Here is a 57,671-nt window from a genome sequence, read left to right as displayed (position 1 = left end):
GCGGTACCAGCCTGATGCAATTGATCGTGGACAACGCCGCCGGGCAACTGATGCCGGGCGCCTATGCCGGCGTTAAGCTGGACCTGCCCCGCAACGCGGCGTCTCTGACCATACCGGCCAGCGCCCTGATCTTCGACGCCAAGGGGGCCCAGGTCGCGGTGCTCGATGCCGGCAATCGCGTGGTGCTCAAGCCGGTCAGCATCGCCCGCGATCTCGGCAAGGTGATCGAGATCGGTGCAGGTCTGGCTGCCGAAGACCGGCTCATCGACAATCCGCCCGACGGCATCGCCAATGGCGACGAGGTGCGCATCGCGGCGAGTGCGCCGGGCAAGCCCAAGGCCGGCTAGAGCCGCGCGAGGAACACGATGCATCCTGCGCGTCCCCTGGGGTGCGCAATGCCACTGCGTTCGGTGGAGCCTGCGGTCGCAGGCCTCACCCAACAAGGCCGGTAGGACCGGCTTTTACTCAGCCCTTAAACCGCTGTCGCAAACTGGAGTTCACCATGAGTAACGACTACAACCGCCGCGAATTCATCTATGCCGCTTCCGTGGGGGCCACCTTGGCCGTCGTGTCGCCGCAGTCCCTGGCCGCGGGCAAGAAAGAGGTCGAGGCCGCGCCGGCCCTGCAATCGGCTTTCGCGACCCTCCACCAGCCCAAGCCCTTGCCTTTCGATCCGGCCAAGCTGGACGGCATCTCCGAGAAGCTGATCAAGTCGCACTGGGAGAACAACTACGGCGGGGCGGTGAAGGCGCTCAACGTGGTGAAGCAGAAGCTGGCGGAATTCCAGCAGGATCCCAATTTGCCGGCCTATATCTACAACGACCTCAAGCGCGAGCAATTGCTGCGCACCGGCTCCATCGTGCTGCACGACCTCTATTTCGGCAACCTGGGCGGGCACGACAAGCCCGATGCCCATATCAGCAAGGCCTTGACCGAGGCCTTCGGTTCCGTCGAAGCCTGGGAGAAGGAGTTCCGCCGCATCGGTGCCGGGCTGGGCGGGGGGTCCGGTTGGGTGGTGCTGGGCCTCAACCTGCACACCGGCTTGCTGGAAAATTACTGGCAATGGGACCACCAGCACGCCCCCAGCGCCACCCTGCCCATCCTGGTGCTGGATGTTTACGAGCACGCCTACCAGATCGACTACGCGGCCGCGACGGCGTCCTACATCGACGCCTATTTCCGCAACATCAATTGGGAAGTGGCCTCGGAACGCCTGGAAAGAGCCCGCCGGGCGCACGCACAGTGGTCCGCGGACGCCGGTAAAAGCGCCTAGGCTTATGCCTATTCAAGGATGACGGTCAAGGGCAGGACGCCCGCTGCCGCAATGCCTTCGCAAGCAATGCGCGCGTGCTTCCCGCGAGTGGATTGAGACGCTGGCGGGCTGACCGCCGGTGAGAAAGTCGTGTGCCGCCCTGAAGGGCGGCACGATCGACCGAGGGAAAATGTCGCGTCCTTGCGAGTAGGGAGCTTCCTTTTAAAGCTTGCCGCTGACCTGTATGCCGAACCAGCGCGGGTAGGGATCCGGTCCGTAGGAGTTCCAGCCGATTTCGTGCCGGCTGTCGTTGAACACGTTTTTGCCGATCAGGCTCAAATCCCAAACCTTGTCCTTGCTGCCTATGCCCAGTGAAACGTCGGTGCGCGCGCGGTCCTGGATATAGCCGTAATACGACAGGTTGTCGGCGTTGTTGAACTTGCTCTGGAAGGTGGTGTTGAAGCTGGTATGCGCCAGGAGGTTGTCGAACACCGGCTTGGTGTATTCCGCCCCGACTACGAACTGCCATTTCGACGCACCGGGCAGAAGCTTGCCGCTCTGGTCGATGAAGGGGATGCTGGTGGGCAGATAGCCCAGTTCTTCCGGCTTGGGCGCGTTCTTGTAGTCGATGTACTTGGCGACGTTGTAGGCGCCGTTCAGGCGTACCGACAGATTGGGGATGGTGTTGATCACGCCGTCGAACTCGATGCCGTGGGCGCGCACCTTTTTCACGTTACCCTGGGCGGCCACGTAGGCGGTTTCGCCCGAGCCGCCCGGAGCCAGGTTGACCGCGGTCTGGAATTCGTCGACCACCTGCACGGCCTGCTGGTAGTTGTGGATGTCCATGACGAAAGCGTCGACGTTGAGGATCACCGTCTTGTCCAGCCAGAACGACTTCAGGCCCAGTTCCAGGGCATGGGTGTTCTCCGGCTCGACCCGTTGGTTGATGCCGTTGGTTTGGATCACCGAACCGGATTTTTCGCCGTATTGCCAGGACAGATAGCTGGTCAGATCTTCGTTGATCTTGTAACTGGGTGTCAGTTGCGCGGTGAACAGCAGGTCGCTGTAATCGCCCTTGACCTTGTCGTTCAGGCGGCCGATCTGGCTGGCGCGCAGCGTCTTGGCCGTGCCCACCATGCGCGCCTGCGCGTCAGTCAGTTGGCCGTAGGCCTGGCCGGGAGTTCCGGTGATGGCTTTCCCAAAATACCGGTTGGCCAACTGGTCGGCTAGGTTCAACTGAGCGACGGAGTTGCTACCCGTCAATTTGCCGTAATTCCTGTTGCTCGCCGCGGCATTGGTATCCGTGTTGAACCCGCCGAGCCCGATTCCTCTCACCGACACCGGATTGAATGCGCCCCCCACGCCATTTTCGGCGAGGAATCGCGTGTTGTAGGTGGTGCGGTCTTCCAGGGTGGCGCGCAGGCCGGCCGTGACTGTGAACTGATCGGTGAAATGGAAGTCGGATTCGCCGAAGACAGCGCCGGATTCGGTCTCGACGCGCGTGGTTTCCTTGGTTCTGGCGTCCTGCAGCACGTCTTTGAGTATGGCCAGGCCCGACGGGCGATTGCTCAGGAGGGTCGGGTTATACAGCGTGTTGTACTGGGTGTTATTGGCGAACCAGGCGCCGGCATCGGAACCCCAGCCGGTCTTGCCGATGATGTCGTCCTTGGTGTGCAGGCCTATGATGCCGGCCTTATAGTCGAGGAATCCGCCCGGCTTGTTCTTGATCTTGAACTCCTGGGTCCACTGCCGGTAGAACACGCCGCCGCCGCCGTCCACGCTGATGTCGAAGGGCGTGCCTTCGTCGTTATGCGCGTCGAACGTGTATTCGCGTACGCCGGTGCCGGAGCTGACGACGTGATCGCCGAGATCCCAGTCCACCTGGAGGGACGCGCCCTGATTGGATACCGTCTGGCCCTGGTTTTCGTTGAACCATACGGTTTGCCGCCGCTCGCCGCCGATGTAGTCGTTATAGGTGAATCCGCGGTTCTGGAAGTAAGCACGGGGCCCGAAGCTGGCGCCGGTATTGGTGGTGAAACCGTTCAGTTTGGCCTGCGCCCCGGTGCCTGCATTGTCGGTCACCGTGCCGTTGGCGTAGCGCAGCGGCTGGTTGTGATAGAAGGTCAGGCCGTTTTGCAGCTGCGGCTGGCGCGGCTCGAAATCGGCGGTGAATTTCGCGGTCAGGTCGGCGGTCGGGGTGAACAACAAGGACACGCGTCCGCTCAGGCGGTCGCGGTTGTAAAGGCTGAAGTTATTGTCGTATTCCTGCTCGTAGAAACCGCGTCCCTTGTCCACGATGAATGCGCCGCGCCAGGCCAGCAGATCCTTGATGACGGTGCCGCCCAGGGCGCCTTGCAGGATGAGGGCTTCGCGCTGTCCGTAAGTGGCGGACAATTCGGCCGTGGGGCTGAAGGTCGGGGCCTTGGAGGTCACGTTGACCTTGCCCGAGCTCGCTGACAGACCGCCCTCGGTGCCGCGCGGGCCGCGGGTGACTTCCACGTTGTCGATGTCGTAGAAGCTGAAGTTGGCGAGCTGGGTGAGCGCGTAGGGTACGCCGTCCACCGTGACGCCTACCGAGGGGTCCTGGGTTTCGGTGAAGCTGCGCTTGCCCAGACCGCGTATGGAGAGCGACGCTCCGCGGGTGTTGTTCTGGTTGAAGGAAACGTTGGATGCGCGGCGGGTGATGGAGCCCAGGTCCAGGGACAGTTCGCGCGCCAGTTCCTGGCCCGAGACCACCGAGACCGACTGCTTCACGTCGTGAAGCTTGGCCAGTTTGGGGCGGGCGCGGGCGACCACTTCGCCCAAGGCCTTGGGGCTGTCGGATGCGTCAGCCGTCTGTTCGGGAGGCGGCTCGGATACCGCGGCCTCTTCCGAAGGAGCCGCCGATTCGGCTTGTGCGGTCGCGGGCTGGGGCGCCCCGGCATTTTTCCTCAACTGCTCGTTTTCTTTGGCCAGACGTTCCAGTTGGGCCTTCAGGCGATCGATCTCCGCTTGCTGATCCGTGCTCTGGCTGCTGGCCTCCAAGGCCGCTTTCCTGGCCTTGGTTTTGGGCGCCGCCATGCCTTCCGCGGGCGCGAGCAGGGTCATCCCGGTAATGAGCGCCACCGCGCCCGTGAGTGTATTGCGCTGCCGGTCCGATGCGGCCGAAGGCTGCGCCAAGTCACGGCGGGACCGTGCCTTGCGTCTGGATGCCGAAAGTTTCATGTAGTTCCTCTTAGTGAGTGTCGATGACGAATTTCTTGGCCCCAATGCGGTCCGTGGCCGTAGTTTTGATCCCACCGTTCCGCGGCGACGTCCGTACCCCTCGTCCGGCGTCGGCGTAAATATGCGGAGCGGCTTATATGCCCTGTGCGCTGGTCGCGACCCGATTTTGCGCCGTGCATGGAATAAACAGTCCCCGATTCGTGAGCGTAAGAGCAAATACTATGCCGCGCTTTCGGACTGGCGTGCGCACTGCCGATGAAAGCGGGTCGTGCCGTTAAGGAGCGCCCGGCTCGCTGGTTTGGACGGCGTTCGCTCGCGGTGAGAGAGGCCTCGTCGCCCCGGCGGCGAACGCCGGTTCGACTGTGGGGATCAGGCCTGGCTACGGCTGGGGAAGAGGCCTGAGTCCTTGCGCGGCTAGCCCTCGCGAAGAGCGTTGCTGCGGGAAATCCGGGTCCCCGGAATAGGTGGATTGCTGTTGGTCGCGAGGCATCATGCTGATGCGGTGTTGGCGTGGAGTCAGGAAATCACCTCCCGGCATTGCGCCCTTGGAGGTACTTTGCATGGATTTGGTGTCCCGCGAGCGGGCTCTTGCGTGATGGATATCCCGCCTTACGGCAGGCTCGGCTTGGCGTTCCGCTCGAGCCTGTCGAAGGGCTGTATCCTAAGGTCTTAGAGCTTGCCGCTCAGCTGTATGCCGAACCAGCGCGGATAGGGATCCGGATCGTAGGAGACCCAGCCGACTTCATGCCGGCGGTCGTTGAAGATGTTCTTGCCGATCAGGCTCAAATCCCACACCTTGTCCTTGCTGCCGATGCCGATGGAGGCGTCGGTGCGCGCCCGGTCGTCTATCCAGCTGTAGTCCGACAAGGTGTCGGAGCTGTTGAACTTGCTCTGGAAGGTGGTATTGAAGCTGGTGTGGGCGATGAAATTGTCGAACACCGGCCGGGCGTATTCCGCCCCCACCACGAACTGCCATTTCGACGCGCCGGTCAGCAGCTTGCCGCTCTGATCGATGTAGGGGGCCGGAAGATAGGCCAGCTCGTCCGGCTTGCCCGCATTCTTGTAGTCGATGTATTGGGCGATGTTGTACGCGCCGTTCAAACGGACCGACAGGTAGGGGATGGTGTTGATGACGCTGTCGAACTCGACACCGTGCACCTGCACTTTTTTGACGTTACCGATGGAGCTGGTGTAGGCGATGGGGTTGGCCTGGTTGTTGGCGACGTTAATCGCCGTTTCATAGGTATCCACCACCTGTACCGATTGCTGGTAGTTCTGTATGTCCATGAAGTAGGCGTCGATGTTGAAAATCACCGACTTGTCTAGCCAGAAGGACTTCAGCCCCAACTCCACCGCGTGGGTGTTTTCCGGATCGACGCGTTGCGTGACCCCGTTCACGGCGACGATGGAGCCGGTCTTTTCGCCGTATTGCCAGGAAAAATAGCCGGTCAGATCTTCGTTGAACTTGTAGCTGGGCGTCAGTTGGGCGGTGACCAGCAGATCGCTGTAGTCCTGGGCGACTTTCTCGTTCAGGCGCCCGATTCGTTGGCTACGCAGCGTCTTGGCCGCAGCCACCATGTTTTTCTGATCCCTGGACAAATTGTTGTAGGTGTCGCCCGGCGCACCCTGGATGGTCTTGCCGAAATAGCGGTTGGCCACCTGGTCGGCCAGATTCCGTTGCTCGACGGTGTTACCCCCATTCAGATTGCCGTTGGACGCGGAGTCGAAGCCGCCGAGCTGCACGTCGCGGATTGCGACGGGGTTAAGGGCGGCGCCCGCTCCGTTGTTGGTGACGATTTTTCGATTCGATGTCGTGCGGTCCTGCAGGGTGAAGCGCAAGCCGGCGGTGACCGTGAATGCGTCGGTGAAATGCAGGTCGGATTCGCCGAACAGCGAGCCGGCTTCGTTTTCTATGCGCGTCCATTCCTTGGTGCTGACGTCCTGCAGGCTGTCCTTGAGCAGGGCCAGGCCCGAGCCGCGATTGCCGTTGGCGTTGCGGTCCAGGGTGTTGTACTGGTTGTTGGTCGCCAGCCAGGCGCCGGCATCCGCGCCCCAGCCGGCCTTGGACATCATGTCGTTCTTGGTGTGGATGCCGAAGATTCCGGCCCGGTAGTCGATGAAGCCGCCGGGTTTGTTGCGGATCTTGAGTTCCTCGGTCCATTGCCGGTAGTAGTTGCCGCCGCCGTTGTCGTGCTGGACATCGAACGGTGTGCCTTCGTCGTTGTGCGCGTCGAAGCTGTATTCGCGTATGGCGGTGTTCGAACTGAGGACCTGGTCGCCGATGTCCCAGTCGATCTGTAGCGAAGCGCCCTGGTTGGAGACCGTTTGGCCCACGTTCGAGTCGAACCAGACGGTTTGCCGCTTCTCGCCGCCGATGTAGTCGGCCCAGGTGAACCCCCGATTCTGGAAATAGGGGCGTGGACCTATGAACTGGCCGTTGTTGTTGGTGAATCCGAACAGACGGGCCTTGGCCTGCGTGCCGTTGGGATCCACCAGGCTGCCGTTGGCGAAACGGAAGGGCACGTCGTGGTAGAAAGTCAGGCCGTTCTGCAACTGCGGCTGCCTGGGCTCGAAATCGGCGCTGAATTTCGCCGTCAGATCGGCCGTGGGGGTGAACAGGAGTTGAACGCGCCCGCTCAGGCGGTCGCGATTGTAGAGACTGTAGTTCTTGTCGTATTCCTGCTCATAGAAGCCACGCCCCTTGTCCACGATGAAGGCGCCGCGCCAGGCCAACAAGTCGTTGATCACCGCGCCGCCCAGGGCGCCTTTCAATATGATGGCCTCGCGCTGCCCATAGGTGGCGGACAGTTCCGCCGTGGGACTGAAGGTGGGCGCCTTGGAGGTCACGATCACCTTGCCGGAGCTCGATGCCAGACCGCCTTCGGTGCCGCGCGGGCCGCGGGTGACTTCCACGTTGTCGACATCGTAAAAGCTGAAATTGGCCAACTGGGTGAGCCCGTAATGGACGCCGTCCACCGTGACGCCCACGCTGGGATCCTGGGTTTCCCAGTTGTTCTGCCGCTTGCCGACGCCGCGTATGGAAAGCGAGCCGCTGCGCGTGTTGGCCTGATTAAACTGCACGTTGGAGGCGCGCCGGGTGATGGCGCCCAGGTCCAGGGCCAGTTCGCGGTCTAGTTCCTGTCCCGAGACGACCGACACCGACTGATGCACGTCGTGCAATTTGGCCAGTTTGGGGCGGGCGCGGGCCACCACTTCGCCCAGGGCCTTGGCGCCGTCACCCGTATCGTCCGGCTCGGCGGCCGCGGTGGCGGGTTCGGCCGTGACCGTCTCGGCCGACGGACCCGATTGCGCGGACGCCGGGGCAGCGGGTGCCGGGCTTGCCGTCGCATGCTGCCTCAACTGGGCATTCTCTTGCGTCAGTTTTTCCACCTGCCGTTTCAGCAACTCGATTTCCGCCTGTGGGTCCGTGTTCGGATCGGCGGCGGCGGGCGTTTTGGACGGGGTCGCCCGTTTCTCCTTCGCGGCGGCGACCGCGCTTTCGGGGGCGAGCAGGGTCATGCCGGCGATCAGGGCTATCGCGCCTGTCGCCACCACAGCTTGTCGATCCGGTCCTATCGCGCGTTTTTCCTCGCTGGGGTAAGCCTGTGTGTTGCGTCCAAATGGCAAAAGTTTCATGCATTTCCTCATTAGATGTTCCGTGGCCGAGCGCAAAATCCGGTTTTGTCCGTTGCGAAAGCATGGGGTGCGGGTATCCCGATGCTATTAAGGCTGTGGCAGAAAACTAATTCCGTAAGTCGCCGGGGCTGTACGTAGTGGGTTTATCGCCGCCGGCGATGCGCAAGGGCTGCGTACCCCGTCGCCGGATTTGGAATGTCGTTTCCTGCCAAATCCAGGGCGCAGACGCAAACTCTGTGCCGAGTATTTCGATGCCCCGATGGATATGGGATAGAGAGGTGGGCAAGCCTTAATCCGGAGAATTTAAATCTGGCTACCTATTCCCCGGATCGAAAGAGTTTTCCGGTATTCCGGCAAGGAAGGCCAGGGCAATGAGGCTGGTTCGCAAACTCCGGAGATAAGAATTTATCGATACCCTATTTTCGAATGAGGCGGTTTTAAGTACGCGAGCATGCTGGTTTTTGGGCATTCTGCTGGCCGGCTGTTTATTCAGGCGCAATCCTGCCGGCCGGGGCGGGAGGCGGGTGTATTAATACCTGCTCGGGGTGTGAGAATTATGCGGGAGGGTTTCGATTTTATGGGGAGGCCGATTAGATGATTTAGGGTTTGGATTTGGACTACCCGGTGGTGATATTCGGCCATATTGGTTTCCAGTCACCATGAAATGGTTTGTTGATGTTCGGAGTTAACCACGTGGCTGAGTATTCGAGCTTACGGCCGGTATTTGTATCATCCAATTCATAGGCGTTCAGCGTGTCTAGCGGGGATAGTGCACGCGGCGCGATGGGCGTTGGCATGAGATTCGCCTCAGTCCTTATGCGGATCACCGGGCAGACCGAAATTGGTGAGGTCCGGTCACTTCATCAATAACCAAAACTGGGGAGGGTCAATGAGAAACACCTTATACAGCGCCGTATTGCTGAGCTTGTCGGCTGCGGCGGCCACGGCGGCCGACAACCCGCAGGCCCAGCCGGGTCAGTCTGCGGCGGCGGCGGAAGCGCCGGCGAAGAAGGACAACAAGCTATGGTCCTGGCAACCGGTGCAGTCCGTGGCGGTGCCGCAGGTGCAGCACAAGGACTGGATACGCACGCCCATCGACGCTTTCGTCGCAGCCAAACAGGAGGCGGCGGGTCTCGATCCTGCGCCCGAAGCCGACCGTGCCGCCTTCATCCGCCGCGCCACCCTGGACGCCTGGGGCCTCATCCCCACTCCCGAGGAAGTACAGGCCTTCGTCAGCGACCAGTCGCCGAACGCCTACGAAAAACTGGTCGACCGCCTGCTGGCTTCGCCGCGCTACGGCGAGCGCCAGGCCCGCCGCTGGCTGGACTTGGCCCGCTATGCGGACAGCCAGGGCTTCGACAACGACCAGACCCGCCCGAATATGTGGCGCTACCGCGATTACGTCGTGGATGCCTTCAATCAGGACAAGCCTTATACCCAATTCATCAAGGAGCAGTTGGCGGGCGACGAGTTATGGCCGGACAAGCAGGACGCCCTGATCGCCACCGGCTTTTTGCGGGGTTTTCCGGATAATCCCAACGGCCGCGACCTGGTGCAGAAAAAGTATCAGCACACCACCGACATAACCGATACCGTGGGCAAGGTATTCCTCGCGCAAACCGTGGAATGCGCGCGTTGCCATAACCACAAGTTCGACAAGATTTCGCAGAAGGATTATTTCGCCCTGCAGGCGTTCTTCGCCAACTCCATAGGGGTCGACAATATACCGGTGGCGCAGAAAGGCCAGCAGGAAATCGAGTATGAGAAGGCCTGGGCCAAATACGAGGAAGCCCTCAAGCCGATCAAGGAAGCGAAAAAGGCCTTGATCGATCCGGTTCGCGAGGCGGCGAACAAGTATTACAAGGAGCGTTATAACGAAGCGACCCTGGTTTCCCTCAACAAGCCGCAGAGCGAATGGAATGCGCACGACCGCTGGGTCAATGCGGCCTACGGCAGTTATATCGACGACGACCGCCTGTCGAATTATCTCCAGGATACTTCGATCAACAAGGACGCCCCGGATTACAACGCGGAGAACGCCCCGCGCTGGGAAGCCTACAAGAAGCTGCGCGAAGAGGTTAGGAAGCTGGACAAGCTGAGGCCCGAAGGCTCGGTTGCTGTGTCGGCCATGTCGGAATTGGGTCACTCCGATGCGCCGCCCACCTATGTGCTGTTCGGCGGACTTCTGGAGAGGCCGCTGGATGAAGTTCAGCCGGCCTTCCCGGAAAACCTGACCAGCGAAAAGCCGGTGATCGTGCCGACCGCGACCTCGTCCGGCCGCCGTACCGCGCTGGCCAACTGGATCGCCAGCGAGAAAAACCCGCTGACCGCGCGCGTATTCGTCAACCGGGTGTGGGAGCAGTATTTCGGCCGCGGCATCGTCGAGACGGTGAGCGATTTCGGCAAGGCGGGCACCAAGCCCACGAATCCGGAATTGCTGGACTATCTGGCGGACAACTTCGTGCATAACGACTGGAGCGTGAAGAAGCTGCACCGCGACATCCTGTTGTCCAGCGTCTATCGCCAGTCTTCCTCCCACCGCGAGGATGCGTACAAGGTGGACCCCGACAACAACCTGCTGGCCGTGTTCCCGCGCAAGCGCCTGGAGGCCGAGGAGATCCGCGATTCCTTGCTGGCCGCTTCCGGCAAGCTGGACGAGAAGCTGGGCGGACCCAGTGTGTTCCCGCCCATCCCGGCCAACCTGGTCGTCGGCAATTCCAACGTCGACGGCAGCTCCTACTGGCGGGTGTCCAAGGACGAACGCGACCACAACCGTCGCAGCCTCTACGTCTTCACGCGGCGCAGTGTCGCCTACCCCTTGCTGGAGCCCTTCGACATGGCGACCCCGCAGGAGGTGCACAGCAAGCGCGACGTGACCACCACCCCGCTGCAGGCGCTCACCCTGCTGCATAGCGACGTGGTGTTCGGCTGGTCGAAGGCGCTGGCCGGTCGGGTCATCAATGAAGCGGGCAAGGAAGAGTCGGCGCAGCTGGACAGGCTCTACCAGATCCTGTTCGCACGGACGCCGGACCGAGCCGAGAAGGACGCCTTGCAGGCCTTCCTCACGACCCAGGAAAAGGTCATCAAGCAGAAGGCGGCTGCGGGCAAGTTCGGACTCAACGTTCCAACCGGTCTGAAGGACGCCGAATCGCTGGATCCCATCCGGGCGGCCGCGTTCGTCGATCTGGTACACACGGTCGCGAACTCCAACGAGTTCGCCTACCGGCTCTAAGCACTCATACGATTAATATAGGAAAAGGAAGCACATCATGAGCAATACATCGCGTCGGGATTTTCTACTCAAGTCCGGCTACGGCCTCGGGGGGCTCACGCTGAGCGCCTTGTTGCCTGGCGGCGGCATCCTGGCTACGCCGGTACTGGCCGCCGATTTCGCCGATCCTCTGGCGCCCAAGCAGCCGCATTTCACGCCCAAGGTGAAGTCGGTGATCTGGCTGCATCAGAACGGAGCGCCCAGCACACTGGATCTGTACGACTACAAGCCGGAGCTGGTCCGCCTGGCGGGCCAGGAGATTCCGCCTTCCTTCCTTGAAGGGATCAAGGTGGCCATCCGGGGCGGCACCGGTAAGCTGTATGCCTCCAAGCGCACCTGGAAGCAGTATGGCGAGAGCGGCGCCTGGTTTTCCGACCTGCTGCCCAATCTGGCCCAGCACGCCGACAAGATCGCCTTCATCAAATCCAGCACCACGGTCGGCGCCACCCACGACATCTCCATCCTCAAGCTGAACACCGGCAACCTCACGCCGGGACGTCCGACCCTGGGGGCCTGGGTCAGCTACGCGCTGGGTTCCGCCAATCCGGACCTGCCGCCCTACGTCGTGCTCTACAACGACAAGAAGGAGCCGCGCGGCGGGGCGAACAACTGGAGTGCGGGCTTCCTGCCGGCCGTGTATCAGGGTACGGCCTTCCGTCCGGGCGATTCACCCATCCTCCACCTGGAGGCGCCGGAGTTCGTCTCCGCGGCCGAGGAACACAGCAACCTGGATCTGTTGAACCGGCTGAACCGGCTGGGCCAGGAGCGTTACCCGCAAGACAGCGAGCTGGCGGCACGCAATCGTTCCTACGAATTGGCGGCGCGCATGGAAGTCGCCGCTCCCGAGGCGGTCGATCTGGCCAAGGAATCCGATGCCACCAAGGAGTTGTACGGCCTGAACGACGAGGTCAGCAAAGGTTACGGCACCAATTTGCTGCGGGCGCGTCGTCTGGTTGAGCGCGGGGTACGCTTCATCCAGGTGGTCTCCGGCCAGTTGGAAGTGGCGGGCGACAACCGCGACTGGGACGCGCACAGCAATCTCGACGAGAATCACGGCAAGCACGCCCGCGCGGTCGACAAACCCATCGCCGGCCTGCTCGCCGACCTCAAGGAGCGCGGCCTGCTGGATTCCACCCTGATCGTCTGGACCTCCGAGTTCGGCCGCACTTCCTACGGCCAGAGCGGCAACGGCCGCGACCACAATCCCTGGGGCTACACCCAGTGGCTGGCCGGTGGCGGCGTGAAGGCCGGAACCACCTTCGGCCAGACCGACGAGGTCGGCCTGCAGTCGGTCGGCCGCAAGGTCGACACCTACGACTTGCATGCGACCGTCCTGCAATTGCTGGGTCTCGATCATCTCAAGACCATATACAAACACAACGGCCGCGCCGAGCGTCCGACCGTGGTTTATGGAGAAGTTGTGAAGGAGTTGCTCGCGTAAAGGGTCTTACGTAGTCAAGGAAGGCGAGGCGAAGCCGCCCGGAAGATTATCTTCCGGGCGGCTTTTTCTTTTTGCGGACGAGGGAGGGTCATGGATAGAGGCGGGGCTCCATCTCGCCGCACGACGAATGGCCGGCGCGGCCGTTGTCATCCCGGCTTTACCGGAAGCGGGTATCTCCATTGCCCGGAATACCGAAGCCAGTTTCGCTAATTGATGCTTGAGAATGTTGTTCCAGCACCAAGCTGGTGTTCAGGCGTTGATTCTCAGCTTCGAATCTTGCCGATATTCGCTATGAAGCATCGCGGCCGCGACCGCTTTGCGCCACGCGGGAATTATAAATAACTTAGAAAACAGTTATTTATGTATTTTCGCTGCCCTAGGGTCCCCTCCTGACCGCCTTCCGCCTAATTGGTGCGATTTTCGCTATCCGAAGATGGCTTTCTTAATTTGCCGGGCGTATCGCCGTGCACAGGCCGCCCGGCCGATGCTTGAAATCACTGGACTGAAAGAGGGGAAAATGAATAAGAAAATCTATCTGGCCGTATTGCTGGGTCTTGCGACTGCAGCGGCTATCGCGGCGGAGGAAAAGCCGCCGGTCGATGTGGCGCAAGTCGTTCCGGCCGAAGCGCCGGCAAAAAAAGACAACAAGCTTTGGTCCTGGCAGCCGGTGCAGCCGGTTGGATTGCCGCAGGTCCAGCACAAGGACTGGATACGTACGCCGGTCGATGCCTTCGTCGTGGCCAAGCAGGAGGCCGCTGGTCTCGAGCCTTCGCCCGAAGCGGATCGCGCCGCGTTCATACGCCGCGCCACGCTGGATGCCTGGGGTCTGATACCCACGCCCCAGGACGTCGAAGCGTTTGTGAATGATACATCGCCCGACGCCTACGAGAAGCTGGTCGACCGCCTGCTGTCGTCTCACCGTTACGGCGAGCGCCAGGCGCGGCGTTGGCTCGATCTCGCGCGTTATGCGGACAGCGCCGGTTTCGACAACGATGAAACCCGTCCCAACATGTGGCGCTATCGCGATTACGTGATCAATTCCTTCAATCTGGACAAGCCCTACAACCGCTTCGTCAAGGAGCAGATCGCCGGCGACGAGATTGCCCCGGACGACCAGAATGCGCTGATCGCCACCGGCTTCCTGCGCGGATTTCCCGATAATCTCAATTCCCGCGACCTGATACAGAACAAGTATCAGACCGTCACGGACATGACCGATACCGTGGGCAAGGTATTCCTGGGTCAGACGGTCGAATGCGCGCGCTGCCACAACCACAAGTTCGACAAGATCAGCCAGAAGGACTACTTCGCGCTGCAAGCCTTCTTCGCCAATTCCATAGCCATCGATCACATCCCCGCCGAGCAGGGGCAGCAGGAGGTCGAATTCAAGCAGGCGTGGGCCAAATACGAAGAAGCCGTGAAACCCATACAGGCGGCGAAAAAGGCCTTGATCGACCCGGTCAGACCTCAGGCGGTCAAGTATGCCAAGGAGCTTTTCGACGACACCACCCGGGTTTCACTCGACAAGCCCGAAAGTGAATGGACGGCCCATGACCGCTGGATCAACTACCGTTTCAGCAAGTGGCAGACCGACGACTCCCTGGCCGGTTACTTGACGGAGACCTCGCAGAACAAGGACGAGCCGAGCTACAACCCGGAAAACGCGAAACGTGCGGAAGAGTACAGGAAGCTCCGGGCGGCGGGTCAGAAACTGCTGGCGCAAAGACCCCATGGCTCGGACACCATTTCCGCCATCACGGAGCTCGGAGCTACCGGCGTACCGCCGACTTACGTGCTGTTCGGCGGGATCCAGGATAGGCCGCTGGACGAAGTGCAACCGGCATTCCCCGCCGGGATTACCGACGAGAAGCCGGTCATCACGCCGACCGCCAATTCATCCGGCCGGCGCACGGCCCTGGCCAACTGGATCGCCAGCGAAAACAATCCCCTCACCGCCCGGGTCTATGTGAACCGGGTGTGGGAGCAGTACTTCGGCCGTGGCATCGTCGAAACGGTCAGCGATTTCGGCAAGGCCGGCGCGAAGCCGACACATCCCGAACTGCTGGATTATCTGGCCGACGATTTCGTCAGAAACGGCTGGAGCGTGAAACAGCTGCATCGGCAGATTTTGCTGTCCAGCGTTTACCGGCAGTCTTCGGCGAATCGCGACGAGGTGGCCAAGGCCGACCCGGACAACAAGCTGTTGGCGGTGTTCCCGCGCAAGCGCCTGGAAGCCGAGGAGATCCGCGACTCGCTGCTGGTCGCCTCCGGCAAGCTGGAAGAAAAAATCGGCGGCCCGAGCGTATTCGCGCCGGTACCGGGAAACCTGACGCCGGGCAAGGGTGTGATCGACGGCGCGCCTTTCTGGGAGCAGCCGAGAAAAGCGGGCGATGAAAACCGCCGCAGTGTCTATATCTTCACGCGGCGCAGCACGCCTTATCCCCTGCTGGAGTCTTTCGACATGGCTTCCGCTCAGGAAGTGCACAGCAAGCGCGATGTCACCACCACGCCGCTGCAAGCGCTCACCCTGTTGCATAGCGACGTGGTGTTCGGCTGGTCTCAGGCGCTGGCGGGCCGGGTGATCTCCGAGGCCGGCAAGGACGAGTCGGCTCAATTGGATCGGCTTTACCAGATCCTGTTCGCGCGGACGCCGAATGCAACCGAGAAAGATGCCCTGCGGGCGTTCCTGGACGACCAGGAAAAACGCATCAAGACCAAGGCTCTGGCCGGCAAGTTCGGGCTTAACGTCCCGACCGGCCTGAAGGATGCCCAGGCGATCGATCCGATACGGGCCGCGGCCTTCGTCGATCTGGTGCACGCTGTCGCCAACTCCAACGAATTCGCTTACCGCATCTAGCGGTCGGCGCCTCCACAATTTCGTGTATAGGAAACACATCATGAGCAACACTTCGCGTCGGGACTTCTTGCTTAAAACCGGCTATGGCCTGGGCGGATTGACCCTGAGTGCGCTGCTGCCGGGCGGCGGCATTTTCGCCACCCCGGTACTGGCCGCGGAATTCGCCGATCCTCTGGCACCCAAACAGCCGCACTTCCCCGCCAAGGTCAAGTCGGTGATCTGGCTGCATCAGGACGGGGCCCCCAGCACGCTGGACCTGTACGATTACAAGCCGGAATTGGTCCGGCTGGCGGGACAGGAAATTCCGCCCTCCTTCCTGAACGGCATCAAGGTGGCCATCCGCGGCGGCACCGGCAAGCTGTTCGCCTCCAACCGCAGCTGGAAGCAGCACGGCCAGAGCGGCGCCTGGTTTTCCGACCTTCTGCCCAATCTGGCGCAACACGCCGACGAGATCGCCTTCATCAAGTCCAGCACGACGGTGGGCGCGACCCATAATATCTCGGTGCTCAAGCTGAACACCGGCAATCTGACGCCGGGACGTCCGTCGCTGGGCGCCTGGATCAGTTACGCGCTCGGTTCCGCCAACCCGGACCTGCCGGCCTATGTCGTGCTTTACAACGACAAGAAGGAGCCGCGCGGCGGCGCGGTGAACTGGAGCTCGGGCTTCCTCCCCGCCGTTTATCAAGGGACCGTGTTTCGTCCTGGCGACTCCCCCATCCTGCATCTGGATCGGCCGGAATTCGTATCCACGAATGAAGAAGCCGGCACACTGGATCTGATCAACCGCTTGAACCGCGAGGATGCCGCACGCTACCCGCATGACACCGAGCTTCTGGCGCGCAACCGTTCCTACGAACTGGCGGCACGAATGGAGGCGGCGGCGCCGGAAGCGGTCGATCTGTCCAAGGAGTCCGATGCCACCAAGGAGTTGTATGGCCTGAATGACGAGATCAGCAAGGGCTATGGCACCAATTTGCTGCGGGCGCGGCGTCTGGTCGAGCGCGGCGTGCGCTTCATCCAGGTGGTTTCCGGGGAACTGGACGTCAAGGGCCAGAGCCGGAACTGGGACGCGCACGACAGCCTCGATGAAAATCACGGCAAACATGCCAGGGCAGTGGACAAGCCCATCGCCGGCTTGCTCGCCGATCTGAAGGCGCGGGGGCTGCTCGACTCCACCCTGATCGTGTGGACCTCGGAGTTCGGCCGCACGTCGTACGGCCAGAGCGGCAACGGCCGCGACCACAACCCCTGGGGCTACACCCAGTGGCTGGCCGGCGGCGGCGTCAAAGCCGGGACCACCTTCGGGCAGACCGACGAAGTCGGCCTGCAATCGGTCGGCAAGAAAGTCGACACCTACGATCTGCATGCCACCGTGCTTCAGCAGTTGGGGCTGGACCATCTCAAGACCATCTTCATGCACAACGGGCGCGCCGAGCGTCCCACCGTGGTTTACGGTGAAGTGGTGAAGGAGTTGCTGGCCTAGCACTGCCACCGCGTAAGGCCGGTAAGGTCAAGATCGCCCGGGATCCTCGGATCCCGGGCTTTTTTTTCGGCTGGCTGCGGTCGCCGGGAGTTCGTAAGCCAGCACAGCTGGTGGTGGTCTGGTGATAAGTCAGCAGCCCGCCCGTTTGTGCCCCTGTTGCGGCGGACGGCAGGTTTGGTTTGCTGCCTGCAATGCCCCTAGTGGTCGTAGGGAATGCCGCGCTCCCTGTCCGGGCCTCAGCCTCGGAGATCATGGCCCCGGAATTGCTTGTGCTCTACAGATACGGGTGTGCGGTGGAATTCCTCCGTGCACGGTAACTCGGAAATCGAGCGGCTTGCCAGGCCGGTCTACAGTGGTGGAGATCGGCGCTGCGCAAACCGCGATCTACCCGCCTCGCAATGGGGCGGTCTTGTCGGGCTCGGGAACCCCCGAGCCCTTTTTTAATCGAGAATCCTGCTCCGGTGACGGCCCCGGGCGCCCATGGGCCAGTCGCTCCGCCGGCGCTCGGCCCCATGCGGGCGAGGCCGGCTATATCCGAGAGCGGAATTTAGGATAATTGCGACGACTTATTTCCCGGAGAAAATCGAATGAAATTCCCGTTCCAGGCGCTGGCGCTGTCGGCGGCATTGGCCCTCGCTTTTCAGGCCCAGGGCGAAACGGCATCCCCCCTGCTCAACTATCAGGGCGTACTCACGGAGTCCGTGCCGGCGAACGGCACCGTGAAGCTGACGTTTAACCTCTACGACTCGGCCGAGTCGCAGACCGCCGTGTGGGGCCCGCAAGTCTTCGATGGCGTGCCCGTGGTGGGTGGCCGATACGGTGTGATTCTGGGCTCGACCGATGCGTCCGGCCGCCCCCTCGCCGGTGTGATCGGTGTTAAGGGGAGCTATCTGGGCGTCTCGGTGGACGGCAGGGAAATTCAGCCCAGGCAGCCGATAGCCCAGGCTGCCGCCGCGCAAACCGCCGTTCCGCCGGCAGCGGCCGGCTCGCCGGGTTCGGAGGGCGTTCCCGCGGGCACCATCGCGGCCTATTGGAGCAGCCAGGCGCCGGCAGGCTGGTTGCTGGCCGATGGATCGCCGATACCGGAGGGCGCGCAGTACGACCGCCTCAGGGCCATCGTCAACGGCAATTTGCCGGACCTGCGCGGCCTGTTCCTCCGCGGCCTCGGACAGAACGCCGATCCGGCTTTCCGCTACGAAGGCGACGCGGCCCGTACCCTAGCGCAATTTCAGCAGGACGAATTCAAGAGCCACGCCCACGTGTTCGACGACTTTACGTTTTCCGAGAATACCGGCGTTCCGGGCAAGGCCTGGGGGAATTCCGGGGGTTCGGATATCGACAATACGCCGGGCAGTCCTTTCAGCCATAGCACCGCGGCCAGCGGGGGCGGAGAGACCCGTCCGAAAAACGCCGGCGTGTATTGGATAATCAAATATTGAGGCTGGTCTCGGAAGCCTACTTCCGAGCTGGGCCTTAGGGCCGGGCGATGGAGGCCCGGCCTGTGCCCGTCCCGAACGGGAAATGTGCCGGGGCTAGCGCCCCGGCCGACCCTATCACTCGACGTCTTTCAGGCGGAACGCGTCGTGGCAGCTCTTGCAGGTGCCGCTGACCTTGGCGAACTGCGCCTTGATCGCGCCGACGTCGCCCGCTTCGGCGACCTTGGCCAATTCCGCGGTTTCCTTGATGAAGGCCTGCTGAACTTCTTCCGCCTTCTCTTTCTTCTCGAAATATTCCGGTTTCAGCCGGGTCTTCTGCCAGCCGGTGCCCTGGTCGGTGCCGGGTCCGTACAACTGGGTGGCTAAACCGGAGTCGGCGATGGCGGCGAGGGCTTTCGCCGCCGCCAGGACTTGTTCCTTGTTGTAGGTGTCCGGCTTATCCACGACCTGGGCCTTGATCTTGCCAAGGTTCCAGGCGGAGAAGGAATAGGCGGACTGGCGGAAGCGGATCTGATCTTCGATCGGACCGGCCAGTGCGGCGCTCGCCATGGCGGTCAAGCCCAGTGCCAGTATCAGCTTTTTATTCATCGTTTCTATTCTCGCAGGTGGTTGATAATTCGTTGCGCGGTCTCCGCCCGTCGCGGGCGGAGACCGTCATCTCTTAATGGCCTTCGTGCTGGGCGGCGGCGATCTTCTGCACGACTTCCAGGGACTTCTCGACGTTTTCCGCGGGCTTGATGCCGCCTATGGTCGCGGCGACCTTGCCGTCCGGGGTGACGATGAAGGTGGTGCGCTCGGCGAAACCGTGGTCGATGTCCACGCCGCGGGTATCCTTGCGGCCCGGGGCCGCTTCCTTCACCGCGATGTCGTAGGCCTTGGCGATCTTGCCGTCGGCGTCGGAGGCTACCGCCACCTTGCCGGCGCAGTATTCCGGATCGGCAGAGAAGTCGTTGAGACGGGAAATGCTGTCCAGCGAGACGCCGATGACGGTGGCGCCCGCGGCGGCGAACTTGTCGTAGTTCACGGCGAAGGTGTGCGCCTGGATGTTGCATCCGCCGGTATAAGCCGAAGGATAGAAATAGACGACTACCGGTCCCTTCTTCAACGTATCCTGCAGCGAGAAGTCGAAGGCCTTGCCGGCCAGCGAGGCCTGGGCTTTGAAGTCCGGCGCGGCGTCGCCTTCCTTGAGGGCGGCGTTGGCGCTAAGCGCGAAGGCATTGGAGATGAGACAGGCGAGTAATAAACGCTTCATGGGTTTGCTCCCGGTGTTGTGGGTGGTTGAGTGGATTAGGGCCTAGCACGGCCCGAGTGGTTTCTACGGTCCGTTAAAGTCCCGAAAGGTATTCCGCCAACGCCACGATTTCCTCTTCCGTCAGGGCATCGGCGACCTTGTTCATCACGCCTTGCGGGCTATTGGTGCGTACGCCGATTTTGAAGTTGAGGAGTTGCAGACGAAGGTAACCCTTGGTCTGAGCGGCAATCGCCGGGTAGGTCACGCCCGCTGAAATCCGGCCCTTGCCGTTCAAGTCGTGGCAGCTCACGCAGGAGTCGAGGCTGCGGTTGACATCGCCGTATAAAAACAAATCCTTGGCGACTTGATTGGGGGCCGATTCTGCGTTCTTGCTTCGAGTCTGGCTGGCGAAATAGGCTCCAATGTCGGCCAGGTCGGCGTCGCCCAGGCCTTCCGCCATGGCATTCATGATGCGGTTGCGCCGGCTTAGGGAGCGGAAGTCCTGGAGCTGCTTGATCAGGTAGCCGGCGTACTGGCCGGCCAGCTTGGGCACGCCGATGACCGTGCTGTTGCCGTCGTCGCCGTGGCAGCCCTGGCATAGCTCGGACTCCGCCTTGGTCTTGCCGGCCGCAGGATCGCCCTGACCGATGCGCTGTTTGATGCCCTCGGCGCTTTCCGGTGGCGCTTCGGCCCCGCTGACGGGCATGCAGAGCGTAGCGAGGATCAGCGTGATCCAGGTGTTACGCAGCATTTTCATCGAGTGAGTCGCGCCTTAGTCGTCGTTGTATTTGCGGTGGCAGTCCTTGCAGGTGCGGCCGAGTTCCGCATGGGCCTTCTGGGCGCCTTCGAAATCGTTGGCGGCCAGCGTGGTAATAATCTGGGACACCAGTTCACGGCTTTTCTTCGACCAGTCGACGCCGTCCTGAGCGTCCGGCTTCTTGACGAAAAAGGCTTCGATCTCGGCGAAATAGCCTTCCAGCAACTTGGCGTCCGTAACGGCGTTTTCGGTCGTTTGGGTCGCGAGATTCGAGGCCAGGCTCTTGTGGGTGTCCTCGACGGTCTGCATGAAATCTTCGTCGACTTCGGCGTGCGAAGGAGTAACGGTGCCTGCCAGCGCAAAAAAGAAGCCGGCAAGTAAAATCTTCTTAAACATTTACGGAAACCTGAGGGGCCGGAGTAAGCACTCCGCCCATTTATTGGGTTGAAAACGGGCTGGCACGATGCCCGGGTGGTCGGCTCGACGAGCTTACGGCCGGTGGACTGGGCATGGTCAGCGGGGTTCAGCATCCGGCGGCAATCGAGCCACCGCTTCGAACCTGAATAACGGGCTGTCCGGTGCGTCGCACCCAAACGCGGATAGGCCCGGAAGATGTCTCTCCCGGGCCTATCCGGTGGGGGTTGCGAAACCTGCGCGTTAGACGAGCAGTTCCTTCACGACTTCGCCATAAACCACGGTCGGGCGCTCGGCGCGGCCTTTCTGCTGGTAGATGGTCTTGAGGTGATCCAGACCGAGCAGCTGGAGTACCGTCGCGTGCAGGTCATAGGTGTCGACCTTCTTGCCCTGGGACTGCAAGCCGATTTCGTCGGTTTCGCCGAGGGTGAAGCCGGCCTTCACGCCGCCGCCAGCCAGCCACTGGGTGTAGCCCCAAGGGTTGTGGTCGCGGCCGTTGCCGCTCTGGCCGTAGGAGGTACGACCGAACTCGGAGGTCCAGACCACCAGGGTGGAATCCAGCAAGCCGCGAGCCGCCAGGTCGGCCAGCAGGCCGGCGATCGGCTTGTCCACGGCCTTGGCGTGCGCACCGTGGTTCTCTTCGAGATCCTGGTGAGCGTCCCAGTTCCTTTCCTGACCCTTGATTTCGGTCGGTCCGGTGACAACCTGGATGAAGCGCACGCCGCGCTCGACCAGACGACGGGCGCGCAGCAGGTTGGTGCCGTAGGCGCGGCTGGCTTCGTCGTTCAGACCGTACAGTTCCTTGGTGGCATCGCTTTCCTTGCTCAGGTTGACCGCTTCCGGTGCGGACGATTCCATGCGGTAGGCCAGTTCGTAGGAGTTCAAACGGGCTTGCAGCTCGGTGTCTTCCGGGTGGCCTTTTGCCTGCTGGCGGTTGAGGGCGGCCAACAGGTTGAGGTTGTCACGCTGCTGCTTGTCGGCGATCAGCTCGGGGCGCTCCAGATTGAGGATAGGAACCGGGCCCGGACGGAAAGCGGTGCCCTGGTAGACCGCGGGCAGGAAGCCCGAGCTCCAGTTCACGGAGCCGCCGGTGGGCTCTTTCTTACCGTTGTATAGCACGACGTAGGCCGGCAGGTCCGGATTGGCGGAACCCAGGGCGTAGGTGATCCAGGCGCCCAGCGACGGACGGCCCGGCTGCAGGTCGCCGGTGTTCAGCTTGAGGATGGAGATGTCGTGGGTCGCGCCGACTGTGGTGCTGTTCTTGATGAAGGCGATCTTGTCCGCCTGCTGAGCCAGGTTGGGCAGCAGGTCGGAGAACCACGCGCCGCTCTGACCGTACTGCTTCCAGGTGCGCTTGGAAGCATACAGCTTGCCCACGCCGCCCTGGGTACTGGTCTTGATGCCCTTCAGGAAGGACGGGGGTACGTCCTGGCCGGCCAGCTTGACCAGTTCCGGCTTGTAGTCGTACAGGTCCAGGGTGGAAGGAGCGCCGTCCTGGTGCAGCCAGATGACCGACTTCACCTTGGGGGCGAAGTGCGGCTGCTTGGGTGCCAGCGGATCGACCAGGTCGGCGGCCAGGGCGGAAGAGATGAAGCCGCCGCCGGGCAGCATGGCGCTGACGGCGACGCCGCCCAGGCCAAAGGAGGATTTCAACAGGAAGTCTCTGCGCGAATGTTTGCTCATGTGCATTTGCCTCTATACGGATGTGTGGTTGGTTTTAGAACCGGTAGACGAAGTCGTTGGAGTTCGCGACGGTGTGGACCAGGTCGACGAACGCCGCGGCGCGGATGGGGTTCTGTATCTTGCCTTCCTTGACGCCTTGCGGAACGGCGATGGCGAACTTGCCGTCGGCCGCTTTTTCCAGGATTACTTTTTCGTGGTTATCCAGGAAGGACAGCAGCGTTGCTTTCTCTTCTTCGTCCGGGCTGCGGGCGAACAAGATTTGATACAGACGTTCCAACTGGGCCGTTTCGTCCTTGCCGGCTTCGTTGATGACGCGGGCAGCCAGGGCTTGCGACCACTGGAATACCTGGTCGTTGTTGTACAGAGTGAGCGCCTGCAATGGGGTGGTGGTCACATCACGCTTGCTGTGTACTTGCTGTGCGGAAGCCATGTCGAAGGTTTCCAGCAGCGGGTAAGGAATACTCCGTCGCGTGAAGATGTAGAGACTGCGGCGGTTGGGTTCCTGATCTTCTTTGGCGTTGGACCAGAGCTGTCCGGCTTCCAGGCCGGTGGGCAGCGGCGCGTAGACGCTAGGTCCGCCGATCTTGGTGTCCAGCTTGCCGGATGCGGCCAGCAGGGAGTCGCGGATCTGCTCGGCTTCCAGTCGCTTGCGTGGGAACACGCCCAGCAGATTGTTCGCCGGATCGGCCTTGGCGATTTCCTCGCGGTAGTCGGAAGACTGCCTGTAGGTGCTCGACAGCACGATGTCGCGGTGCAACTGCTTGACGCTCCAGCCTTTCTTGACGAAGTCGTCGGCGACGAAGTCCAGCAGGGCCTGGTTGGTGGGCTTGTCGCCGGCCTTGCCGAAGTCGCTGACGGTGCGGACGATGCCCGACCCAAACAACTGGCCCCAAGCGCGGTTGACGAAGACGCGTGCGGTCAGCGGGTTGTTGGAACTCGTCAGCCAGTTGGCCAGCGCGGTGCGGCGCCCGGATGACGTGGCGGTCGGAGTGACGACCGGCTTCTCGTCGGTGATGCCCGCCGGGAAGGCCGGCTGCACTTCGTCCAGCGGACGCTCGTGGTTGCCGCCGAAGAATACATAAGTGGGCGGCGCGTCGGCGTGACCGAGTTCCGTCGCGGTAGTGATCCAATTGGAGTGCTTGGGCTTGAGCTTATCCAGCTTTTTCAGCTCATCGCTAACCTTCTTATACTCTTCCCAACGCTCCTTGTTGGACGCATCGTAGTCCGGGCTGTCCTTGTTTTCGGTGGTTTCGCGCAGGTAAGCACCGAAGTCGTCGTCCGCGGTCACGCTCGCCCAGCGGTAGTTGATCCAGCGGTCGTGAGCATTCCATTGATCCTTGGGCTTGAACAGCGATTCGCGGCTGTCGGTCAGATAGCGTTCCTTCTGATACTTGACGGCCTTCTCCAGTACGGGGGCCAGGATCGCGCGCTGCTTTTCCTTGAGTTCCTTGACGGCCGCCTCGTATTTCGCCTTATCGGCTTCGTACTTCAGATCCACTTCGCCCTTGACGAGAGCTTCCTGCCGCTCGGAGAAGCTGGTGTTGGCGAAGAAAGACTGCAGCGAGTAGTAGTCCTTCTGGGTGAACTTGTCCGTCTTGTGGTTGTGGCATCTTGCGCACTGGAAGCTGGAGCCCAGAACCGCGGTGCTGACGGTGTCGACGATGTCGGTGGTGATCTGGTACTTGCGCTGTACCAGGTCGCGCGAGTTGTTGTTGTCCGGGTAGCCGGCCAGGAAGCCAGTCGCAACCAGGGCATTCTGATCGTTGGGAGCGATCTCGTCGCCGGCGATCTGTTCCTGGATGAAACGACTGTAAGGCTTGTCCTCGTTGAACGCCTTGATGACGTAGTCGCGGTAGCGCCACTGGTTGGGACGGGTCTGGTCGCCCTGGAAGCCGGCGCTGTCGGCGTAGCGGGCTAGGTCGAGCCAATGGCGGGCCTGGCGCTCGCCGTAGCGGGGCGAGGACAGCAGGCGGTCGACCACCTTTTCGTAAGCGTCCGGGGATTGGTCATTGACGAAGGCCTGGACTTCTTCCGGCGTCGGGATGATGCCCCAGAGATCCAGGGTCACGCGGCGGATCAGCGAGGCGCGGTCGGCTTCCGGAGAGGGCTTCAGGCCTTTCTCTTCCAGCTTGGCGAGGACGAATGCGTCCAGCGGGCTCTTGACCCATTCTTGCTGTTTGACGGTGGGGACTTCCGGACGCGCGACCGGTACCCATGACCACAGTTTGGCCGGTGCCGCAGCGGGGGCTGCTTTAGAGGCGTCGGCCGTTTCTGCCGGCTTCTCCGCCGCAGGAGCGGCCTGTGCCACTTTCGCCGGTTCTGCGGCGGGCGCAGCGGCGGGTTTTTCGGCCACCGGCGCTTGGGCCGTCTTGGCTTCGCCGCCTACCTGCTGCTGCCAGGCCGCTGCTGCTTTGGCAGCATCGCCGCCTGCAGGCGCCTGCGCCGCCTTGGCGCTGCCACCTACCGTTTGCTGCCAATCGGCGATCGCTTTCGCCGCGGCATCGGTCAATGGTTTTTCTTCGGCTGCCACCGCGACCCCGGCCGCGATACTTAACATAACCGCTATGTTCGTTTTCTTTTTCATCGATATCACTTCCAAATCAAGTAGGACCAGGAGAATGCGAGAGCATCGATGGCGTTGGCTGGGAGCAACCACGAAACTCGACCTCATCGCGGTTGTTCAAAGCAACTGTTGTGCCTTCGGCGGGTCATGCCCGATCTGGAGCGTGTAACCGACTGAAATAGTGGGTAAAAAAATGAGCGAAAAGCGATGATTGCGGCAACGCACGCGCTCCGCCGCTTCCGCGCCCCTGGGCGCGGTGCTGATGGGCGATCAACATGCTGAGAAGGTGCTGCAATACAAGCAGCCAGGGATGGTCGACGGAGTGCCGAGGAGAGGGGGCTGGCGGTAGCAGGCCCGTGTGTCCCTATTAACCATAAGGTTATGTCGGGACGTCGTCAAGGCGAAGATTCTCACCGCAAGTCCGAGCGTCGGGGCCCGGCGGGCGCGGTCGGGATGGTGGCGGAGAAGCAGAGGGGCAGCAGCCATGTTCGTGTCGCAGCAGTCCAGGGGGCTTGCTCGGCTCGGCAAGTGCTACGCTGCGGAGGGCGTGTAACGGCTTGCAAGGCGCTTCCGGCGCTGGATTCGTTCCTCGTCTCGCAGGAGCTGAACCGGATTGGCACGTCAATTGAAGGGGCATGGGCCCGAGCCCGTCCCGCGGCCTAGTCCGCGCGCCGCGATCGATGAATTGCCCCGTCCTTCTCCACGGACCGGATTCCGAGCCTTTCCTCCTTGTATCGCCAATGAGCAGACCTACCCCCGTCCTACTCTGGATGGCGAGCTTTCTTGCCTGCGTCGCCGCGCTCGGTGTGCTGGTCCAGGAGCGGCTCGCCGAAATTTTCGCGGCCAACCCGTTTTTCAACGGCGTGATACTCACCGTGCTGGGCGCGGGCATACTCGTCAATGTGCGCCAGGTGCTGGTGCTGTCGCGTGAAGTCCGGTGGATCACGTCGTTTCGCCGCTCCCATCCGGACCGCCCCATTACGATACGACCCCGCCTGCTCGCGCCCATGGCGCGCATGTTGGCCGGACGGGAGCGGGGGCGCGCCGCGCTCTCGGCGCCTTCGATGCGTACGATTCTGGATAGCGTGCAGTTGCGCCTGGAAGAATCGCGCGATCTTTCGCGTTATTTGACCGGGCTGGCGATTTTTCTCGGGCTGCTCGGCACGTTCTGGGGGCTGCTCGTCACCATACGCTCGGTATCCGACATTATCGGCGCGCTGAACGTGGGTAACGACGCGGTGAACATGTTCACCGGGCTCAAGGACAACCTGAAGCAACCCCTGGGCGGCATGTCGACGAGTTTCTCGACCTCGCTGTTCGGCCTCGCCAGTTCGCTGGTGATTGGCTTTCTCGACCTGCAATCCGGTCACGCGCAAAACCGCTTCTACAACGAACTCGAAGAATGGCTGTCGAGCATGACGCACTTGTCCTCGGGAGCTCCGGTGGAGGGCGAGGGTTCGGTTTCCCCCTACATCCAGGCCTTGCTGGCGCAGACCGCGGACGGCCTCGAACGCATGCAGCGCGCCATCGTCGATGTGGAGCGGGTGCGCCGCGACAGTGACGAACAGATTGCCGAACTCGCGGCTCAGTTCGAACGTTTCAACAACTTGTTCGATCGCGACGTGCAGGAGCGCCAGACGGCGGCCACGGTGCAGGACGAGCTCAAAAACGTGTTGCGGCAGATCGCCGGCCAGTCCAAGCGCGATACGCAATTGCCCGACGAATTGCGCGACGAATTGCGCCTGCTCGCGCGGACCGTCGCCGTGGCACTGGATACGCACAGCGCACGCGCATGAGCCGTATCGCTCGCCGGCGGCGCGCCTTCGACGTCTGGCCCGGGTTTGTCGACGCCCTGACCTCGCTCATCATGGTGATGATCTTCGTGCTGATGATCTTCGCCATCGGCCAGGCCGTGCTGAGCGACACGCTGGCAGGCAAGAGCCGGGCACTCGAGGTCGTGAACGGGCGGGTCGTCGAACTGAGCCGGTCGCTGACGCTCAGCGAGGACGCCCAGCGCCGGCAGGACGCGCGCATCGCCGACCTGGCCGCGTCGCTCGATCAGTCCCGCAGCGAACGCGATCGCCTCAACGGCGCGCTCGAGAACTCGGCCAACCGGGAGGTCTCGCTGGCCGCCGACATCGCCGCCTTGACCGAGCTCAAGCGTCAATTGGAAACGGAGGTCACGCGTTTATCGACCGATACGGAAACGGCCAAGCAGGACGTGGTCAAATTGTCCGCCGCGCTGGAACTGGCCAGTAAGGACAGTAGTGCCAAGGACCAGAAAATCGCCGATCTCGACCAGCGCTTGACGGCCGCGCTGGCAAGCCAGGTGAGCAAGCTGGAGCGCTACCGTTCCGAATTCTTCGGCAAGCTGCGCGAGGCGCTCGGCAGTCGCAACGATGTGCGCGTGGTGGGCGACCGCTTCGTCGTGCCGACGGACATCCTGTTCGAGTCGGGGTCGGCCGAGCTCGACCCCGCGGCCCAGGGGCGCCTGGCGCAGCTCGTGACCACGCTGCGCGAGCTCAGCTCGAATATTCCGGCCAACATCGACTGGGTGCTGCGCATCGACGGTCACACCGATCGCGTGCCCATCCATACCGACCGCTTTCCCTCCAACTGGGAGCTGTCCACCGCGCGGGCGGTCGCCATCGTCAAATACCTGGCCAGCAGCGGCATACCCGCGGAGCGTTTGTCGGCGAACGGCTTCGGGCAGTTCCAGCCGCTGGACGCGGGCGAAAGCGTGGCGGCTTATGCCCGGAACCGGCGTATCGAGCTGCAGCTCACCAACCGCTGATAGTCCGGGTCGATGCTGCCCTGCAAACAGGCATGCATTCCCGCTGCTGAATTTCCAACAGCTTCGTAAGGCTATTCGCTGCGCAGTCGGACCGGCGCGTTTCGGGGGCCGGCCGGCAGGATAGAGGCCCGTGCGTGCGCAGGGGGGAGCGTTCGTCGCAGGGTGCTGCTGGCACGGGAACTGCTCTGCTTATGGGGCGGCGATTGGGCTTAGGTAATCGCACATACATTCAATCCGATAACAAGGTAATCGAAGATCATGAAAAAACTCGCAAAACCGATGCTGGTCCTGTTGACGCTGGCGGCCCCGGCCGCGTTTGCCGCGGAAGGCGACGCCGCCAAGAATGCCGGCGCGAAAGCCGCGCCGGCGGCCGCGCAACAGCAAGAGTACAAATACAAGACTCCCAAGCTCAACCGCGCCCAGATCGACGCCTTGCTGGCGAAGCCCGATCAGGTTCTGTTCATCGACGTGCGCCGTCCGGATGAAGTCAGCAAGGTCGGCAGCTTTCCCGTGTACCTGAGCGTCCAGGCCGGCGATCTGGAAAAGAACCTGGCGTTCATCCCCAAGGATCGCACCCTGGTCCCCGTTTCGAATCATGCGGGCCGCGCGGGTGCCGCCGGCGATTTGCTGGCCTCCAAGGGCTTCAAGGTGGGCGGTGCGGTCGGTTCGCAGAACTATGAGGAAGAAGGCGGCACGATCACCAAGATCGCGGTTCCGCCGCCGAGAACCGCCGAAGCGAAAGCACCGGAAGCGGCCAAGAAATAATCCGGTGACGGTGGCTGCATTGACGGCGGGGCTGGCACGGGGTGGCTCGACATGAGCGGTAAGCGTTCGAGCGGCCTCATCGCCGCGTGGTTGCTGGGGGCGTCCGCCATCGGCCTCCCCGGCCAGGGCTATGCGGCCACCGCCGAAGCCGCCACCGATCAGGTGCGGGCGCGCTTGGTCGCGTCCGTGGACGCGGTGCATCCCGGTGCGGAGATCCTGCTCGGGGTGAACCAGAGGATCATCCCGCACTGGCATACCTACTGGAAAAACCCCGGCGATTCGGGGCTGGCGACGACCATCGCCTGGCAACTGCCGGCTGGCGCCGCCGCGGGCGAAATCCTGTGGCCCGTACCGAGCCGCTTCACCGTGGGACCGGTGACCAATTACGCCTATGCCGACGAAGTGACCCTGTTGTCGCCGGTCACGGTTCCGAAGGATGTGGCGCCGGGTGGCGTCTTTCCGGTGAACGCTACCGTCAAGTGGCTGGTGTGCGAGGAAACCTGCATACCGCAGACGGTGGAACTGGCTATCAGTCTGCCCGTGGTGTCCGGCCCGTCGGAGGCGGGACAGGGTAGCCCGCTGATACGCGAGGCCCAGGCGAGCCTGCCGGTGGCGAGTCCTTGGCCGGTGTCGGTGACCTACGGCCAGGACGCGGTCACGCTCAAGATACGCGGGAAAGAGCTGAAGCCGGAGCGTATCGCCGAGGTCGGTTTTTTCGCCGATCAATGGGGCAGGATATCCCATGGCGCGCCGCAGGAGCGGTTCTTCGACGATGACGGCATCTCGTTGAAGCTCAAACCGGGCGAGGATCCGGCCCCGGGGGCCGTTTTGTCCGGTGTGCTGGTGGTGACGGAGAACAGCGCCGACGGGCCGGTGAGGCGCGGATTCGCTGTCGAAGCCAGTCCGGCGGGGGCGGCCGCTGCAACGGCCCACGAAGGGGAGCCCGAGTTGGGCCTGGCGTCCGCGCTGGTTCTGGCCTTGTTGGGCGGTCTGGTATTGAACCTCATGCCTTGCGTGTTCCCGGTGCTTTCCCTCAAGGCCCTGCATCTGCTGAAACAGGCCGAGGAGTCGCGAACGCGGACGCGTTTGCATGGGCTCGCCTATACCGCGGGGGTGCTGCTGAGTTTCGCCGCGCTGGGCGGCGTGCTGATTTTCCTGAAAGCCGGGGGCTCGGCGGTCGGTTGGGGATTCCAGTTCCAATCCCCGCTATTCGTGCTGGCCACGGCCTATCTGATGTTCGTGGTCGGGCTCAGCCTGTCGGGCCTGCTGGAGCTGGGCGGATCGGCGGCGGGCCTGGGCTCGTCGCTGGCCGAGAAGCGAGGATACAGCGGCAGCTTTTTTACCGGCGTGCTGGCGACCGTTGTCGCCGCGCCCTGCACGGCGCCGTTCATGGGGGCGGCGATCGGCTACGCGGTCGCCCAATCCCCGGTCGTCCTTTTGGCGGTCCTGCTGTCGCTGGGTTTCGGTCTCGCCTTGCCCTATCTGGCCTTGAGCCATTGGCCTCTGCTGCAACGTCACTTGCCCCGGCCGGGCGCGTGGATGGAAACGGTGAAGCAAGGCTTGGCTTTCCCCATGTATGCGACCGCCGCTTGGCTGGTCTGGGTGCTCGCGCAACAGGCCGGCAGCCACGTCGTGGCGGTCGCCCTGGGCGGCATGGTGGCGATCGCCTTCGCCGCGTGGACGCACCAACGAACACGCTGGGGAAGTCCTGCGGCGCGGCGTTTCGGCTCCGGGGTCGCCGCGGTGGCCGTGTTTTCGGCGCTTGCGGTCGGTTATACCGGTGTCACCGGCCCGCTGGCTGATGTCTCCGCGCCCGCCGAAGCGAGCGCTGGGAAAAATTGGGAGCCCTATAGCGCGGCGCGCCTGCAGGCCTTGCGCGCGGAAGGACGGCCGGTATTCCTGAATTTTACCGCCGCATGGTGCATCAGTTGTCTGGTCAACGAAAAAGTGGCCTTGAGCGACGGCGCGGTGTCCGAGGCGTTTCGCAAGGGCGGCGTGACCTATCTGAAGGGAGACTGGACCAACCGGGACCCGGAGATCACCGCGAAGCTGCAGGAGTTCGGCCGTAGCGGCGTACCTCTCTACATCCATTACCCCGCCGGGAAAGACTCGGCCCCGGTGATCCTGCCGCAAATACTCACCCCGGAGATCGTGCTGGGCGCGATTTCCCCGGCGGCCGAAGTCGCCAACTCTAACCTCACCTTTATTAAGGAGTGAACCATGTTGTTACGTCGCTTAGCCAACATCGTATTCGTAGCCCTGGCGTTCACCGCCCCGGCCGCCGCCTGGGCCGAACCGGTGGTCGACAAGCCCGCCCCCGAGTTCGCCGGCAAGACGGCCGACGGCAAGACGCTCGACCTGAAGTCGCTGCGCGGCAAGACGGTGGTGCTGGAGTGGACCAATCACGAGTGCCCGTTCGTCAAGAAGCATTACGAGAGCGGCAATATTCCGCAATTGCAGAAGGACGCCACGGCTCAGGGCATCGTCTGGTTGCAGGTCATTTCCTCCGCGCCGGATAAGGAAGGCTACGTGGACGGCGCCACGGCGATCAAACTCAACAAGTTCCGCGATGCCGCGCCGACCAATACCGTGCTGGATCCCGAGGGCACCATAGGCCGGCTCTACGGCGCCCAGACTTCGCCGCATTTGTTCATCATCAATCCGGAAGGCGTGCTGGTTTACAAGGGCGGCATCGACAGTATTCCGTCGGCCGATCCGGGCGATATCGCTAAGGCCGAAAACTATGTGAAATCGGCGTTGAGCGAACTCAAGGCCGGCAAAAAAGTGAGCAAGTCCAGCACTCGGCCGTACGGTTGCACGGTCAAGTACGCGAGCTGAGACGGGTTCGGAGAGCGTTCGGGAGTTGATGCGATGACTGTAAAAGTTAAGGTTTGGGACCTGCCGCTGCGCCTGTTCCATTGGTCCCTCGTCCTGGCCGTGACGGCGGCCATCGTCACCGGCGAGATCGGCGGCGCGTGGGCCGACTGGCATGGGCGGGCGGGTTTGCTGGTCCTGGGATTGCTGGTGTTTCGCCTGATCTGGGGCTTCGTCGGGTCGACGCATGCGCGCTTCGCCAGCTTCTTTCCGACCCCGTCCAAGGTGCTGGGTTACCTGAGGGGCGCATGGCAGGGTGTGGGGCACAATCCTCTGGGGGCGTTGTCGGTCCTGGCACTGCTGACGATCCTTGCGCTGCAGGTCGGTACCGGGCTGTTCGCGAACGACGACATCACGTTCGAGGGGCCCTTGTTCCACCTCATCGACAAGGACTTGAGCGACAAGCTGACGGGATGGCATGCGCGGATATTCTGGGGCTTGGTGTCTTTGCTCGGGCTGCATATCGCTTCCATCGTGTTTTATGCGCGGGTGAAGAAGCACAACCTGGTCGGACCGATGCTGACCGGGCACAAGGAAGTCCCCAAGGCGCTGGCGACGCCTTCCGAGGGGCACGGGCTGGGCAGGTTCGTGACCGCGTCCGCCTTGTCGGGCGTGCTGGTGTGGACGGTGGCCAACGGCTTGCCGGAACGATTGATCAATTCGATCAATGCCAACGCCGCCTCTGTGGATGCTGAGGAAGCGGAAGAGCCGGAGTCGGCCGCGTTTTGACGCCTACCCAGGAACCTGCGACCGAAGGTCTCCCCCCGGCACCGCGCAGGCATTCCGTACCCGATCGCGCGCTCGGGGAGATACAGGATTTCCAACCAACCAACGAGGTAAGTAAGTGAAAAATAGATTGTTATTGGCCGTCATCGTGAGCGCTGTCAGTGCTGCCGCGGTTGCGGGCCCCATCGAGGACCAGATTCGTTTCCGCCAGTCCGCCTATTCCTTTACCGCTTGGAACTTGGGCAAGATCAAGGGCCAGGTCGTGGATCATCCGGAAACCTTCAACAAGGATCAGGTCATCGCCGCGGCCAATGCGATCGCAGCAGTCGCCAACTCCGGACTAGGCGCCCTGTACGGCGCGGGCACGGACAAGGGAACCGGCTGGAAGCCGACCAGGCTCAAGTCCGAGTTCTTCCAGCAGCCCGAGGACGCCAAGAACGTGGGCGTCGCATTCATCACCGAGGCCAATGCGCTGGCCAAGGTGGCTCAGGGCGGCAATATCGACGAAATCAAGGCGCAGTTCGCCAAGGTCGGCGATACCTGCAAGGGTTGTCACGACAAATTCCGCGCGAAGGAGCAATAAGGCGCGAGCACGCCCGCGAAACGGCCGCAAAGGAGGGCGGTTTTTCGGGCGCGGCTAAGGAATTGCCGAGGGACGGGTGATGAGACGGTGCACGGAGCGCATCGACGACAGGGAGGTAATCGGTATTACCGCAAGCCGGTAATCCACTAGGCAGCCGAAGGTGGCCCGCGTTCCCTTTGGACGGCGCCGGCTGAGCCCCGGGATGGGCTCAGCCGGCATTTTCTTCTCTCCCACAGACGGGATGCCGCCAGCGCTCCCGTGTCTAGCCGTTGGGCCCCTCATGGCCCGGCCGTCATGCCTTGCCAGTTCTCCCGGCCCTACAGGGGGCGATAAGCGCCATGGTTTCCAGGGGCGTCTCTATTTTTGCGCGCGAAATAAATCGCTGTAGCAGCAGGTGCTGCTGCATAAGCAACAATTCAAATGCAGGCATGTTGTTGGACATGCACCGCTGGAGACAGGGTGACTACGGTCGCGACTATGTAAATGGGTGTAAAGGGACGCTCTGCCGGGGAAACTGCTACTTACGAGGCAGTTCAGGGCCTGATGCGCGCATAGTTTCAGGGTTTCGTATGGTGGCACGGCTTGTGCTTTAGTAAGAAAGCAAGTAGCGCGGCGTTTTAGCGGGCACTGGGTGTGCGAACTGGCTCCCTTAACCTCGCCGCGGCGGTCAGCAATCACTATAGAGAGGACTGTATGAGAAACTTATCCGTCTCGCCGCAGGAAACAGATCAATGGCAGCATGAAGCGGTCAAGAAGACGCTGGCCCCGGTAATCCCGTTCAAGTCGTTCGACGAGGAACTGGTGCCCGCCTTGGGGCCGACGGTTGATGCCGAGGGCAGCCTTGGCGTGTTCAAGCTGGATCCGAGTCAGAACGACCGCAAGTGGATCGACGCGCTGGTGGTCGCCGCCCTGACGGTGTTCGTTCATGCCACGGTCATAGATCGCTTCAAGCATCCGCCCGCCGTCGTCGAACCGCCGCCGAAGGAAACCAAGATCGAGGTGACTCTGCTCGCCCCGCCCCCACCGCCTCCGCCGCCCCCGGTAGTTCAACCGAGGCCGACGCCGCCCAAGGACGCGATCCCGCCCAAGCCTAAGCCCAAGCCGAAAAAGATTCCGCCGCCCGCGGTCGAAACACCGCCGGTGCCGAATGTGCCCATCAGCGACAACGCGCCGCCCGCGCCGGTACAGGCCGCGCCTGCTCCGCCCGCGCCGCCGGTAGAGAAGGTCGTTCAGCTGAGCAGCGCCGACTATTTGCGCAATCCGCCGCCCGATTATCCCGAGGATGCTCAGGAGCGGGGCTGGGCCGGCAAGGTGTTGCTCAAGGTCCGCATATTGCCCAGCGGCAAGCCCGACGTGGTGCAGGTACAGAAGAGCAGCGGCCACGCTTCCCTGGATAACGCCGCGGTAAAAACCGTGAAGGGCGGCTGGCTGTTCAAGCCGAATATGCAGGGCGACACCGCGACCGCTGTCTGGGTCATCATTCCGATCAATTTCCAACTTTAAACTTCGAGGTCTACCAACATGCCCACTATTTCCTCTACCGCCATCGTCACCTGGACCCTATGGGGTCTGATCGGCTTCTCGGTGATCACCTGGGTACTCATACTCGTGAAGGGCATACAGCACCTGAGAGTTTCTATCTCCAACCGTACGTATACGCGGCAATTCTGGAGCGCTAGCGATTTCAACGCGGCGGCGGGAATCAGCGAGCCTAAAGGCCCCATTGCACGGGTCGCATACGCCGGTTTCGGCACCTTGCAGGAAACGGCAGGCGCAACCACGGTGCATGACCTGGAACACTCGGGCGATCGTCAGGAGTTGCTGGATCGTCGTTTGAGACAGCAGATCCAGAAGGAAAAAGGTTCGCTGGAAAGCGGATTGGCGGTGCTGGCCACGATAGGCAGCGTATCGCCCTTCGTGGGATTGTTCGGTACGGTATGGGGCATCATGGGAGCGCTGACGGATATCAGTAAAAGCGGTTCGGCCAGCCTGGACGTGGTCGCCGGTCCCATCGGCGAAGCCCTGGTCGCGACGGCTATCGGCATCGCGGTCGCCGTGCCCGCGGTGGTCGGTTACAACTTCTTCCTGCGCCGCAACAAAGTCATCCAGCATATCCTGGACGACTTCGCCACTGACTTCGTACACCTGGCGCTGAAAACTTCATTCATCATCAAGCCGGGCAAGGCAGGGGCGGAAAACAATTCTTCGGGTCACCACACGAAACCGGCCCGTGAGAATCGCAGCAACGAATTTCAGGCGAACGAGGCGCACGCATAATGGCCATACAACAAGGTGGTGGTGGAGATAGCGACGACGTAATGAGCGAAATCAACGTTACGCCGCTGGTCGACGTGATGTTGGTGCTCCTGGTGGTGTTCATCGTAACGGCACCCTTGCTCACCAACGCGATCCATGTGAATTTGCCGAAAACCGACGAAACGGCTCCGCCGGAGATCAAGGAAGCGGTGAACGTGAGCGTTGACGCCCAGGGCAAGGTCTACATCGACAAACGGGAAATCACGGTGGAGTCCGTTGAGCCCGAGTTGAAAACCCTTAAAGCCGCGGATCCCGAGCTTTCGCTGCACTTGCACGCGGACGAGGGCGTGAACTACGGCGTCGTCGCCAAGGTGATGGCCTCGATCGAGCGCGCGGGTATCAATAAGCTTGCCGTGCTCACCAACGTGCAGTAAGGGCGGTGCCGATCGCTGGATGCTCAGGACGGGCATCCGGCTGTCAGGCCCCCCGGGCACGCGTGCGAAGAATGAGAACCGCCTTCCTGGCGGTTTTTGTTTGTCCGCTCATCGGCAGACGCGTTCCGACGGGCACGACCTAGCGCCGGGCGAGCGGGTTTATCCGGGCCAGGTTTTCGGTTCGGCCGTCCCGTAGCGGAAATGAATGGCGTATCTCAGGGTAGCGGAGCCGCAAACTCAGCTTCGCAGCTTGTCTTTGAGCTTCAGCAGGCCCTGGTGTTGCGGGCTGGCTTCCAGGCCCTCCATCACCTTTTTCAGGCTCTGTACCCGATCGCCTTTTTCGTAATATTCCCAGGCCGACTGCTCCAGGGCATCGGCGATTTTCTTGATGCCCAGTATGGCTTTTTCGTTATAGGGATCGATCTTGAGCACTTCCTGATAAGCCCACAGCGCGTTGCTGCCGGTCGGTGCGACGAGATAGCCGACTTCGTAATGGATATCGGCCAGTTCGAGCAGGTCGTTGATCTTTTGCGCCTGCTCGGCGGTGAGCGTTATGGCGAGCTTGGGCCCTTCTTTGGCAGGCTGCGACAAATTCAGGTAGATATTGCCGCCGGTGATGATCAGCGCCACTCCGGCGGAGGCCCAAATGCCGTAGAACAGCGGCGAGCGCGGCTGCAATCCCTTGATGAACTCGTCGACGCTGGGCGTGCGGTCTTCCCGCTTGAGCGCGAGACCGCGCTGCAATTCGCGCCAGCGCCGGCGCCCCAAGCCGGGTATGGCTTGGGGCTGGATGTTCAGTTCCAGGGCCTTGTCGGCCGACAGCCTGCCATAGGGGTGTTTGCCGGCCAGCAGTTCGTAGGACACGCAGGCCAGGGCGTAGATGTCGTCGCGCGGGTCGGGCTCCGCGTCCTGCAACATCTCCAGGCTGGCATAAGCCGGCGTCAGCGCCCCGAGCGACCGTGCGTTGAACAGGGTGACATCCTCGCTGCCTTTGTCGTGCCGGCCGGCGGCGACGGCGATGCCGAAATCCAGGACCTTCACCTCGCCATGCCGATCCAGGAACACGTTGCCGGGCTTGAAATCGGAATGGACGATATTTTTCTTGTGTGCATAGGCCAGCGCCGCGCCCATGCCTTCGATGACCTGCCAGGCCCGCTTGAACGGCAGTCCCCCGGTGGGCAGTTCGCGGATGAACTGGTTCAGCGATTGCCCCTGCAGATACTCCATGGACATGAATACATGGGCGCCGTCCCGGTCGAAATCGTAAACGGTGATGATGTTGGGATGAGCCAACGTCTGCGCCCGCTTGGATTCGCGCTGCAGGGCGATCAGCGAGACCGGATTGTCGCGGAAGTCCTGGTTCAGCACTTTCAGGGCCACGTAGGGGTCCTTGTCGTTGGCTTCCACCTTGCGCTGGTCGAGCGCCTTGAACACCCGTCCCATGCCGCCCGCTCCCAGCAGCTCCTGGAGCAGAAAGCGCTCCTTCAGCACGTCGCCGATTTGCAGTTCGTGCACCGCCACGCCCGCCGCCTGCATTTGTCCCGTCAAGGTCGCCAGGGTGACCGGGCCCTTGAGCTCAGTCGATGTCGCCACGTCGCGTCCCGTGGTGGCGGCCGGAGCCGGGTGAGCCGGCGCCCTGGAGAGGACTTCGGTGCGGTCGTTCGGGGCCGCGGCCGGTGGGCGCGCCACCTGGGTGGCGTCCTCGGCATGCACCGCCGGCGCACTCTGGACCACGGTCGCATCGGACGCCGGTTCGGTGACAGGATGCTCTTCGAGGCGCTGCTTGAGGGTGAAATAAATTTGCGGGGGCAGTCGCCCGGTTTGATAGTCCGTCTCTATCACCCTCAGCGCTTCGTGCACCGCCGCAGCGCCGTGGCGAGGGCATTGCGCGGCGGTTTGCTCCAGCGATTCGAACGCAAGTTCACCCCGATGGAATCGATCCAGGGCGTTTCTCAAGGGCGATGTTGGATTCATGCAGGGACAGGGGGCGGAAAGATGAGACGTCGGGCCGGGGCTTACGGAAACACATGATTGCATTTTCGATGGACGATACAAAATGCGGGAAAATCCGTACACTATATGGGCGCATCTTCCTGCCGTCGCGAAACGTTCGGGGCTACGAGCCCTAAAGACATCGAATGTGATGCGCCCCGCATTATTTACCGGTTCAGGTAAACCGCCGCTCCCGCGTGCCGCTATAAATGACAGATGCCGGTGCCTGGTCGTCCGGATCGAATCGACGCACGGCGAATGTGTGTCACGGTAATTGCTTAATTATTCATGTACCCCGGGTTTTTCTCCTCCGTATTTCCATGCGGAATCAGGGGAAAAGTGAGTGACGGCGGGCCGATGCGGCCTTGCAGCGGTCTTCCGGCACCCGCGTCCGGGATCGAACATTGTTGGTCAGCGCTACGGAGAAATGACATGAACGCGCCATTAATTGTGTTATTTGCACTATTGCAAGTCGCGGACGGAGTCGTGACCTACCTCGGCTTGAGCTTCGCCGAGGTGGACGAAGTCAATCCGGTGCTCAATGTCGTTGCCGAAGTTTTCGGCCTGGGTTGGACCATCACGTTGTTGAAGCTGGTCGGGCTGGCTTTCATCGCCTTCCTGTACTTTGACCGGCGGAAAATGAAAAGCCGCTGGATCACCGCGATGCTGGCTTCGGCAGTCAGCTTCTACAGCTGGGTCGTCACCAACAACGTCATGCTGGTGGCGGCGGGCTAGGGTCCAGGTTCGGACGGTCGGCGTTTGCGCTTTCCGTCCGGGGTATTCGATGACGGGTAGCGCCCCTCCTTCCACCGGGTGGTCGTTTTCGTCGTCGGTCTATCGCGGGGATATCCTGCATACCGCCGCACCGGCCCCGTGAGGCGCTTCCGCAAGGGCATGGTCGATACCCCGAGGGGCTTGGTGCCAAAAGCCCTCGGGTACGGCGTGGCGGATACGAGGCTCGGCCGGGGCTCCCTATCGTGGCTTGTCGGAAATGCCGCTTGCCCGACTAGCGGCCGATGCCTTAGCTTTTGTTCTTCTCCGTCATGCCCAACTGGTATCGCCTCGATGAACGTAAACCGCGCGCTAGCTTATCTGTCCCTTGCCGCCGCTTTGAGCGGATGCGGCTTGTTCGCCGCCAAGGACGAGCCGCCACCTCCGCCGCCGCCTACGCGGGTGGAGTTGAAGATCGATGTGGCGGGGAACATCAATCCGGGTGCGGATGGCCAGCCGGCGCCGCTGTTGCTGCGGGTATATGAGCTGAAAGGCCTGTCCGCGTTCAACAGCGCGGACTTCTTCGCCCTCTACGACAAGGAACAGGCGACGCTGGGCGCGGACTGGTCGCGTAAGCAGGAGTTTCTGCTGAAGCCCGGCGAGCAACGAACGCTCAGCCTGGAACCCGAAGCCGACGTGCAGTTCATCGGCGTGTTCGCCGCCTACCGCCAGCTGGATACGGCTTTGTGGCGAGCCAGCGCGCCGGTCAAGCCGCACCAGACCGTGCCGCTGGAACTCAAGATCAGCGGCACGCAACTCAATCTGAAAGCGGTCGAAGCCGCGCCCGCCAAGCCATAACCCACAAGGCGCCGCACCGTGCGACGCGCCGCCCTGCTTCTCGCCCTGCTCCTGCTCCAGGCTTGCGCGACCCCTGCGCAACGCCTGAGGGCGACGGCGCTCGAACTTGGCTTCGAGCCGCTGACCGTGCCGGCCGATGGCTTTTTAGTCGCCTCCTTTTACAAGCCCGGCGCTCGCCCTGGCGGCGCGCTGCATGTCTATCTGGAGGGCGACGGCACCCCCTGGATCACGCGCACGCACGTCGCGGGCGATCCGACCCCGCGAAATCCCCTGATGCTGCGCCTGATGGCCCATGACGAAACGCCATCGCTGTATCTGGGCCGGCCTTGTTACAACGGCCATGCCCAGGACGCCGGCTGCCATCCGTTATTGTGGACGCACAGGCGCTACTCTCCGGAAATCGTGCATGCCATGGCCACCGCGCTGGACGGGTTCCTGCGCTCGCATCCGCACCGGAATCTGGCGTTTTTCGGCCACAGCGGCGGCGGGGCCCTGGCTATGCTGCTGGCGGGGCGGTTTCCGTCCACCCGTTCGGTGGTCACGCTTGCGGCGAATCTGGATATCGCCGCCTGGGCGGATCATCATGGGTATTCCCGCCTGGGCGGCTCGCTCGACCCGCTCGACGTTCCGGCCTCGGGATACGAAGAATGGCACTATCTGGGCGCCAGGGACGACCAGGTGCCGTCCGACCTGCTCCGCCCCCGGCTGGAGCGGCGCCCTCACGCCCACTTGAGCGTCGTGGAAAATGCCGATCATGTCTGCTGCTGGGATGCGGTGTGGCTGGAGATACTCCGGGGCCTGCGCTAGCGGGGATTGCGCTTTGTCGCACCGGGGAATTGCTGCTATGTTTGCCGGACGTTTGCGTCCATTCCTCCAGCTCGAGGCAGAACCGTCATGCCGAACTATCGATTTCGTCCGCGCGCCCTGGTCGTCGCCGTTTCCGGCGCCTTGCTCGCGGCTTGCGCCGGCAATGTCAGCAAGGAGGACCTGGCCAGGGCGACCGAGGGTTATGTGGTGGAGGACACCAATAAGCTGTTCGTGGTCGATTGCCTCTTGCCCGGCCAGGTGCGCAAGCTGGGCGCGCAGATGACTTATCTCTCGGCGCGCCGGCCCATACGCACCACGGCGGCCGATTGCGAAGTGCGGGGCGGCGAATACGTGGCCTACGACCGCGCCAATTACGCGAGTGCGCTCAAGATTTGGCTGCCCAAGGCCCAGGAGGGTGACGCTTCCGCCCAGCTCTATGTCGGCGAGATCTTCGAAAAAGGCTTGGGTCAGCAGACCGATTACCAGGCCGCCGCACAGTGGTATAAAAAAGCGGCCGATCAGGGCAATTCCCAGGCCCAGCTCAATCTGGGGGCTCTCTACGAAAAAGGCTTGGGCGTCGGCAAGGATCCCGCCGCTGCCCTCAAGTGGTATCGCAAGGCGTCGGGCCTGGAAAACGCCGATCTGCAGTTCACCTCCGCCATCGATGCGACCCGCACCGCTCAGGCCGAGGATCAGTCCGGCGAGATCGCCGCATTGCGCCAGGAAGCCGAACGCAGCCGGCAGGAAGCGGAGCAGTTGCGCGGCCAATTGAGCGGCGCGCGCCAGCAAGTGCTGGAACAGCAGGAGGCCTTGCGCCGGGCGCAGGATGAACTGGAAGAGTCGCGCAAGGCGCTGCAGCGGGAAAAGAGTTCGTCGACCGGCGCGGACGATACCGCCCTGCGGCGCCTCGAAGAACAGTTGCGGCAAAAGGAGGCGAACCTGCGCGCCCAGCAGGCCAAGGTCAGCGAGATGAGCGCATCGCTCAACAAGGAGCGCCAGGCCGTCAGACGCGAGCTGGAAAGCGCGAAGGCCCAGAGCGCCCGCCCGGCCCTCGCGGCGCAAGCGCCGGCCGAGTCCCCGACGGAGGTGGCCCGCAAGCGTCTGGCCGAGGCCGAAAATCAGCTCAACGACAAGATCGATGCCTACCAGAAGCAGTCCGGCGAGTTGACCGAGTGGCTGACTCAGTCGGGCAAGACGGGCGCCGATCCGGCTCAGCTCCGCACCCGCATCGAAGAACGCAAGAAGTCGCTGCAAGCGCAGGCGCGGGAAATCGCCGCCCTCAAGGACAAGGCCGAGCAACAGGAGAGCAAGCTCGCCGATCTGGAAAAACGGGAGCCCACGCTGCTGGCCGGCGGTCCCAATATCGAGATACTCGAACCGGCGGTGACGCTGACCCGCGGCGTGCCCAGCATACGGATCAATCGCGACGACCCACGTCGGGAACTCGTGGGCAAGATCGACGCCCCGGCCGGCCTGAGCTCCCTGCTGATCAACGACAAACCGCAGACCCTGGACGCTTCGGGTGTGTTCCGCGCCGCGCTGGACTTGGGCTCGGCCGATGCGCCGGTCCGCATCGTGGCTATCGACAAGAAGAACAAGCGGGCCGACTTGACGGTCAACCTCGTCGCCGACATGCCGGTACAGGCCGAGGTTTATCCGGGCGGCAAGACAGGCGGCGCGCTCGGCAAGGGCGATGCCGAATTCGGCGAGTTCTACGCCATCGTCATCGGCAACGCCGAATACGGTGCCTTCCCCGCGCTGCGGACCCCCGTCAACGACGCCAAGAGCGTGGACCTGATCCTGCGCGAACGCTATGGCTTCAAGACCAAGCTGCTGATCAACGCCAACCGTCACGCCATCATGACCACGCTGAACGAGTTGAACAAGAAGCTGACGGAACGCGACAATCTACTCATTTATTACGCCGGCCATGGCGAGATCGACAAGGCCACGCAGAACGCTTATTGGCTGCCCACCGACGCGGAAGCGGGCAACCCGGCCAACTGGATATCCAGCCGGAGCATCACGGAATTCCTCAGCATCATGCCGGCCCGGCACATCATGGTGGTGGCGGACTCCTGCTACTCGGGCGCGCTGGCCGGATCGGCCGTCGCCAAACTGCCCGAGGGCATGGACGAAGCCAAGCGGGCCAAATGGCTGAAGGCCATGACCAACCGCAAGGCGCGCACCGTGCTGACCTCCGGCGGCGTGCAGCCGGTCATGGACGAAGGCGGCGGCGATCACTCCGTATTCGCCAAGGCCTTCCTCGCCGTGCTGCGCAGCAACCAGCGGGTGCTGGAGGATTACGACGTGTTCCGCAATGTCGCCAATCAGGTCAGCGGATCGGCCGGCCGCGCGGGCTTTGCCCAATCGCCGCAATATGCGCCGCTGCAGCATGCCGGGCACGAAGGCAGCCCCTTCTTCTTCGTGCCGCAAGGCTGATCCCCTTCGTCGAGACGATACACTCGCCATGCCCCTCACCCTGACGGTCCTCAGCTACAAAGGGCTGCCGCCGCCGGCGGCGCTGTCGGCCCGCTTCGACGGTGAGGGCGGCTCCATCGGCCGCTCGCCCGACAACGGCTTGTCGCTGCCCGACGCGGAAAAATTCATCTCGCGCAAACATGCGGAGATCGTGTTCGAGCGAGGCGTCTATCGCCTGGCCGACACCAGCACGGCCGGCACCTATCTGGCTCGCGAGGACCGGCTTCTGCAGCATGAGTCCGTCGAACTGGCCGACGGCGACCGCTTAAAAATAGGCGAGTACGAACTGCTGGTGAGCCTGCAGCCGGAAGAAGCCGGTGCGCAGGCCTATCCTCCTGCGTTTGGGGAAGCCGGGCGGGGCGAGTTTCCGCAGAGTCCATTCGCCCTGGACGAGCAATATTTCGAGCCCATCGCGATTCCTCCGCTGGAGACCGGCAGCGTGCCCGCGCCGCCGGTTTCCCCGACCTCGCCTTTCGAGTCCAGCTTCCTGGATCAAGCCGACTCGTCGCCTTTCCGCGAGAGCTTCACGCCGCCCGGCCTGGAATCGCCCGCGCCGGCGGAGCTTCCCGATTTCGACCTTGAGGATTTGCTCAAGGATTTCGAGGAAGCGCCGCTTGCCCAGGCGCCGCCTGTTTGGGAGGCTCGGCCCGATGTCCCGCCGGCTCCGTTCCCTCCCCTCGCGGAAGAGTCCGAACCGGCACCGCCCGCTGCGGTCCCGGAACTGCGCTCGGCACCCTTCAGCATACCCACGCCGGGACGTGTCCCGGCGGAAGCGCCAGCGTTGCGGCAGGAGTCGGTGCCGCCGCCTGCCGCGACCGCGGAGGCCGGACCCAGCGGCGGAGACGCGGAGCTGTTCCGGCGCTTCCTGCAGGGCGCGGGCATCGCCGATACGGCGTTCATGGCCGACGAGGATCAAGGCGCCGCCATGGAGACCGTGGGGCAGCTCTTCCGCGACCTGGTGGCAGGCATGATGGTCGTGCTGCGCGCGCGATCCGAGCTGAAGAGCCAGTTCCGCGTGGCGGTGACCACGATCAGGCCGGTGAACAATAATCCGCTCAAGTTCACGGTCAACGTGGAAGAGGCGGTCAAGACGCTGGTCGCCCGTAACCGCCCGGGCTTCATCGATTCGGCCGAGGCCGTGCGAGAAGGCTACGACGACATCATGAACCACCAGTTGGCCATGACGGCCGGCATACAAGCGTCGCTGACGGAAATCGTGAAGCGCTTCGATCCACAACGGTACGAAAAGTCGTACGAAGAAGGCATCGTTTTCCAGAAGAAGGCCAAATGCTGGGATGCCTATTGCAAGGCCTATCCGGAAGAGGTGGCGCAGGCTCTGGAAAATTTCTTCGGCGACGAGTTCGCCGAGGTTTACGAGCAGCAGATGCGCATCCTGCGTTCCCCGCAAAACAAGAACTGAGCCGCAAAGGAGCGACATGTCGGAAAACAACCGAGTGGTCTGGTCCGAGGGCATGTTTCTTCGCCCTCAGCATTTCCAGCAGCACGACCGCTATATCGAAAACCTGGTGACCAGCCGCTGCCGTGGCCTACGTTCCTTCGACTGGGGTTACTCCACGCTCAAGCTCGACCATCGCCAGCTCGCCATCGGCAAGCTGGCCCTCGCCGAATGCCGGGGGGCGTTTCCGGACGGCACGCCCTTTGACCTGCCCGACGACGACGAGCTTCCGCTGCCGCTGGACGTGCCCGAAGACGCCAAGAACCAGGTCGTCTACCTGGCCTTGCCGCAGCGCCGCGCCGAATCGGCGGAGATCGACAGCGAGGCCTATCCCGACAGCCTGGCGCGCTTCCGTCTGGGCGAGCGCGAGGTGCGCGACCACAATGCCGGTGCGGACGGCCGTTACGCCGTGCAGGTTGGCAAGTTGAAGCCGCGGTTGATGCTGGCGCGGCAGGAACGCGCCGGTTATGTCTGCCTGGGCGTGAGCCGGGTCATCGAGGTGCGGGCGGACAAGACCGTGGTGCTGGACGACCGCTATATCCCGCCGGCGCTCAACTGCTTCGGGGCCGGTCTGCTCGGTGCTTTCCTGCGCGAGCTGCACGGCCTGCTGCACACGCGCGGCGAAGCCCTGGCCGGGCGGGTGATAGACGCAGGTCGCGGCGGCGTGGCGGAGGTGGCCGATTTCCTGTTGCTGCAGGCGATCAACCGCTACGAGCCCCTGCTGGAACACCTGTCGGCCACGGCCGCCCTGCACCCGGAAGATTTCTGCCGGCTCGGCCTGCAACTGGCGGGCGAGCTCGCCACCTTCTACAAGCCGGGCAAGCGCCCCGTCAACTTCCCGGCTTACAACCACGACGATTTACAGGCGACCTTCACGCCGCTCATGGAGGAGTTGCGCCAGCTGCTCGGTATGGTGCTGGAACAGAACGCCATCCAGATTCCGCTGAGCAAGCCCAAGTTCGGCGTCTACGCGGCCAAGCGGCCGGACATCCACCTGTTGGACAGCGCGATCTTCGTCCTGGCCGTCAACGCGCAGGTACCGCCGGAAGTGCTGCGCACCCATTTCCCGCCCCAGGTCAAGATCGGCCCGGTGGAAGACATCCAGACCCTGGTGCGCTCGGCCCTGCCCGGCATCTCCATCCATCCCCTGCCCGTGGCGCCTCGGCAGATTCCCTATCACGCCGGTTATTCCTATTTCGAGCTCAACAAGCAGAGCGAGCTGTGGAAGAAGATGTCGGCCTCCGGCGGTTTCGCCATCCATATCGGCGGCAACTTCCCGGAGCTCGAAATGGAATTCTGGGCGATCAAGAAAGGCTAAGACACCGTGAGTCAAGACGATCCATTCGCGCCTTACGGCGACGAAGACAAGACCATCATCCGGCCCATGCCGGGCGGCCGCCGCCGGCCCGATGCCGCGCCTGCGCCGGCCGCACCGCCCATCGGCACGGCGGAACTGGATGCGCAGCGCCTGGCGCTGTTCGGCGAGAACCCCCTGGTTACCGCCGCGCTGTCGCTGCTGTCGCTGAGCGCCCGGCTGCGCAACACGGCCTCCCACGGAGCCATATCCGAGTTGCAGCAGCAACTGGTCAACGAACTGCGGACCTTCGAAAACAAGGTCTTGCAGCAGGGCATACCGCAGGATCAGGTGCGCATCGCCAATTACATCCTCTGCTGCCTGCTGGACGAAACCATACTGAACACGCCCTGGGGCGCGCAAAGCATCTGGGGGCATCAGAGCCTGCTGATCCTCTTCCACAAGGAAGCCTGGGGCGGGGAAAAGTTCTTCCAGATCCTGGCGGGTTTGGTTCGCCAGCCGGCGCAAAACCTTTACCTGCTGGAACTGTTCTACCTCTGCGTCAGCCTGGGCTTCGAGGGCAAGCACCGCATCATGGCGAACGGGCTCAATGCCCTCGAACAGACGCGCATCGAGCTTTATCAACTGATCCAGCGCGTGCGCGGCGATTACGAGCGCGAATTGTCGCCCCGCTGGCAGGGCCTGAAGGACGCGCGCAACGCGCTGATCCGTTACGTGCCGCTATGGGTCGTAGGCGCCGTGGCTGGCGCGCTGCTGATCCTGGTCTATCTGGGTTTCGCCCTGGCGATCAACGGCGCGTCGGATCCCGCTTACAAGGAATTGTTTGCCCTGTCCCGCGCCGAGATCAAAACCGCCGAGCCTTTGCCCCCTCCGCCGCCGCCCGTCGAGAAGCCCGCCCCCGGCCGCGCCGAACGCTTCAAAGTCCTGCTGGCGCCGGAGATCGCCAAGGACTGGGTGGAAGTGATCGACGATCACACCCTGCGCATCCGCAATTCATTCGCCTCGGGCAGCGACCAGGTGAAGAAGGAATTCCTGCCCATGCTGAACAAGATAGGCCAGGAAGTGGCGACCGGGCGCGATGCCGTGCTGGTCACCGGCCATACCGACGACAAGCCCATCGTCTCCGCCCGTTTTCCTTCCAACTGGCACCTGTCCACGGCGCGCGCCAAACACGTGGCCGACATCCTCGTCGCCCTGGGCGCCCAAGTGCGTGCGGAAGGACGGGCCGACGGCGAGCCGCTGGTGCCCAACGATACACCCGAGCATCGCGCCCTGAACCGGCGCGTGGACATACTCATCAGGTAGAGCGCGCGTGAGCCGGATAATCGCTTTTTTCAAGAATCCCTGGGTGATCCAGTTCCTGGGGCTGCTGGCCCTGGCCGCACTGATCTGGTTCGCGGGGCCGCTGATCGCCATCGCCGGAACCGTGCCGCTGGAGTCGGCGCTGGCACGCGGCCTGACCATCGCCTTCGTGGTGGTGGCCTGGGTCATCTACCGTTTGATTCGGCAAATCCAGGCCGGCCGCAAGGACGGCCGCTTGATGAACGAACTGGCCGCCAGCGGCGCGGAAGCCGGCAAGTCGGTCGAGGCGGAGGCCACCGAAGAAGAAGCCGAGACCTTGCAGCGCGGCTTTGCCGAAGCGCTCGAAGTGCTGAAGCAATCGCGCGCCAAGGGGGCGGACGGCAAGCAGTTCCTGTACGAATTGCCCTGGTACGCCATCATCGGGGCGCCGGGCTCCGGCAAGACCACCGCGTTGATCAATTCCGGGCTGAAGTTTCCCCTGGCCGAACGGCTGGGCAAACATGCGGTCCGCGGCGTGAGCGGCACGCGCAACTGCGACTGGTGGTTCACCGACGAAGCGGTGTTGCTGGATACCGCCGGACGTTACACCACTCAGGACAGCCATCAAGCGGTGGATGCGGCGGCCTGGTTGAGCTTCTTGGGATTGATCAAGAAATACCGTCCGCGCCGGCCGCTGAACGGCCTGCTGGTCACGCTGAGCCTGCACGATCTGCTGCTGCAGACCGAAGAGGAGCGAGCACTGCACGCCGCCGCCATCCGCCGGCGGGTGCAGGAGTTGTACGAGGCCCTGGGTGTACGCCTGCCGATCTACCTGCTGTTCACCAAGACCGACCTGGTGGCCGGCTTCACCGATTTCTTCGCCGATTTGTCCCAGGACGAGCGGGCGCAGGTCTGGGGCGAAACCTTCCCGGCCGAAGATCCGGATCGGCCCGCCGATTGCGCACTGTTGTTCGAGACGGCCTACGACGAACTGCTGCAGCGCTTGAACAAGCGCACGTTCAAGCGGGTCCAGGACGAGCGCGACGTGCAACGGCGGGCCCTGATCCTGGATTATCCCCAGCAGATGGGCTTGTTGAAGCCGGCCATGACGGCCTTTCTGCAAGCGGCTTTCGCGGCGAACCGCTACGACCGGCAAGCTTTGCTGCGCGGTGTCTATTTCACCAGCGGCACCCAGGAAGGCACGCCCATAGACCGCGTGATGGGCATCCTGGCCGGCGCATTCCGCCTGGACCGCCAGATCCAGCCGGTGTACAGCGGACGGGGCAAGAGTTTCTTCCTGACGCGGTTGTTGAAGGAGGTGATTTTCGGCGAGGCCGGTCTGGCGGGGATAGACCCGCGGGTCGAGCGGCGTCACCAGCTCATCCAGGTCGGTGCCTACGCCGGCGTCCTGCTGTTCGCGGCGGGCCTGATCGCCTTATGGGCGGTGAGCTATGCGCGCAATCAGGCCGCCATCGCGCGGGTCGAGGAACAGCTCCCGGTCCTGAAGGCTTACCATCTGGGCGCGGCGAACGGTGTGCGGGACGAGGAACAGTGGGGCTCCGCCGCGCGTGCCCGGTTCAAGGTCCTGCTGCCCCGGCTGGATGCTTTGCTCGCCGCTCGCGATGTTTACAAGGATCCGGGCTGGCTGATGGGGTTCGGTCTTTACCAGGGCGATAAGCTGCAGGCCGCGGCCAATCATGCCTACGAGGGCCTGCTCCGAGACTATTTCCGCCCCGCGGTGATCCTGCGCCAGCAGGAGCGCATGCAAGGCGACGAGTCGGCGAGCCCCGAGTTGCTGTATCAGACGCTCAAGGTTTATCTCATGCTGGCGGACCCGCAGCGCCTCGATGCTAAAGTCGTGGCACCCTGGGTCAAGATCGACTGGGAGAAAAGCTATGCCACCGAACCCGATGTACAGGCGCGGCTAAGCACGCACCTCGGCAATCTGCTGCAGCTCGAACTGGAGCCGGCGCCGGTGGATGAAAACTTCGTCGCCGCGGTGCGGGCCAAGCTGACCCAGGTGCCCCAGGTTCTGCAGCTCTACGGCCGCTTCAAGACCGAGGCCCTGGTCGACCATGCCCACGATGTTAAAGTCGCAGAACTGTTGGGGCCCAGCGGAGCCAAGGTGTTCGCCTCGGCCGACGGCAAGGATCTCGCTACGGTCGTGGTGCCGGGCCTGTACAGCGCCTACGGTTACACCGAACTTTTCCTGAAGAAGAGCCTGGGCTATATCCGGGAAGCGGTTGAACAAAATTGGGTGCTGGGCAAGCAGGCCGTGGTCGACCCCGCGGAGATCGGCCGGCTGCACGAGGACTTCAAGAAGCTCTATCTGGGCGACTATCAGAAAGCCTGGAGCGGGCTGTTGAGCAGCCTGAAGCTGCGACCGGCCCAGAGCATCAACCAGACCGTGGAAGTGCTGGACGTGCTCGCGCGTCCGGACACGCCGCTGAGACCGCTGCTGGAGGCCGTGGAGAAAAACACCTCGCTGAGCAAGCTCTCGGCAGCCGCGGCGGACCTGCTCGCCAAGATTCCGGGCAAGCCGGCCGTCGCCCCGGATGAGCAGACGCAGAAGCTCTTGGCCCTGGCGAAGCAGGCGAGCGGATTGGACAGTGGGGCCGGGGTCGATCCGGCCCGCAGCGTGGAAAACTATTTCGAAGGGCTCAACGTCCTGGTGCGCGGCGGCCCCGACAAACCCGCGCCGCTGAACGCCACGCTGGCCACCCTGGGCGCCTTGCACGATTTCGTGCTGCAAATCGGCAGCGCCGCCAGCAGCGGCGACCAGGCTCTGAAAACCGCCGCGAACCGGGTGAGCGGCGCCAGCGCCGACCAGTTGCGCCAGGCGCAGATGGAGTTTTCCCGCCTGCCCGAGCCTCTGAAGACCTGGCTGCAGTCGCTCACCCAGTTCGGCTGGAGCCAGACGCTGTCGGGCGCCAAGGGACAATTGAATGAGATGCTCAAGACCGGCGTGGCCGCGCAGTGCAAGACCGCCTTCGCCGGCCGTTACCCCTTCAACAGGGCGGCCGCGCAGGAAGCGCTGCTGGCCGATTTCACCCAGTTTTTTGCGCCCAACGGGCAAATCGACCAGTTCTTTCAAACCAATCTGAAAACCTTCATCGACACCACCCGCCCGGAATGGCGGCAGTTGCAGATGGACAACCAGTCGCTGGGGCTGTCGCCCGCCGCCATTCGCCAGTTCCAAAACGCGTCCCGCATCCGCGATGCGTTTTTCCCTGGCGGCGGACAGGTTCCGCAAGTCCAGTTCGAGCTGAAACCGCTGGCGCTCGACAACAACGTCGCCACTTTCCGGCTGAGCGTGGAAGGCCAGGAAACCGTCTACCGCCACGGCCCCGAACAGGTGGTCAAGTTCCAGTGGCCGGGGCCCGCGACCAACGCCGGCGTGCGCCTGGTTTTCGAAACCCTGGACGGCCGCCAGCTCAGCCGCTCGAAAGAAGGCCCCTGGGCCTGGTTCCGCGCGCTCGACGAAGCGACGGTGGAAAAAACCGTGTTGCCGGACCGCTTCAATCTGACCTTCCGGCTGGAAACTTACACGGCGCGTTACGAGCTGCGCGCGGGTAGCGTCAACAATCCGTTCAACCTCGCGGAGTTGCAGGCCTTCCGTTGTCCGGAGTCGCTATGACGAGCACGCCCGTAGCGCCGGGCTTTTACGGAAAACTGCCGCTGCTGGGCGATTTCGTCACACGCCGCCTGCCCAGAAGCTTCGTCGCGCCTTGGGATCAATGGTTGCAAAGCGCCATCTCGGTAAGCCGCGAGCAACTCGGCTCGAATTGGCTGGATTTTTATCTGACCAGCCCGATCTGGCGCTTCGCCCTCAGTCCCGGGCTTTGCGGCGACACCGCCTGGGCCGGCATCCTCATGCCCAGCGTCGACCGGGTGGGACGCTATTTTCCGCTGACCCTGGCCGCACCCGTGGAAAATCGCGGCGTGCTGCCGTATTTGTTCGATCCCGCATGTCCCTGGTTCGAGGCGCTGGAGCGCCTGGCGCTTTCCGGGCTGGACGACGGCTTCGTGCTGGATGAATTCGATGCCCGCTTGCAAGCGCTCGCCCTGCCCGAATTCCTGCCGGCCGGCGAGGCTTACGGGGGGAGGCAAGCCAGGGGAGAAGGCCGGGGCAAGCTCGCGTTTCATATCGGCATGGACGATCTGCACGGGCTGGGCGCGGCTTTCATGGGACTGAGCGCGAGCCTGCTGGACAAATTTCTGCCCTTGAACAGTTACTGGGGCACCGCCGGCTCCGATCACATCCCCGCTTCCCTGCTGGTGTGCGAGGGCTTGCCCCCGCTGGACGGCTACTCTGCCTTGATGACGGGGCGCTGGGATCAGCGGGGCTGGGTGTTGAGCAGCCGGCGGGTGGAGCGTCCGGCCGAGTCCGCCCCGGCGCCGGATCCCGTATCGGCGGCGTCGCGTAGCCTGCCGGCCGCGAACGGATCGCAGTGGCGGTCGGACGGGCTCAGCGTGGTGGGCAATCGGCGCAAGATCAACGAAGACGCCCTGCTCCTGCGTCCCGAAGCGGGATTGTGGGTGGTCGCCGATGGCATGGGGGGACATCACGCGGGCGACGTGGCGAGCCAGGCCATCGTGGATGCCCTGGCTGCCTTGCCGCCGGCCGAGACCATCGAAACCTACGTCAGCACCGTCGCGGCCAGCCTGCAGCGGGTAAACGGGGATCTGTGCCGCTTGGCCCGGATGCAGGGCGAGGACCGGATCATAGGCAGCACGGTGGTGGTCTTGCTGGCGCAGGGTCGCCGCTGCGCGTTTCTGTGGGCCGGCGACAGCCGGCTTTACCGGTACCGCGCCGGCAGACTGGAGCAATTGACGCGCGACCATTCCCTGTACGACGAATTGCCCGATCAGATGCACTGCAATGTCATCACCCGCGCCATCGGCGCGGACCAGGAACTGACGCTGGAATCCGGCCGCTTCGAGGCGGAGCCCGGCGACGTGTTCCTGCTCTGCAGCGACGGCCTGGATAAGGAGCTGAGCCAGGCTGATATCGAAGCGATCTTTCGAGAAGACGCCACGCAGGGCATCGCGCAACGCTTGGTGCGGCGTGCGGAAGAGCGGGGCGCACGCGATAACGTCACGGTGGCGATCGCGGAGTACGTGTGACGGACAGGCCGGCCGTAGCAGAGCCCACTCAGCGATGCCATGCAGGACGGGCTCCCAAACAAGCGCTGGGGAGCCAACGGAAACTACGACGGATGGTAAACAAACGATATATCGTCGTCATTTTTACCGGCCCGCGCATTGTCGCCAGCTCGAATCTTCATGGGTGCCACGGCTAAAAGCGAATTAAAACAATGGCGTGGGTAGGATAACGAGCAAGGACTCAAAGGCTGGCACAAGAATTGACCAATGATTGATGACCCGTGGAAAACGGTGAGCCAGCCAGTGAATTTTCCACCAAGCATTTACAAGCAGGAGTAGGTTTTGGGCATCTTAGACATTGCAAGCTTGCTGCAGGACATCTCGCCCGATGCGCCGAGCGGCGACAATCTGGAATACGACGCGGCTTTCATCGCGCTCGAACAGAAGGCCAAGGGTACGCCGGAGCAGCAGATCGGCAACCGCATCGAGCCGGCCCAGCCGCCGAATTGGCGGGAGGTGCAGAAGGAGTCCGAGGCCTTGCTGCGGCGCACGCGCGATTTGCGCCCCATGCTCGACCTCATACGCGCGCTGCTGCATCAGCATGGCTTGTCCGGCCTGCGGGACGGACTGGATTTGCTGCGGGGGTCGGTCGTGGACTTCTGGGAGACCCTGCATCCCCAGCTCGATCCCGACGACGACAACGATCCGACTCAGCGCGTCAATCTGCTCATGTCCTTGTGCGACTTCGAGTCGGTGTTGCGTCCGCTCGCCTCCGTTCCCATCGTCGAGTCGCGCGCGATAGGCCGCTATTCGCTGCGGGATGTGCAGATCGCCACGGGTAAGTTGCCCGCGCCGACCGACGGTAGCGAAGAGCCCAAGTTGGCCAACATCGAAGCCGCGTTTCTCGAAACCGGGATCGAATCGCTGCGGGCTGCCGAGGGCGATCTGGGCAGCATGCTTGCGAGCCTGGAACTCATCGAGGCCTACGTCACCGATCGGGTTGGCATCGGCAACGCTCCGAGCTTTGCGCCTTTGGCTGCTTCGCTCAAGGAGATCCGGCAGATATTTCGGGAACAATTGTCGGCCCGGGGTGACGATGCGGAAAGCATCGCCACGGCCGAAGCCGGCGTGGAGGAGGCGCCCGCGGCCGTCGAGGCTAAAGCCAAAGCCGGGAAGCTGGATGCGATCAACGACAGGCAGGATGTGATCCGCGCACTGAATCTGATCTGCGACTACTATTCCAAGTTCGAACCGTCCAGCCCGATACCCCTGTTCTTGCAACGGGCCAAGCGGCTGGTGCAAAAGGATTTCGTGGAGATCCTGAAGGATCTGGCGCCGGACGGGCTGTCGCAGATCGCTGTGATCAAAGGCCCGGATGCCGACGATACGAACAAATAAGGCAAGCGTTTTACGTGGTTAATTCTTTAGGAGGGCAATAACGTGGCGGAAAGCAGTCAAAAATTCATCGCCCGCAATCGGGCGCCCCGGGTGCAGATCGAATACGATCTGGAGCTTTATGGCGCGGAAAAAAAGGTTCAGCTTCCCTTCGTGATGGGCGTGCTGGCCGATCTTTCCGGCAAACCGGCGGAACCTCTGGCACCGGTGACCGACCGGAAATTGCTGGAGATCGACGTCGACAATTTCGACGAGAGGCTGAAGGCCATGAAGCCTCGAGTGTCCTTTCAAGTACCCAATACGCTGAGTGGCGAGGGTAACCTGAATGTCGACATCACCTTCGAAAGCATGGACGACTTTTCACCCGCGGCGGTGGCGCGCAAGGTGGATGGCCTGCGCCAGTTGCTGGAGGCACGTACCCAGCTCGCCAACCTGATCACTTACATGGACGGCAAGACCGGAGCGGAACAGTTGATCGCCAACGTCATCAAGGATCCGGCCCTGTTGCAGTCGCTCGCCTCGGCTCCGAAGCCCGAAGACGTTGCGAAGGGGAGTGAGGAATAAGCCATGGCCGAACTGGAAACGCAAAAACAGGCGGAAGGCGCCACCCTCGAAGTTTCGGAGTTCTCCTCCCTGCTCAACAAGGAGTTCAAACCGAAATCCGACCGTGCCAAGGAGGCTGTCGAAACCGCGGTCACAACGCTGGCCGAATTCGTGCTCAAGGATGTATCTCTGGTTTCGGAGGATGCGGTCAAGACGATAGAGGCGATCATCGCCGAAATCGACGCCAGGCTGACCCGACAGGTCAACCAGATCCTGCACCACGAGGAGTTTCAGAAGCTGGAAGGCGCCTGGCGAGGACTGCACCACCTGGTGAACAACACCGAAACCGACGAGATGCTCAAGATCCGCGTCATGAACATCTCCAAGCAGGAGCTGGGCAAGACTCTGAAGAAATTCAAGGGTACTTCCTGGGATCAAAGTCCGCTGTTCAAGAAGCTGTATGAGGAAGAATACGGCCAGTTCGGCGGCGAGCCTTTCGGCTGCCTGGTGGGGGATTACCACTTCGACCACTCGCCTCCGGATGTGGAACTGCTGTCGCAGATCGCCCAGATCTCGGCGGCCTCGCACGCGCCCTTCATTTCCGGCGTCGCGCCGTCTGCGCTGGGTATGGAGTCCTGGAGCGAACTGGCGAATCCGCGCGACCTGACCAAGATATTCTCCACACCGGACTACGCGGCCTGGCGGTCCCTGAGGGAGTCGGACGATTCGCGCTACCTCGGCCTGGCCATGCCGCGTTTCCTCTCGCGCCTGCCCTACGGTTCCAAGACCAGCCCGGTGGAGGAGTTCGATTTCGAGGAGGAAACCGAAGGCGCCGACAGCAGCAAATACACCTGGGCCAACGCGGCGTATGCCATGGCGACCAACATCAACCGCTCGTTCAAGCTCTACGGCTGGTGTTCGAACATTCGCGGCATCGAGTCGGGCGGGGCGGTGGAAGGCTTGCCCGTGCACTCCTTCCCCACCGACGACGGCGGCGTGGACATGAAGTGCCCGACGGAAATCGCCATCAGCGACCGGCGCGAGGCCGAGTTGGCCAAGTCCGGCTTCATGCCTTTGATACACAAGAAAAACTCGGATTTCGCCGCGTTTATCGGCGCGCAATCCTTGCAGAAGCCGGCCGAATACGACGATCCGGATGCGACCGCGAACGCCAACCTGGCGGCCCGGCTGCCGTATCTGTTCGCCACCTGCCGGTTCGCCCACTATTTGAAGTGTATCGTCCGCGACAAGATCGGATCCTTCAAGGAAAGGGACGACATGGAGGTTTGGCTGAATCGCTGGATCAGTAAGTACGTTCTGCAGAACCCTGCAAGAGCCACGGAAGAGGATAAGGCGCGCTATCCGTTGTCCGCCGCGGAAGTGGTGGTCGAAGAGGTCGAGGGCAACCCAGGATATTACAACTCCAAGTTTTTTCTGCGGCCCCATTACCAACTGGAAGGTTTGACCGTCTCTTTGCGTTTGACTTCCAAATTGCCATCACAAAAGAAGTAGCCGTACGAAACAAGGGTTGTGATTGGCGCATTGCAGCTTGGGCCGTAAGGATATGAGCTCAGGAATCTTCCGAGATTCTGGCAGAGGGATGCGCCTGTCTCGTCGTCGAGGAATACGAAAGTATTCCGATTTTTTACTTAACGCGTCATACAAAAAAGCAGGAGTTCAAAATGGCCATTTTTTTGAAATTCGAACCGGAAATTAAAGGTGGTGTTACGTATGAGGGCCACAAAGATTGGATCTCAATTAGCTCGGTGCAATTCGGCGTGGGCCGGGGAATCGGATCTCCAGAACCTGGCTCGCAGGATCGACAGGCCAGTCATCCATCGATTTCAGAGCTAGTGTTCACCAAATCCATGGATATTGCTTCCAACCAATTGTTCTTCGAAGCCGTTAATGGTACGGGCTCCAAGGTAACGATAGATTTCGTCGAGACGATTAAGGAAAAAGACGAGATTTTTTACCAAATCGTCCTGGAAAATGCTTTGATCAGCGGGTATAGCGTCAGCAGCGGCGGAGACAGGCCCTCGGAATCTTTATCGCTGAACTTCACCAAGATCACGGTCAACTACAACGCGTTCAAGGACGGCAAGGCCGTGGTGGAAGGACAGGCGAAGTCTTGGAATCTGCTCACCAATAGAGCCAGCTAGTTATCGGAAATTCGTAGCGCGGGCGGCTCGGCCGCCCGTCTTCGCGCGTTTTATTCGTCCCCACATTGAGAGTACTTAATGCCAAACGTTGCGGAACACTCATTGCTCGATGGTGACCTGGAGCAAGCACTTGCGAACCTTCAGCAAATGGTGCGAGTAGAACCGGCCCACTCGAAGTTGCGGATCTTCCTGTTCCAATTGCTATCAGTCTTGGGCGATTGGTCTCGAGCTCTCAATCAGCTTAACGTTTTGGCCGAAATGGATGTCGACACGCTCGCTATGGTCCAAGCCTACCGGGAAACCTTGCGTTGCGAGGCCTTGCGCGCCGACGTATTTGCGGGACAACGTCTCCCCTTGCTGTTCGGTGATCCCGAGCAATGGTCCGCCTTGCAATTTGAAGCTTTGCGTCTCGATATACAGGGTCGCCATGCGGAAGCACGGGCGCTCCTTCAACAAGTTTTCGATCTGGCGCCGGCGACCGCCGGCCGCATCGACGGCCAGCCTTTCAGCTGGATAGCCGACGCCGATACCCGTTTGGGTCCGGTATTGGAGGCCATCGTCAAGGGCAAATATTATTGGATACCCTTTCATCGCATATCGGCGATCAAGATTACCCCGCCCGCGGATCTGCGCGATCTCGTGTGGCTGCCCGCCCATTTCGTGTGGAGCAACGGCGGAGAGTCCTTCGGCTTCATTCCCAGCCGCTATCCGGCGTCCGAGTCCTCCCCGGACAACGCCATCCGTCTGGCGCGTAAGACCGAATGGACGGAACTCGCGGAAGGTCATTACCGCGGCTCGGGCCAGCGCATGCTCACCACCGACCAGGGGGACCATGCCTTGCTGGACATCCGCGAAATCGAACTGGATACGGCGCAGGCCTGAGCATGGCGGAGCTGACGCAAAAGGAGCGATTGCAGCCCTCCCTGCTGGACCGCCTGACGGACGATGAGCCCGGCAAACAGCAGGAGTCCCGCGACCAGCGGGTCTTGTCCATGCGCAGGCTGCGCGCGTCGGTACTGCGTGATCTGGCCTGGCTGCTCAATTCCCGCTCGCTGGACAGCGCCGAAAACCTGGACCATTACCCCCAGGTCGCCCGCTCGGTCGTCAATTTCGGCATCAAGGATTTGTCCGGCGTCACGGCTTCAGGCGCGAACATGGCCGCGCTGGAAAGGCGATTGAAGCAAGCCATCCTGAATTTCGAACCGCGCATCATGCCGAACTCGCTGCGCGTTCAGGCCGTGAGCTCGGACGAAAAGATGAGCGTCCGCACCCTGAGTTTCAACATCGAAGGCTATCTCTGGGCCCAACCCTTGCCCGTGCATCTCTATATCCGGACGGAATTCGATGTCCAGACCGGGGATGCCGACGTGCGTGAACTGAACGGCTGATCATGGACCCGCGCCTGCTTTCCTACTACAACCGCGAATTGCAGCATCTGCGCGAGGTTGGTGCGGAATTCGCCAAGGAGTTCCCCAAGGTGGCCGGGCGCATTGGGCTGGACGAGTTCGAATGCGCGGACCCTTATGTCGAGCGCCTGCTGGAAGGCTTCGCCTTCCTGGCGGCGCGAGTCCAGCTCAAGGTGGACGCGGAGTTCCCAAATTTCACCCAGCACTTGCTGGAAATCGTCTATCCCCATTATCTCGCTCAAACGCCGTCCATGGCGGTGGCGCAATTCCAGCCGGACCTGAAGGAGGGCGCCCTGGCGCAAGGCTTCAAGCTGCCGCGCGGCACCACCTTGCGCAGCCAGATCGCCAAAGGCGAGCAGACCGCCTGCGAATACCGCACCGCGCATGACCTTACCCTGTTGCCGCTGCAATTGAGCGAGGCGGAATATCTTGCCAATCCCAGTGCGGTCGCCAATCTCGGCGTGCCCAGCCTACCGGGCTTGAAATCGGGCTTGCGCC

General features: G+C 62.5%; 42 protein-coding genes and 1 pseudogene (2 of these 43 running past the window's edge). 34 read left to right on the top strand and 9 right to left on the bottom strand.

Annotated elements, in window-relative coordinates:
- Both JWZ97_RS14610 and JWZ97_RS14605 read left to right on the top strand, forming a co-directional pair.
- Positions 1–347: the 3' end of an efflux RND transporter periplasmic adaptor subunit gene (locus JWZ97_RS14610; protein ID WP_205430724.1), read on the top strand. The gene continues 874 nt to the left of window position 1, outside the view; the window shows 347 of its 1,221 coding nt (coding positions 875–1,221); its start codon lies off the left edge, out of view; its stop codon occupies positions 345–347.
- 155 nt (positions 348–502) lie between these two features.
- Complete coding sequence (locus JWZ97_RS14605; protein ID WP_205430722.1) at positions 503–1,273, top strand: superoxide dismutase; 771 nt, start codon at positions 503–505, stop codon at positions 1,271–1,273.
- A gap of 201 nt (positions 1,274–1,474) precedes the next feature.
- On the opposite strand, the gene JWZ97_RS14600 is transcribed toward JWZ97_RS14605, so the two are convergent.
- Both JWZ97_RS14600 and JWZ97_RS14595 read right to left on the bottom strand, forming a co-directional pair.
- Positions 1,475–4,456, bottom strand: coding sequence for a TonB-dependent receptor domain-containing protein (locus tag JWZ97_RS14600; RefSeq protein WP_240342361.1), 2,982 nt, complete (start codon positions 4,454–4,456; stop codon positions 1,475–1,477).
- 669 nt (positions 4,457–5,125) lie between these two features.
- The gene (locus JWZ97_RS14595) at positions 5,126–8,092 is read right to left on the bottom strand and encodes a TonB-dependent receptor (RefSeq protein ID WP_240342360.1); all 2,967 of its coding nucleotides are present in this window, start codon (positions 8,090–8,092) and stop codon (positions 5,126–5,128) included.
- 889 nt (positions 8,093–8,981) lie between these two features.
- Between JWZ97_RS14595 and JWZ97_RS14590 the strand changes: the two genes are divergently transcribed.
- From JWZ97_RS14590 to JWZ97_RS14570, 5 genes are all read left to right on the top strand, one after another.
- Positions 8,982–11,324, top strand: coding sequence for a DUF1549 and DUF1553 domain-containing protein (locus JWZ97_RS14590; protein ID WP_205430720.1), 2,343 nt, complete (start codon positions 8,982–8,984; stop codon positions 11,322–11,324).
- 37 nt (positions 11,325–11,361) lie between these two features.
- On the top strand, positions 11,362–12,804 hold the full coding sequence (locus tag JWZ97_RS14585) for a DUF1501 domain-containing protein (protein WP_205430718.1): 1,443 nt from the start codon (positions 11,362–11,364) through the stop codon (positions 12,802–12,804).
- Positions 12,805–13,321: 517 nt separating this feature from the next.
- Positions 13,322–15,661, top strand: coding sequence for a DUF1549 and DUF1553 domain-containing protein (locus JWZ97_RS14580; protein WP_205430716.1), 2,340 nt, complete (start codon positions 13,322–13,324; stop codon positions 15,659–15,661).
- A gap of 40 nt (positions 15,662–15,701) precedes the next feature.
- Entirely contained in the window at positions 15,702–17,144 is a 1,443-nt protein-coding gene (locus JWZ97_RS14575) for a DUF1501 domain-containing protein (protein WP_205430714.1), read from the top strand.
- Positions 17,145–17,731: 587 nt separating this feature from the next.
- A complete protein-coding gene (locus JWZ97_RS14570; RefSeq protein WP_205430712.1) occupies positions 17,732–18,583 on the top strand; it encodes a tail fiber protein in 852 nt (283 codons plus the stop codon).
- A gap of 114 nt (positions 18,584–18,697) precedes the next feature.
- Here the strand turns inward: JWZ97_RS14570 and JWZ97_RS14565 are convergent, their stop codons facing one another.
- The 6 genes from JWZ97_RS14565 to JWZ97_RS14540 form a co-directional block, all read right to left on the bottom strand.
- Positions 18,698–19,168 carry a cytochrome c gene (locus JWZ97_RS14565; protein WP_205430710.1) on the bottom strand — a complete coding sequence of 157 codons (471 nt, stop codon included), beginning with the start codon at positions 19,166–19,168 and terminating at the stop codon, positions 18,698–18,700.
- Between the two features lie 73 nt (positions 19,169–19,241).
- A complete protein-coding gene (locus tag JWZ97_RS14560; RefSeq protein ID WP_205430708.1) occupies positions 19,242–19,832 on the bottom strand; it encodes a peroxiredoxin in 591 nt (196 codons plus the stop codon).
- 73 nt (positions 19,833–19,905) lie between these two features.
- On the bottom strand, positions 19,906–20,568 hold the full coding sequence (locus tag JWZ97_RS14555; protein ID WP_240342359.1) for a cytochrome c: 663 nt from the start codon (positions 20,566–20,568) through the stop codon (positions 19,906–19,908).
- A gap of 15 nt (positions 20,569–20,583) precedes the next feature.
- On the bottom strand, positions 20,584–20,964 hold the full coding sequence (locus JWZ97_RS14550) for a hypothetical protein (protein WP_205430706.1): 381 nt from the start codon (positions 20,962–20,964) through the stop codon (positions 20,584–20,586).
- Between the two features lie 261 nt (positions 20,965–21,225).
- Complete coding sequence (locus tag JWZ97_RS14545; protein WP_205430704.1) at positions 21,226–22,665, bottom strand: DUF1501 domain-containing protein; 1,440 nt, start codon at positions 22,663–22,665, stop codon at positions 21,226–21,228.
- 34 nt (positions 22,666–22,699) lie between these two features.
- Positions 22,700–25,222, bottom strand: coding sequence for a DUF1549 and DUF1553 domain-containing protein (locus JWZ97_RS14540; protein WP_205430702.1), 2,523 nt, complete (start codon positions 25,220–25,222; stop codon positions 22,700–22,702).
- 746 nt (positions 25,223–25,968) lie between these two features.
- On the opposite strand from JWZ97_RS14540, the gene JWZ97_RS14535 reads away from it, so the two are divergent.
- From JWZ97_RS14535 to JWZ97_RS14490, 10 genes are all read left to right on the top strand, one after another.
- Complete coding sequence (locus tag JWZ97_RS14535) at positions 25,969–27,024, top strand: MotA/TolQ/ExbB proton channel family protein (protein WP_205430700.1); 1,056 nt, start codon at positions 25,969–25,971, stop codon at positions 27,022–27,024.
- Entirely contained in the window at positions 27,021–28,022 is a 1,002-nt protein-coding gene (locus JWZ97_RS14530) for a peptidoglycan -binding protein (protein ID WP_205430698.1), read from the top strand. Before JWZ97_RS14535 ends, JWZ97_RS14530 begins: the two co-directional genes overlap by 4 nt.
- Positions 28,023–28,280: 258 nt before the next feature.
- Positions 28,281–28,787 carry a rhodanese-like domain-containing protein gene (locus tag JWZ97_RS14525; protein WP_205430696.1) on the top strand — a complete coding sequence of 169 codons (507 nt, stop codon included), beginning with the start codon at positions 28,281–28,283 and terminating at the stop codon, positions 28,785–28,787.
- Positions 28,788–28,838: 51 nt separating this feature from the next.
- A complete protein-coding gene (locus JWZ97_RS14520; RefSeq protein ID WP_205430694.1) occupies positions 28,839–31,004 on the top strand; it encodes a protein-disulfide reductase DsbD in 2,166 nt (721 codons plus the stop codon).
- Positions 31,005–31,007: 3 nt separating this feature from the next.
- A complete protein-coding gene (locus tag JWZ97_RS14515) occupies positions 31,008–31,625 on the top strand; it encodes a redoxin domain-containing protein (RefSeq protein WP_205430693.1) in 618 nt (205 codons plus the stop codon).
- Positions 31,626–31,658: 33 nt separating this feature from the next.
- Positions 31,659–32,390, top strand: a complete 732-nt coding sequence (locus JWZ97_RS14510; protein ID WP_205430691.1) for a cytochrome b/b6 domain-containing protein — start codon at positions 31,659–31,661, stop codon at positions 32,388–32,390.
- 115 nt (positions 32,391–32,505) lie between these two features.
- Complete coding sequence (locus JWZ97_RS14505; protein WP_205430689.1) at positions 32,506–32,970, top strand: cytochrome c; 465 nt, start codon at positions 32,506–32,508, stop codon at positions 32,968–32,970.
- 693 nt (positions 32,971–33,663) lie between these two features.
- Positions 33,664–34,473 (top strand): energy transducer TonB, encoded by an 810-nt coding sequence (locus tag JWZ97_RS14500; protein WP_205430687.1) that lies wholly within the window; start codon positions 33,664–33,666, stop codon positions 34,471–34,473.
- An 18-nt stretch (positions 34,474–34,491) separates the two neighbouring features.
- Complete coding sequence (locus JWZ97_RS14495) at positions 34,492–35,247, top strand: MotA/TolQ/ExbB proton channel family protein (RefSeq protein ID WP_205430685.1); 756 nt, start codon at positions 34,492–34,494, stop codon at positions 35,245–35,247.
- 41 nt (positions 35,248–35,288) lie between these two features.
- On the top strand, positions 35,289–35,660 hold the full coding sequence (locus tag JWZ97_RS14490) for a biopolymer transporter ExbD (protein ID WP_240342358.1): 372 nt from the start codon (positions 35,289–35,291) through the stop codon (positions 35,658–35,660).
- 237 nt (positions 35,661–35,897) lie between these two features.
- Here the strand turns inward: JWZ97_RS14490 and JWZ97_RS14485 are convergent, their stop codons facing one another.
- Positions 35,898–37,634, bottom strand: coding sequence for a serine/threonine-protein kinase (locus tag JWZ97_RS14485; RefSeq protein WP_205430682.1), 1,737 nt, complete (start codon positions 37,632–37,634; stop codon positions 35,898–35,900).
- A gap of 450 nt (positions 37,635–38,084) precedes the next feature.
- Between JWZ97_RS14485 and JWZ97_RS14480 the strand changes: the two genes are divergently transcribed.
- The 17 genes and pseudogenes from JWZ97_RS14480 to tssF form a co-directional block, all read left to right on the top strand.
- Entirely contained in the window at positions 38,085–38,387 is a 303-nt protein-coding gene (locus JWZ97_RS14480; RefSeq protein ID WP_205430680.1) for a DUF5658 family protein, read from the top strand.
- Between the two features lie 330 nt (positions 38,388–38,717).
- Positions 38,718–39,221, top strand: coding sequence for a type VI secretion system lipoprotein TssJ (gene tssJ, locus JWZ97_RS14475; protein WP_205430678.1), 504 nt, complete (start codon positions 38,718–38,720; stop codon positions 39,219–39,221).
- An 18-nt stretch (positions 39,222–39,239) separates the two neighbouring features.
- Positions 39,240–40,028, top strand: coding sequence for an alpha/beta fold hydrolase (locus JWZ97_RS14470; RefSeq protein ID WP_205430668.1), 789 nt, complete (start codon positions 39,240–39,242; stop codon positions 40,026–40,028).
- An 87-nt stretch (positions 40,029–40,115) separates the two neighbouring features.
- Positions 40,116–42,470 carry a caspase family protein gene (locus JWZ97_RS14465; protein ID WP_205430666.1) on the top strand — a complete coding sequence of 785 codons (2,355 nt, stop codon included), beginning with the start codon at positions 40,116–40,118 and terminating at the stop codon, positions 42,468–42,470.
- Positions 42,471–42,498: 28 nt separating this feature from the next.
- On the top strand, positions 42,499–43,929 hold the full coding sequence (tagH, locus tag JWZ97_RS14460) for a type VI secretion system-associated FHA domain protein TagH (protein WP_205430664.1): 1,431 nt from the start codon (positions 42,499–42,501) through the stop codon (positions 43,927–43,929).
- A 16-nt stretch (positions 43,930–43,945) separates the two neighbouring features.
- The gene (gene tssK, locus JWZ97_RS14455) at positions 43,946–45,283 is read left to right on the top strand and encodes a type VI secretion system baseplate subunit TssK (protein ID WP_205430654.1); all 1,338 of its coding nucleotides are present in this window, start codon (positions 43,946–43,948) and stop codon (positions 45,281–45,283) included.
- Between the two features lie 6 nt (positions 45,284–45,289).
- Positions 45,290–46,585: a type IVB secretion system protein IcmH/DotU gene (icmH, locus tag JWZ97_RS14450; protein WP_205430646.1), complete on the top strand. Its 1,296-nt coding sequence runs from the start codon at positions 45,290–45,292 to the stop codon at positions 46,583–46,585.
- Positions 46,586–46,592: 7 nt separating this feature from the next.
- Positions 46,593–50,198, top strand: a complete 3,606-nt coding sequence (tssM, locus tag JWZ97_RS14445; RefSeq protein ID WP_205430636.1) for a type VI secretion system membrane subunit TssM — start codon at positions 46,593–46,595, stop codon at positions 50,196–50,198.
- Entirely contained in the window at positions 50,195–51,688 is a 1,494-nt protein-coding gene (gene tagF / locus JWZ97_RS14440; RefSeq protein WP_205430625.1) for a type VI secretion system-associated protein TagF, read from the top strand. Before tssM ends, tagF begins: the two co-directional genes overlap by 4 nt.
- 321 nt (positions 51,689–52,009) lie before the next feature.
- Positions 52,010–53,065 carry a type VI secretion system protein TssA gene (tssA, locus tag JWZ97_RS14435; RefSeq protein ID WP_240342357.1) on the top strand — a complete coding sequence of 352 codons (1,056 nt, stop codon included), beginning with the start codon at positions 52,010–52,012 and terminating at the stop codon, positions 53,063–53,065.
- Between the two features lie 42 nt (positions 53,066–53,107).
- Positions 53,108–53,626 carry a type VI secretion system contractile sheath small subunit gene (tssB, locus tag JWZ97_RS14430; protein WP_205430618.1) on the top strand — a complete coding sequence of 173 codons (519 nt, stop codon included), beginning with the start codon at positions 53,108–53,110 and terminating at the stop codon, positions 53,624–53,626.
- A 3-nt stretch (positions 53,627–53,629) separates the two neighbouring features.
- Positions 53,630–55,117: a type VI secretion system contractile sheath large subunit gene (tssC, locus tag JWZ97_RS14425; RefSeq protein WP_205430608.1), complete on the top strand. Its 1,488-nt coding sequence runs from the start codon at positions 53,630–53,632 to the stop codon at positions 55,115–55,117.
- Between the two features lie 170 nt (positions 55,118–55,287).
- Complete coding sequence (locus tag JWZ97_RS14420; RefSeq protein ID WP_205430597.1) at positions 55,288–55,767, top strand: type VI secretion system tube protein Hcp; 480 nt, start codon at positions 55,288–55,290, stop codon at positions 55,765–55,767.
- Between the two features lie 78 nt (positions 55,768–55,845).
- A pseudogene (locus JWZ97_RS20370) lies at positions 55,846–55,992 on the top strand (virulence protein SciE type); the annotation flags it as partial.
- Between the two features lie 33 nt (positions 55,993–56,025).
- Positions 56,026–56,649 (top strand): type VI secretion system accessory protein TagJ, encoded by a 624-nt coding sequence (locus tag JWZ97_RS14415; protein WP_240342593.1) that lies wholly within the window; start codon positions 56,026–56,028, stop codon positions 56,647–56,649.
- A 2-nt stretch (positions 56,650–56,651) separates the two neighbouring features.
- A complete protein-coding gene (gene tssE / locus JWZ97_RS14410; protein WP_205430587.1) occupies positions 56,652–57,155 on the top strand; it encodes a type VI secretion system baseplate subunit TssE in 504 nt (167 codons plus the stop codon).
- A 2-nt stretch (positions 57,156–57,157) separates the two neighbouring features.
- Positions 57,158–57,671 carry the 5' portion of a type VI secretion system baseplate subunit TssF gene (gene tssF, locus JWZ97_RS14405; RefSeq protein ID WP_205430576.1) on the top strand. The gene runs 1,361 nt beyond the window's last position, so 514 of the gene's 1,875 nt are visible here — the first part of the coding sequence; the start codon lies at positions 57,158–57,160; the stop codon falls past the right edge of the window.

Origin of the sequence: Methylococcus sp. EFPC2 (assembly GCF_016925495.1) — a bacterium.
In the GTDB taxonomy this organism is placed as follows: domain Bacteria; phylum Pseudomonadota; class Gammaproteobacteria; order Methylococcales; family Methylococcaceae; genus EFPC2.
The sequence above is the reverse complement of the archived record's forward strand: the minus strand, read 5'-3'. Positions and strand labels throughout refer to the sequence as shown.

Excerpts from the sequence above, each read along its gene's own strand:
- JWZ97_RS14495 (WP_205430685.1), top strand. The coding sequence starts at position 34,492 with ATGCCCACTATTTCCTCTACCGCCATCGTCACCTGGACCCTATGGGGT.
- JWZ97_RS14415 (WP_240342593.1), top strand. The coding sequence starts at position 56,026 with ATGGATGTCGACACGCTCGCTATGGTCCAAGCCTACCGGGAAACCTTG.
- JWZ97_RS14570 (WP_205430712.1), top strand. The coding sequence starts at position 17,732 with ATGAAATTCCCGTTCCAGGCGCTGGCGCTGTCGGCGGCATTGGCCCTC.
- JWZ97_RS14480 (WP_205430680.1), top strand. The coding sequence starts at position 38,085 with ATGAACGCGCCATTAATTGTGTTATTTGCACTATTGCAAGTCGCGGAC.
- JWZ97_RS14535 (WP_205430700.1), top strand. The coding sequence starts at position 25,969 with ATGAGCAGACCTACCCCCGTCCTACTCTGGATGGCGAGCTTTCTTGCC.
- JWZ97_RS14525 (WP_205430696.1), top strand. The coding sequence starts at position 28,281 with ATGAAAAAACTCGCAAAACCGATGCTGGTCCTGTTGACGCTGGCGGCC.
- JWZ97_RS14485 (WP_205430682.1), bottom strand. The coding sequence starts at position 37,634 with ATGAATCCAACATCGCCCTTGAGAAACGCCCTGGATCGATTCCATCGG.
- JWZ97_RS14560 (WP_205430708.1), bottom strand. The coding sequence starts at position 19,832 with ATGAAGCGTTTATTACTCGCCTGTCTCATCTCCAATGCCTTCGCGCTT.
- tagF (WP_205430625.1), top strand. The coding sequence starts at position 50,195 with ATGACGAGCACGCCCGTAGCGCCGGGCTTTTACGGAAAACTGCCGCTG.
- JWZ97_RS14520 (WP_205430694.1), top strand. The coding sequence starts at position 28,839 with ATGAGCGGTAAGCGTTCGAGCGGCCTCATCGCCGCGTGGTTGCTGGGG.
- JWZ97_RS14585 (WP_205430718.1), top strand. The coding sequence starts at position 11,362 with ATGAGCAATACATCGCGTCGGGATTTTCTACTCAAGTCCGGCTACGGC.
- JWZ97_RS14605 (WP_205430722.1), top strand. The coding sequence starts at position 503 with ATGAGTAACGACTACAACCGCCGCGAATTCATCTATGCCGCTTCCGTG.
- JWZ97_RS14490 (WP_240342358.1), top strand. The coding sequence starts at position 35,289 with ATGAGCGAAATCAACGTTACGCCGCTGGTCGACGTGATGTTGGTGCTC.
- JWZ97_RS14550 (WP_205430706.1), bottom strand. The coding sequence starts at position 20,964 with ATGTTTAAGAAGATTTTACTTGCCGGCTTCTTTTTTGCGCTGGCAGGC.
- JWZ97_RS14530 (WP_205430698.1), top strand. The coding sequence starts at position 27,021 with ATGAGCCGTATCGCTCGCCGGCGGCGCGCCTTCGACGTCTGGCCCGGG.
- JWZ97_RS14465 (WP_205430666.1), top strand. The coding sequence starts at position 40,116 with ATGCCGAACTATCGATTTCGTCCGCGCGCCCTGGTCGTCGCCGTTTCC.
- JWZ97_RS14590 (WP_205430720.1), top strand. The coding sequence starts at position 8,982 with ATGAGAAACACCTTATACAGCGCCGTATTGCTGAGCTTGTCGGCTGCG.
- tssC (WP_205430608.1), top strand. The coding sequence starts at position 53,630 with ATGGCCGAACTGGAAACGCAAAAACAGGCGGAAGGCGCCACCCTCGAA.
- tssK (WP_205430654.1), top strand. The coding sequence starts at position 43,946 with ATGTCGGAAAACAACCGAGTGGTCTGGTCCGAGGGCATGTTTCTTCGC.
- JWZ97_RS14420 (WP_205430597.1), top strand. The coding sequence starts at position 55,288 with ATGGCCATTTTTTTGAAATTCGAACCGGAAATTAAAGGTGGTGTTACG.
- JWZ97_RS14510 (WP_205430691.1), top strand. The coding sequence starts at position 31,659 with ATGACTGTAAAAGTTAAGGTTTGGGACCTGCCGCTGCGCCTGTTCCAT.
- JWZ97_RS14575 (WP_205430714.1), top strand. The coding sequence starts at position 15,702 with ATGAGCAACACTTCGCGTCGGGACTTCTTGCTTAAAACCGGCTATGGC.
- JWZ97_RS14580 (WP_205430716.1), top strand. The coding sequence starts at position 13,322 with ATGAATAAGAAAATCTATCTGGCCGTATTGCTGGGTCTTGCGACTGCA.
- tssJ (WP_205430678.1), top strand. The coding sequence starts at position 38,718 with ATGAACGTAAACCGCGCGCTAGCTTATCTGTCCCTTGCCGCCGCTTTG.
- JWZ97_RS14545 (WP_205430704.1), bottom strand. The coding sequence starts at position 22,665 with ATGAGCAAACATTCGCGCAGAGACTTCCTGTTGAAATCCTCCTTTGGC.
- tagH (WP_205430664.1), top strand. The coding sequence starts at position 42,499 with ATGCCCCTCACCCTGACGGTCCTCAGCTACAAAGGGCTGCCGCCGCCG.
- JWZ97_RS14540 (WP_205430702.1), bottom strand. The coding sequence starts at position 25,222 with ATGTTAAGTATCGCGGCCGGGGTCGCGGTGGCAGCCGAAGAAAAACCA.
- JWZ97_RS14595 (WP_240342360.1), bottom strand. The coding sequence starts at position 8,092 with ATGAAACTTTTGCCATTTGGACGCAACACACAGGCTTACCCCAGCGAG.
- JWZ97_RS14515 (WP_205430693.1), top strand. The coding sequence starts at position 31,008 with ATGTTGTTACGTCGCTTAGCCAACATCGTATTCGTAGCCCTGGCGTTC.
- JWZ97_RS14500 (WP_205430687.1), top strand. The coding sequence starts at position 33,664 with ATGAGAAACTTATCCGTCTCGCCGCAGGAAACAGATCAATGGCAGCAT.
- JWZ97_RS14565 (WP_205430710.1), bottom strand. The coding sequence starts at position 19,168 with ATGAATAAAAAGCTGATACTGGCACTGGGCTTGACCGCCATGGCGAGC.
- JWZ97_RS14555 (WP_240342359.1), bottom strand. The coding sequence starts at position 20,568 with ATGAAAATGCTGCGTAACACCTGGATCACGCTGATCCTCGCTACGCTC.
- JWZ97_RS14600 (WP_240342361.1), bottom strand. The coding sequence starts at position 4,456 with ATGAAACTTTCGGCATCCAGACGCAAGGCACGGTCCCGCCGTGACTTG.
- tssE (WP_205430587.1), top strand. The coding sequence starts at position 56,652 with ATGGCGGAGCTGACGCAAAAGGAGCGATTGCAGCCCTCCCTGCTGGAC.